Raw genomic sequence first — 57671 nt, forward strand, 5'->3', positions numbered from 1 at the left:
TCAGGCTATACTCTGATCCCGGACTTGTACAGGAAATAACTGAAGTGGTTGATCCTAAATAGCCATCACCATCAGCATCCACTCCTTTGTACCAAACTGTATCTGGAGTAAGATCTTTATTGCTATCGTCACAGTCGGTCACCACAGGAGAAATTCTGCTATATCCGGTTCCGGGAGAAACACATTGAGTTGTAGAATCAACACTTCCAATAAATCCGTCGCCGTCATTATCGACTCCGATATACCAAAGGGTATCTGGATTGATCGCTTTATCAGAATCATCACAGTCATCAGTAGCCGGTTCAGTTAAACTGTAATCTGTAGCTGGACTTGTACAGGAAACAACTGAAGTGGTTGATCCGAAATAGCCATCACCATCGGCATCTACCCCTTTGTACCAGACCGTATCTGGGGTAACATTTTTATCGCTATCATCACAATCGGTCACTGCAGGGGAAGTATTGCTGTATCCGGTTCCGGGAGAAGCACATTGGGTGATGGAATCCACGCTTCCAAAAAATCCGTCGCCGTCAGCATCAACACCGATATACCAAACTGTATCCGGGTTGATCGCTTTATCCGAATCGTCGCAATCATCAGTAGCCGGTTCAGTCAGGCTATAATCTGCTCCCGGACTTGCACAGGAAACAACTGAAGTTGTCGAGCCAAAATAGGTGTCTCCATCAGCGTCTACACCTTTGTACCATACCGTATCAGGAGCAAGATCTTTATTACTATCGTCACAGTCAGTCATTGCAGGAGAAGTTGCACTATATCCGGTTCCAGGAAATGCACATTGAGTTGTTGAATCTACGCTTCCAATAAATCCGTCGCCGTCATTATCCACTCCGATATACCAAACTGTTTCAGGGTTGATAGCTTTATCAGAATCATCACAGTCATCCGTGACCGGTTCGGTCAGGCTATACCCTGCTCCAGGACTTGTACATGAAACAATTGAAGTTGTCGAACCAAAATAACTATCGCCATCAGCATCCACTCCTTTGTACCAGACAGTATCTGGAGTGACATCCTTATCGCTATCATCACAGTCGGTCACTGCAGGAGAAATTCTGCTATATCCGGTTCCGGGAGAAGCACATTGAGATGTAGAATCAACGCTTCCAATAAATCCGTCGCCGTCATTATCAATTCCGATATACCAAACTGCATCAGGGTTGATAGCTTTATCAGAATCATCACAGTCATCCGTGGCCGGTTCGGTCAGGCTATAATCTGATCCCGGATTTGTACAGGAAACAAGTGAAGTTTTTGAACCGAAATAACTATCGCCATCAGCATCTACTCCTTTGTACCAAACTGTTTCCGGATTGATCGCTTTATCCGAATCATCGCAGTCCGAACTATCCGAAACATAACCTGCAGGCTGGGTATTACTTGTTGTAGTATTGGCGGCATCACCGTAGCCATCTTTATCTGTATCTGCATACCATGTTAATAGGTCGGCACCATCACAGTCCTGGTCTATTCCGTCATCAGGAACCTCAACAGCTCCAGGGTAAATGCTATTATCTAAATCGTTACAATCTACATCGGCATTAACCCCATCGCCGTCCTCATCTTTGGTTGTATCTATAACAAGTTCATCATTGCTGGTATCTCTGGCTATATTACCAGCAGCATCCCTGGTAAATACCTCCACTTCATAAGTGCCATCTGATAATCCTGTAGTCAATTTTCCGAGATCAAGGTTCCAGTTTCCGGAACCGTCCGTGGTAATTTCAGAATCTGATCCTAAATTATAGCTAATCGAATTTATGGTTACCGAAAGCTCATTAGCATTTGACTCATCCCAGATACCTTCGATTACAGGTTTATTATTATCTGTTGTCTGGCTGACTACGGTAGGGATCTTAGGGGTAATAGTAACTGAGAAATTTTCCGGACTCGAAATGCATCCGGTAGCCGAATTGCTAACTACAAGTTTAGCATAGTAGGTGCCTGATTTAGCTTCAGAGGGAACTATAATATTTATTGGTGAAGTGGTAAGATTATTAGTAACATCTGAAAAACCTTCAGCCTCAGCATCAGCATTAAAATTTATAGTATAAGTATCAGGATTATTTGTGGTACCGGTATACTCCAGACCTGTAATCGTGGTTCCGGAAACCTCCGAAGGACTAGATCCCAGATTGATGGTTGGTTCGGCTGAATTGGCCAGAGTAATTGGTCCGGGGATCGTGTTGGAATTACACGAACTGGAATTCACCACTGAAATATTGGTATAGCTACCTGCAGCAAGCCCCTGAATACGAATACCTGAGGCTGTTGCGGTTATTGACTGACTTATGGAAGTCCCTCCATATTTATAATTCACCGTAAAAGTTCCAGTGGTCACCCCAGAAAGTAATATCTCTCCGTCTGGTGAATTACAATTGGCAGGATCTGTTTGTCCGGCATAGCTTATACTTGCTGAACCGGGATCTGTTAGAATCACGGCTTCTGAATAAGCTGGGGAAATACATCCTTTATATTCAAGCTTAAAATACTGGTACGAACCAGCATCCAGGCCTGTGATCTCATAGTTACCACTGGAATCTGAAGTAAAATTACCCAGGCTTACGCTAAAACCATTATCTGTAAAATACAGACCATCATAGTTTTCTGAAGGGATAAGGCCTTTAAGAAGGAGACTTCCATCAGATCCACCACAGATGGTTGGGTCGGTTGAGGCAATAGAAGTAATTTCTGGAGCAAAAACCTGAATAGTGAATGCTTCTTCCCTGCTAAGGCAATTTTCAGAATTCCTTAGCGTAAAAATTGCATTATAATTGCCGCTTTCAATTCCGGAGGGTACAGAAATAGAAACTGGGCTATCGACATTCACATTATTAGAGATATCTTTAAATCCAGCAGTTTCAGCGCTGCTATCAAAATCGATATTATACTCTAAAGCAGGACCATTAGCATCTAAAGAATATTCCAGGTCTACGGAGGTATCCCCCTGGCAAACCTGCAAAGAAGAGTTCAGTACGTTTATCTCAGGGAGGGGATTAACAATGACGGAGATGGCTGGTCCAAAAGTAAGCTCACAGGATACTCCAATTCTTTGAGCCTTTACCTTAACCGACTCAACACCATCAGCAACGCTGAGGGGAAAAGTTTCTAAATTCAGAGGGTTTCCATCGGCTAAATGGGCAGGTCCAATCGCAATACCATCCTGGTCTACCAGCTCATAAACGATGAGATCTTCAGTTGGGTCAACTTCAAAACTGATAACCTCATATTCGCAGATTTCGGTAGAACTCACAGCGGTAAAACCCTGCACTGATGGTGGTTTACATGAAACTATAGGACCCGAAATGATTGAGCTCTCGCAAAGAGCGCCTTCCTGCGCAGTAACTCCGGTTTCCGCTCCGGAATAAAGCACATCATAACCTGCAGAAATTTCATCAAGGCCTGAAATAACCCAGGTTCCATCAGAACCAACCGTAGTGGAATAACCATCTACGATATAACCATCGAGATAAAGATTAATGATATTCCCGCTGGTACCCGTACCAGAAATACTAGCATCACCCTCGGCAATTGAATTTGAAGTAATCGCTAGATTTGTGTCTATGGTCTGGCTATAAATTTGGATCTCATCAGATAGATCGCTTTCTATTTCATCGGTATTTTTCACACTGGCGGCCACAAATGTTCCAGCAGAAACATTTACACTGGCAGCCCAGCTTCCATTACTTGCCACGGTGGCTGTGGCCACAGGTGTGCCAACAGTTACCGGTGAACTGGAAGAGGTGTAGATATGTATGGTCCCGCCAATTTCTGAGCTTATTCCGTAAATAGCGGAAACCGGCCCGGAAGAGGTGCAATATTCTCCCCTGATGATCGGGATGGTAGATTTCCCATTAACAATTACCGATGTTTCTGCTATACAAGCTCCTGCCTCAATGGCACGAATTAATATCTCATCACCATTTTCAAGGCCGCTTACCGAAAAACTCCAGTTACCACCAGCATCTGCAGTCACACTTCCCTGCTCCTCACTATTGATGAGCAGGTTCACCGTTGCACCTGCTCCAGCGGTACCGGAAATTGAAGTATCTGTATCTAAAATCGGGGTTCCCGATACCACAGGTGTGCTGGACGTTATGGTGGTATTAAGACATAATTCGGTCCTAGGGGATTCACATTTACCGGCTTCCTTTACTGTGAAATAGTATAATCCGGCGGGAATCTTTGTGCTTCCCGTTCCGTAATCCCATACCCAGGTGGTGGTACTATATGTTGCGGGATTACTCGCTCCAGCAGGTGAATTGAGTAAAGAACCATCAGAATTATATACTCTAAGTTCATAGCTACCTGTAAAATTAACACTTCCCTGAAAGGCTTTATTTGAGCCATTTTCAGTTCCTGTTACGTTGGGAGCCGTTGAACAGGTTACATCTACCTCTGTTCCATTACAGCCGGAATATGATGGTGACTTCTCAGTGGTACCAGTTGCTGTAGCCGTTTCGGCTGAAACAGATGCAGTCGCAGAATATATTTCACCAACCTGAGCCGCAGAAATCGCCAGACTCCAGCTTCCTGAACTTACCGTGGTAGTTCCTATAGATATCCCGTCCCTAAAAACTTCTATTATAGCTCCATCCACTTCTGAAGAGGTACCCGAAACCTGGGTTGCACCTGAGGAAATAGACCCTGTAATTGAGGGGCATTCAGCCCTGGGAGCCAGGTTTGCGCCACCACCGATCTCAGAGCCACTGGTAGGAGGAAAAACATCTATCAATTGCTCCCATAAACTGTCTATGGTTCCCGTATTATCATCAGCTCCACCAAGATCGGATACTCCATTATTTCCAATGCTTTCATTGGGATTAATTACCGTATTCCCGACCATTCTCAATCTGGTACTAACGGTCACCGATGGAAAGGCAGCAGTAATATCTGAAAATGGAATATAGAAATCATAAAAATAGTCATCATCCCCACAGATCTCAGATTTTGCTATGGACTTCTGCGCAAATTCCTTGTAAGGGCGATCAGTTTCGGCAGTTCCTATTTCCAGAGCATTAGTTCTTCCGTCGACATCATATAATCCCACTCCAAAATTCGTTCTTAATACTACCTCGATCTCAAATCCGGGGTTACCAGGGGTATAATTTGGATCTGCATTTGGCCCACTAGATCCGAACTTCTGATCGGTATCTATTAGAATTGAATAAGCCTTGGAATTTTCTGCAGTACCACCCAGACGAAAGCGAAACATTAAATTCTCATTGGAGTCTAGATAAGTGTATATAGTATGATTATCATCAGATCTTACCAGGTCTGTAAAACCACAGCTGGGACCGGGGCCAAGGTCACTATCTGGCTCTACTGCTCCAAGAGAAGGAAGCGGGGTATAGGCAATTTCACTCTCAGCTTCATCATTAAGTTCAAAACCCTGATCTGTTTTAGAGGTATACCCATCCAGATTAGGATCTAAAACTGTCTGTCCAGCACCTGCAGCCTTTTTGTAAATAAGTCCTTTGGTTTGAGCAGAAACGTTAACACAAGTAATAAGTAGCAGGATAAAAAATATCCCGCTAGAGAGCAATTTCTTCATAGTAGAAATTCAGATTGGTTAGTAGGTAATTATTAGGAAAATGTAAGAAAGTCAGGATGTAGGTTAATTTTGGTGGATCAGCATTTGTAAAAAATTTCGGAAAGCCGCCAAAGCTTTAAAAAAAAAGTTAAATTAATAAACTATTTTCGACCAACACGCCCTTTAAATAGACGAAGAGCACATGTTGAAATATAGGGTAGGGATTTTGATGAATTCTGGTTTGAAACCGGAAAATAAAAACCTCTCCGGGAATGAAGAGGTTTTTTTAAGTACTCGAGGCGGGAATCGAACCCGCACTCCCGAAAGAACTGGATTTTGAATCCAGCGCGTCTACCAATTCCGCCACTCGAGCTTGTGGACGGCAAAAATAGAAAATTTTTGCTTCTTTAAAATTAAAAATCTCCTATTTCTCTTAAAGATATTTGCCGTAGCCCAGGTTTCCTTATTATCTATATTAATTAAATTAGAAAAAGCAGGCTTCCCGATTCTTTATAATTTAGGCATTCTAGTTAAGTAGATTCACAATATAAACCACCTACTTAAAAAGTTTTGTCCAGAAATTACAAGTATCTCTATTGCAGTTTTATAACTTCACCCTCACGGCTAAAAAAAAATTTTCGCGGACTGAATTTTGTGTCATTTTTTGATATATATTCGTCCGATTTTTAATTCAATCATAAAAATGAAAAAAATAATTTTTGGTGCTCTTGCACTTGCTTTAATTAGCTTTACTTCTTGCCGTAACGAAGAAAATACCGAGGTTACTGCAGAACCTAACAGTGAAACCGCGATCAATCAGGAAGTAAAATCTGAGATGATGACCGAGGAACTGGAAGACAGTATCGAGGTAGAGACTGAAGAGGCTGTAGACTCTCTGGAAACTACAGATCAAGCTGAGCAAGCCAGCAGCCAGATCCAATAAGAAAAAAACATACTTTTAATTACTCAGGTCCTGCCACAAGCAGGACTTTTTTATTAAAAAAAGCAGCCTGTAGGAGACCGCTCCTTCTGGCTATCAAAAATTACTTTATTCTTCTGTAGTGATCAGATTAGCATCGGCTTTATAACAACTTCTAAATTAAAAAAACTGAAAATTAAATAAATACCCATACCTGGGTAATCTTGCCTGTTAAAATTCTTTCTAAAAATCATATTTACATTCCAGGGCATACCTCAACAACTCGCCGGCGCCCTGCAGATCAAGTTTCCTAATCATGTTCTTGCGGTGGGTTTCTACAGTGGTCTTACCTATAAATAATGTATCGGCAATTTCCTGGTTGGTCTTTCCCTGCCCTACCAGTTTCAGGATCTCCTGCTGCCTTTTGGTGAGCAATGGTTTTTTTTCGGCTGAATTATCCTTTGAATCTGCATTGATATTAGGATCGTAATAGGTTTCCCCTGCGTGAACCTTTCTAATTGCGAAGAGCAGCTCCTTTAGACTGGCGTTTTTAAGTATATACCCGTCTGCTCCCGCGTTCAGCATCTGCTTTACCGCATTATCCTGGTCGAACATGGTAAAAGCGATCACTTTAATTTCCGGAAACTTTTGTTTTATCTTCCTGGTAGCTTCAATCCCGTCCATTTTCGGCATTCGTATATCGCTGATCACTACATTAGGCTCCCTTGTATTTACCAGCTCTAATAACTCTTCTCCGTTATTTGCGAAGCCTAGAAAATCTATATCCTCTTCAAATTCGAGGAAAACTTTGATCCCATCGATCAATGCCCTGTGGTCCTCAGCTATAACTAGTTTAATCATGATATAGGCATATTTATTACTATCGAAGTTCCTCTTTCCGGAATACTTTCCACGTCCACGGTTCCGCCCCTATGCTCCACTCTTTTCTGGATCGAGTAGATGCCCATTCCCTCTTTCGGTTTAACCTGGCTCATGGTAAAGCCTTTCCCATTATCTTCCACAAGAATGTTGATCGAATCACCGTGATGCGTAAGATATATAGTAACCTCAGAGGCTTCAGCATGTTTTATCACATTGGTTATAAGTTCCTGGATGATCCTGAAAATAAGGATCTCGAGGGAATTTTCGAGGCGGTCGTCCATCCCGCTGTCTTCTACTTCGATATGTAGCTTATTAGAAGCTGAAACCTTACCGGCAAAATTCTTTAAAGCAGGCAGTAATCCTTCCTGGGCGTGTACCCCCGCATTTTTTGCATGTGCGATATTCCGTACTTCCTGGTAGGCTTCATCTATCAGTTCATCGGTTTGTTTTAGCAGACGTTCTTCCTCTTCCCAAGGCCTTTCCTGTTTTCTTTTCATATTCTGAAAATGAAGTTTCAGGGTTGCCAGTAAGCTGCCCAGGTTGTCATGCAGGTCATTGGCTATACGCTGCCTTTCCTTTTCCTGACCTTCGATCATGGCGTCTATTCCCGCCAGCTCCTGCTGCTTTAGCACCTTGTCTACCTTTTGCTTTTGAACTTCCACTTCCTTTTCAACAATTGCCTTCTTAGACCTGATATTTTTATAGGCAAGAAAGACGATGACCAGGATGAGCATCAGAACGGCCAGAGCTGCCAGCAACCAGATACGGTTCTGCTTCAGCCTGAGATTCTCATTCTCTTTCTTCTCCACCTCGTACTTGGTTTGAATGTCCAGCATCGCCTTATTCTGTTCGCTTTGCTGGATGCTATCACTATAAATATTCTTTAGTTTCAGGTATTTATAGGCATTTTCAAAATCACCTTTCAGCTCATAGGCTTCAGCCATATTGGTATACAGGAACCTTTTATTCTCCTTTTCATATTCCCTTGGCGCCAGATCTTCCGCTTTTTTATAGTAAAAGATGGAAGAATCGAATTGTTTGAGTTGCTTGAAGACCGAGGCCTTATTATTATAGATATAGGCTATAAAATCTGAAAGTCCTCTTTTTTCATATTCCCTTAAGGCTAATTCATAATGATGCATAGCCGAGTCCTTCTCGCTGGTCATTTCCCCAAAGGCCACCCCGAGGTTATGATGAATCTTGGCATCCATCAAAGAATCACCGGTCTTTTTATTCTCGCGAATAGCCTGCCGGTAATAGCCTATCGTTCTTTGAACATCTGAGCTTATAAAGATCGCCCCCAATTGCATATAAGCTTTGGTAAGCAGCTCCGGGTCGTCCTTTTCCCTGGCATAATCCAGGTATTCATCCATGAAGGGTTGCGGATCCAGGTCATTGTTTTTACTGGAAGTAAGAATAGGAATGATGTCGAGGTTGATGCTCGCAGCCTTATCTACACTATCCAGCACCTGGTACTTGTCACGGGCTAAAAGGAAAAACCTAAAGCCTTCATCTGCATTGTTCTTAAGCCCTTCCAGTTTTCCGAAGAGGTAATGATAACGTGCATTATGGGGCGGGCTTAGTTTTCCGGAGTCCAGCTTCTTCAGGATCTGGCTGGCTTTTTCTGTATCCCTCTCACCAATAAGGCTATCCACCTCGTCCAGTTGAGCATCCTGGGCATGGCAAATGGCAGTAAGCATAATACTTACTACCAGAATTAACTTATGAAACGGTCTGCTATGCAAATCAGCCTCCTGTTCCTACTAATATTCCACCTCCAACGGTATCTGGAACAAAACCTTCCTGAGCAGGACCTTCTACTTGTGCGAGAATAAATTCTATACTAATGGCTTTGGGGATTTCAGTTACTTCGCTTAGGTCGACCGAAATTTGATCTGAAATTTCCCTGGTAGAATTAGAAAGATTTTCTTCAACGGTAGATCCATCAGTCCCAGTAAATTTAATTTCTATCCTTTCCTTATTAACAAACTTGGCACTTAATAATTCGAACTTATCAGGGAAGTGAATTTTGAACATTACTTCGGTTAGCTTTCCCGCATTGGTTTTAAAATTCAGCTTTTTACTGTCTATCCCAAATAGAACTCTGTTGTATTCCTTATCCATTTAATAAAATTTTGGTTGGTTAATATTGGTTTAAATCAAGCCCTAATTTCGAAAAATTTTTCAAAACTTAGCTTCCAGGCGCTGAATTACAGCATTCTGCAGTAGCCAGACTTGCTTTCCTAACAGACCTGTAAAGCTATAATCATTTATATTTCCAGTAAATACCCATTCGTGGGGTTTTTATTTCCAGGTCTAGTTCAGGCTCGGCGAAATTATACCATTGGTGAGGCATTTGGCCACAAGCTCCGTAGTATTGGCGCAACCGCTTTTCTGTAAAATATTCTTCCGGTGGGTTTTGATGGTATGCGGGGAAAGATGAAGTTCTGCGGCGATCTGTTCGGCATTCAAACCACGGGACAGTTTTATCACGATCTGTTTTTCCCTTTCGGTAAACAGCTGGCCCAGATCATTCTTTCCTCCCTCACAGGCTTTTTCATCAAATTTTCCGGAATCTACCTCTACATTAAAATAAGATTTGCCACCCTCCATATTAATAAAAGAAACGGCATTGGTGCTGCTTACTTTCAAATGGGAAACATCGGTTTGTATACAAAGCACATGTTCCGGCATTCCATTTTCCAGCACGGTGAGTGGAATCGCCTGGTACAGCATGGTGCGAATATTGCCTTCGGTATTTTTCATCCTGTAAGAAAACATGTTCTTATATCCCAGCACCTCTTCTTTCTCCAGGAAAGAAGTGTAAAAATCGCTGATGACCTTACTTTTTTGACGGATGTTCCCGATCTCCTCGGGCAGCACGGTCTTTAAAAGATCTTCCAGTTCGACCTCGTGCGCGGGCATATCTACAAATTGCTCCACCGAATCTGAGATATATTCCAGTTCAAAATCATGAAGGTTCACGATGTACAGGTAGGGATTGCCCAGGGAAAAGATCGAAGCATAGCGCTTAAATTCGCGCGAGATTTCAAATGGCCGGTACTTCTTTATCCTGCTCGAGTATATTTCTTTCCAGTGATCTGAGATCTTTTTTAGATCCTTATCCATGCAATTGGAATTTTGGAATAGTAAATATAAGATTTGTAAGAACGTCAGCGAATTTTTTCTGAAATCATAAAATAAAAAGCCCGCGGAAGATCTTCCGAAGGCTTTTATGTCAAACCTAAATACTCACTTTTAACTGCCACTACCCTCAAATTGTTTTACCCCCAACGTAAAAACAAATCGAAATTCCAACCCTACCCGGAACTTCGCGAGGAATCACAGTAAGTTCGCCTACTAATTTGACCCTGCTAAAGTAAAAGGGCCGAAGTGATAAGAAAATACCACTTTAATGGTATTTTGGGCAGGGCAGCAACCTGAAATGGACTCAGCGAATCGCCAACATCTTTGCTATTATTTGAATAAATTGTAATTTCGGGTCTTTCCCAATTAAAAACTACATATGTCTCAATTTTGGCTTTATTTCCAGCTTGGCCTGGACCACGTCCTGGACTGGCAGGCTTATGATCATGTCCTGTTTCTGATCGTGCTTGTTGCTTCCTACGGCTTCAGCACCTGGAAGAATGTTCTCTGGCTGGTAACCCTTTTCACCCTGGGGCATACCCTGGCCTTATTCCTATCGGTCTACGAGATCGTTAGGGTAAATTCAGATTATGTGGAGTTTTTAATTCCGGTCACTATCCTGGCAACGGCTATTTTCGATATTGCCACGGCCAGCAAGAAAGTGAGAAACACCAACTTCAACGTATTATATTTTACCACCATTTTCTTCGGCCTCATTCACGGGCTGGGCTTTTCCTCTTATTTCAAGATGATCGCTGCCGGTACCGACAGTAAATTTTTACCGCTGGTAGAATTCGCCCTCGGTATAGAAACGGCCCAGATCATAGTTGTACTGGCCGTCATGATCATTGGATTTTTACTTCAGAATGTACTTAAGGTCTCTAAACGGGACTGGATACTGGTCACCGCCTCTATCGTGATCGGAATCATTTTACCCATACTTCAGGAAACCTACCTGGCACTTTAGTTTAAGCCATTTTCGATCTGTTTTCTGCCAATAAACTATTAATTTGCAGAGATTTATTTTTTTAGCCTTTTAGCCTATTTATCATTTCCATGAACACGAAGAAACAACACAAATTTGACAAGGCATATTTGAGAATTGCCCGAGAATGGAGTAAATTATCCCATTGTAATAGAAAACAGGTTGGCGCGTTAATTGTGAAGGATAGAATGATCATTTCTGACGGATACAATGGTACGCCATCTGGATTTGAAAACTTTTGTGAAGATGAAGAAGGTTACACCAAGTGGTATGTTTTGCATGCTGAAGCCAACGCGATCCTGAAGGTGGCCGGCTCTACGCAATCCTGCAAGGACGCAACTTTGTATATTACCATGTCTCCCTGTAAGGAATGCAGTAAATTGATACACCAATCTGGTATAAGCAGGCTGGTCTATCAAATAGATTATAAGGACAATTCCGGGTTGGAATTCCTGGAAAAGGCTGGAGTGGAACTGCAGCAAATAACAGAACTGGAAGATTGAAAGGAAAGAATAAAATATACACTCCCTTATTACTGAGTATCGCCTGTGCCATAGGCCTAATCCTTGGTGCGAGGCTCAATTTTGATCCTACCGACGAGCTTTTTACCGCCAATCCCAAAAAACAGAAATTAAACCGTCTTATAGATTATATCGACTATGAGTATGTAGACGATGTGAATACAGACAGTATCGTAGATGTTACGGTCAACAAGATCCTGGAAAATCTGGATCCCCATTCGGTATATATTCCGAAGGACGAATATGCCCGGGTCACCGAAAACATGAAGGGTGACTTCGTGGGAATTGGGGTAAGCTTTTACAAGATCCAGGATACTATCGTGGTGATCAAGGCTATTGAAGGCGGGCCCAGTGAAAAGATAGGCATTCGCGGTGGAGATCGTATTCTTTATGCCAACGGAAAAAAACTTTTCAACCAGGATATAAGCGAAGATTCTATCACCACCCAGCTGAAGGGAAAGGTAAATACCAAGGTTACCCTGAAGGTCTTGCGGAAGGGTATAAAGGACCTGCTTACCTTTAATATCAAACGCGGAAAAGTCCCGCTTAAAAGTGTGAACGCTTCCTACATGCTCACCGAAGATCTGGGCTACATCAAAATAGACCGCTTTTCAGAGACCACTTACAGGGAGTTCAGCGAGGCTATTTCAGAATTGAAGAAAAAAGGAGCCAAGGAGATCGCCCTGGACCTGCGGGATAATCCAGGTGGCTATCTTTCTGAAGCCATTAATATTGCTGATGAATTCATCAAGGACGACAAGCTTATCCTTTTTACCAAAAATAAGAGTGGTGCCATAGAAGAAACCTACGCCCAGCGAGAAGGGGAATTCGAAAACGGCAGGGTATACGTGCTTATCAATGAAAACTCAGCTTCTGCTAGCGAAGTGGTGGCCGGGGCACTTCAGGACAATGACGTGGGAACCATTGTTGGTCGCAGGTCTTACGGAAAAGGCCTGGTTCAAAGAGAAATGGAACTTGGAGATGGCAGCGCAGTGAGGCTTACCATCGCCCGTTATTATACTCCAACCGGAAGATCTATCCAGAAACCTTACGATAACGGAAATGAATCATATTTTAACGATTATATGCGCCGTTACAAAAATGGTGAACTGAACAATGAAGATAGTATCGAGATAAACGATTCGCTGAAGTACAGGACTCCGAAAGGCAAGATCGTCTATGGCGGTGGCGGTATTATCCCGGATATATTTGTTCCCAAGGATACCGATTCAGAAAAGGAAAAACTCACCTTTCTCCTGCGTGGTGGCTATATGAGACAATTCATTTTTAATGTTCTCGAAGAAAACAGAGAATACTATAATTCCATAGATCGCGAGGATTTCAGGGAAGAAATTCAGATCACCGATGAAATGGTAGATGACTTTGACCTCTATCTGAGAGGTATCAATATTGGGCTGAAGAGAACCAGCGAAACTCACAAACCTCTCTTAAAGAAGTATTTAAAAGCTGAGATCGCCCAGCAACTTTTTGGAACTAATGCATTTGAACGATTTTTAAATGAAGATGACCGAATAATTGAGAAAGTGATCGAGCTATCTAATGAAAAACAATAATTTAAGGCCTGAATGAAAAATTTTCTGGAATACCTTTCGGCTATCTGGCCTTTTACGCCCCTATTTCTTTTTATACTGGCAGTAAGCTTCCGGTTAATGGATAACAGCGCTTACCTTTTCCTTAAAAAGGAGATCCTGATCAACTCCTCCAATGTATCCAGAAAGATCCTGAAAGACCAGATAAGGAATGCAGAAGATCCTCACTTCATCAGGCAGCTCAAAAGGGCATTATTATTCCGCAACCTGCAGCAAAGCTTTCTTATTATGGCGGTTTGCAGCCTTCTTTTTATTTCAGCTTTTTATTTTCTAAGCTAATTTGTCGTGCACCTTGGTGTGCTCCCCGTTGTTCCAGCTGGTAAGTATGTCTGTAGCCACAGCAGCACCACTACCACTGGCGATCGCGTACTGGCTACGCCAGCCGGCAAGGGTTCCTGCAACATACAGGCCTTCCTTCACCAGGTGGTCGTTATTCTTCAATTGCACCCTGTTCTTGGAAAGTTTAGCCTTTTTATGCGGAATAAGGTATTCCTCGAGTCCCGAAATTCGAAACGGGCTGGCATAACCTGTAGCCACCACCACCTTTTCGGCAGTATAGTCATTCTTATTGGTGACAACCCTGTAACCACCATCAATTTCAGCTACCTCCTTCACCCTTTCTCCGGCAATCTGTTGCAGTTTAGGGTACTGATCTGCAAGGTGGGAAACTCCATTCTTCAGCACATCCGTGCCCTTCGTACCGGGTTGGATCCCAAAAACATTCATGAGCAAGGCAGATTGTAAATGAGAGGACTTTTGGTGCAGGATGATCCCGGCTTTCCTGTCTTCAGCAAAAGGCTTATCCAATCCGGAACCAATTACCAAAGCACAGGAAAGTCCAGCTGCTCCTCCACCAATGATCAGCAGGTCAAAATCCATCAGGCATCTTCCTTTTTAGAGATCGTTCTGGAGACCAGCAAAATAGCCATAAGAACGATGACACAAAGACTCGCCACGATAACGATGAGCGCCTTGGCAGAATCACCGCTCATAAGGTCCTGAAAATCCAGGACACTGGCACTCACCCCAATAAAGACCAGGGCCAGAAAAATGATGGTATAAATAAAATATTTCATTAGAATAAATTCTGAATATTAGCCGCGAAAAGCTTTACCGCGATAGCAAGAAGTATCACTCCAAAAACCTTTCTAATTACATTGATTCCCTGGGCTCCCAGAATCTTCTCGATCTTGGAGGAAGATTTTAAGACCAGGTATACAAATATAATATTGATAAGGATGGCAACAATGATATTTACCATTTCATATTCTGCCTGCAGCGAAACCAGCGAAGTCATGGTCCCGGCTCCGGCTATCAACGGAAAGGCCAGCGGAACAATGGAGGCGGTTTCTGGTGCATCATCCTTATAAAGGCTAATTCCCAGGATCATTTCCAGGGCAAGGAAGAAAAGGATGAAAGAACCGGCCACGGCAAACGAGTTCACATCAATGCCAATAAGATTCAGGATCTCTTTTCCTACGAACAGAAATACCACCATAATGATACCTGCCACAATCGAGGCTTTTTCACTCTGAATATGCCCAACTTTCTTTCTAAGATCGATGATGATCGGGATATTTCCTATAATATCGATTACCGCGAAAAGCACCATCCCGGCAGTGAATATCTGCCTGACATCTAACACTTTAAACATAGCTACCTGTTTTCAAAATTGGCGGCAAAAGTAATTCAAGTTATCTGACTGACAATCGCTTAGGTAGGTTAAATTTATGTAAACTTTTAGGCGGTTTTTCTTCGTCCTAAAATGGGAGAAAATTATCTTTGCCAAATGTTTCAATTAGGTAAGACTTTAGTTTCTGAAGAGATCATCAAGAATGATTTTGTGTGCAACCTTTCGGCCTGTAAGGGAGCCTGCTGTGTAGATGGAGAAGCCGGTGCACCGGTAGAGCCGGAAGAAAGAGCCATCATGGAGGAGATCTACCCAAAGGTGAAACCCTATTTAAGGGAAGAAGGCATCAGGGCCATCGAAGACCAGGGCGTTTATATTACTCGTGAAAACGGGGAAATAGAAACTCCACTTATAGACGGGGCAGATTGCGCTTATGTTACTTTCGACGATAAGGGAACCGCCCTTTGCGGAATCGAGGAAGCATACAACCAGGGCGATATCGACTGGAAAAAACCGGTGTCCTGCCATCTTTACCCCGTGAGAATACAGGAATATTCCTCTTTTTCAGCAGTTAATTATCACCGCTGGGAAATTTGTGATGATGCCTGCAGCCTGGGGGCCGAACTTCAGGTGCCAATCTATAAGTTCACCAAGGATGCACTTATAAGGAAATTTGGTGAAGACTGGTACAACGAGCTTGAAGTGATCGCAAAGGAACTGCAGCCCACCAAAAAGCCCTGATTTTTAGCATTATAGACTGGAAAATCCGGTGATTTTTAGCTATATTTACAATCTTAAAATCAGAGTTAAGATCCATCTCTGAAATCTCCCCCCGATAAATAAAAAAATTACTAAGCAATCTTATTGCCCATCACATCAGTCAAAATACTTACAGAGTTAAAAGTCTATCTACACCCCACAAATTTTCTAGGTAGGCCAACCAAAAAATTAATTCTGTTATCTGGAAACCGGTAATTATTTACCGGTTTTCTTTTTAAAAAAACAACCCTTTTAAAGGCTCTGCAGGCCTAAAAAGAGCTTTGTTTACAAACATCTTCCTATCCCGCTATCTTTTTTGGTCATAAAATTATTAACAAAATATAATGAACTGTACTTCAAATACTTAAATACAAAAATTAACACGACTTAATGAAAACTCTGGGCTCGCACGTGTTGAAAACTTTGTTGAAAACGTTTGACACACATTCTTTCTTTATCTGTCTGATTTTTAAATATTTGTTAAACACTTTTCATTATTAACCCAGAATACCGAAAATTTTAACAATTATGACGCCGAATGAACCAATTTTGCAGGAAAACAAAGATCGCTTCGTGATCTTCCCTATTAAACATCATGATATCTGGGATTGGTACAAAAAAATGGAGGCTTGTTTCTGGACCGCAGAGGAAATCGATCTTCACCAGGATCTTACCGACTGGTCTAACAAGCTGAACTCAGACGAGCGTTATTTCATAAAACATATCCTGGCCTTTTTTGCCGCTTCAGACGGTATCGTTAACGAAAATCTTGCCGAGAACTTCGTAAACGAGGTGCAATATTCTGAAGCAAAGTTCTTCTACGGTTTCCAGATCATGATGGAGAACATTCACTCTGAAACCTATTCCCTGCTTATCGACACTTACGTGAAAGATGACAAGGAAAAGGACCAGCTTTTCAAGGCTATAGAGGTATTCCCGGCGATCAAGAAAAAAGCCGACTGGGCACTTAAATGGATAGAATCAGATTCTTTTGCAGAAAGGCTTATCGCCTTTGCCGCGGTAGAAGGTATTTTCTTTTCAGGAGCCTTCTGTTCTATTTTCTGGTTGAAGAAACGCGGGTTAATGCCAGGGCTTACCTTCTCTAATGAACTAATCTCAAGGGACGAGGGTATGCATTGTGATTTTGCGGTGCACCTTCACAATAACCACCTGGTAAACAAAGTGCCAAAAGAAAAAATTAGAGAGATCATCATAGATGCTCTTAATATAGAGCGTGAGTTCATCACCGAATCCCTACCAATTAGCCTGATAGGCATGAACGCCAAGCTAATGACCCAGTACCTGGAATTTGTTACAGACAGATTGCTGGTAGAGCTTGAGTGCGAAAAAGAATTCAACGTATCCAATCCATTCGACTTTATGGATATGATCAACCTGCAGGGAAAAACCAATTTCTTCGAAAAACGCGTGAGCGAATATCAGAAGGCAGGCGTGATGAACAAAGACAAAGAATCAGACGAGATCAGCTTTGACGCTGATTTTTAAAGTGCAACTGCGCTGTGTCCCCCAACGCGGCGCATGTTGACTTTGAACTTATCACCCGGAATTTTAATTTATTAATTCGGTCTAACCAACCGACCCTGGAATGCTAGGCTTTTTTCTTAAGGAACCGGCATAACTAACTAAAACTTGAACGCATGTATGTAGTAAAAAGAGACGGGAGAAAAGAACCCGTTATGTTCGACAAAATTACCGCCAGAGTAAAGAAATTATGCTATGGCCTTAATGAACTGGTAGACCCTGTAAAAGTTGCCATGCGCGTGATCGAAGGGCTTTACGACAATGTAAGCACCAGTGAACTGGACAACCTCGCTGCCGAGATCGCCGCGACCATGACCACCTCACACCCGGATTACGCGAAACTGGCCGCAAGGATCTCTGTTTCCAACCTGCATAAAAACACCAAAAAGACCTTCTCTGAGGTAATGACCGACCTTTACGAGTACGTGAACCCGCGTACGGGGGAAAAGGCGCCGCTGCTTTCAGACGAAGTCTATAAGGTGATAATGGAGAACAGGGAAAAACTAGATTCTACCATCATCTATAACCGGGATTTTGGTTATGATTATTTCGGATTTAAAACCCTGGAAAGATCTTACCTGCTTAAACTGAATGGGGAAATCGCTGAAAGACCCCAGCATATGCTTATGCGTGTTTCTATCGGGATACATACAGACGATCTGGACGCTGCCATAGAGACCTATGAGCTGATGTCGAAAAAATATTTCACCCACGCGACTCCTACTTTATTCAATTCGGGAACTCCAAAACCGCAGATGTCTTCCTGTTTTCTTTTAACCATGAAAGACGACAGTATCGAAGGTATCTACGATACCCTGAAACAAACCGCGCAGATCTCACAGTCTGCCGGGGGAATAGGACTTTCTATACATAATGTTCGTGCCACGGGGTCTTATATTTCCGGAACCAATGGAACCTCCAACGGCATCGTACCCATGCTTCGTGTCTTTAACGATACTGCCAGGTACGTAGACCAGGGTGGAGGAAAACGTAAAGGTTCTTTCGCCATGTACGTGGAGCCATGGCACGCCGATATCTTCGATTTCCTGGACCTTAAAAAGAACCATGGGAAAGAAGAAATGCGCGCCCGTGACCTTTTCTACGCCATGTGGATGCCAGACCTTTTTATGAAAAGGGTGCAGGCAGATGCCAAATGGACCTTAATGTGTCCGCATGAATGTCCCGGCCTGTATGATACTTATGGAGAGGAATTTGAAAAATTATACGAAAAATACGAGGCTGAGGGTAAAGGCCGAAGATCTATAAAAGCCCGTGAACTTTGGGAAAAGATCATGGAGTCCCAGATCGAAACAGGCACACCTTACATGCTCTATAAAGATGCAGCTAACAGGAAATCTAACCAGAAGAACCTTGGGACCATCCGTTCCTCTAACCTTTGTACCGAGATCCTGGAATATACCAGCGAAGATGAGGTGGCGGTTTGTAACCTGGCTTCCATCGCGCTACCCATGTTCGTAAAAGGAAATGAATTCGACCATAAGGAACTTTTTAAGATCACCAAAAGAGTCACCAGGAACCTTAACAAGGTAATAGACCGAAATTTCTACCCGGTGAAGGAGGCCGAAAATTCCAATATGCGTCATCGTCCCGTTGGTCTGGGAGTACAGGGTCTGGCCGATACTTTTATCAAATTGCGCATGCCTTTTACCTCAGACGAAGCTAAAAAGCTGAACCAGGAGATCTTTGAGACCCTTTATTTCGCCGCCGTTACAGCTTCCATGGAAATGGCCAAAGAGGAAGGGCCTTATTCCACATTTGAAGGTTCGCCCATAAGCCAAGGAGAATTTCAGTATAATATGTGGGGCATTAAAGATGAAGAACTAAGCGGTAGATGGGACTGGGGCAAACTGCGTAAACAGGTAATGAAGAACGGGGTTAGGAACTCCCTCCTGCTAGCCCCAATGCCAACAGCCTCTACCTCCCAGATCCTGGGTAATAACGAGGCTTTTGAGCCTTATACTTCGAACATTTATACCAGAAGGGTACTATCTGGTGAATTCATCGTGGTGAACAAACACCTGCTGGAAGACCTGGTTTCCCGTGACCTGTGGAACGACGACGTAAAGAACGCCATTATGCGCAACAACGGCTCGGTCCAGGATATAGATATCATTCCAGATGACCTTAAAGAACTTTATAAGACCGTCTGGGAAATGAGCATGAAAGACATTATAGATATGTCCAGACATCGTGGGTATTTTATAGACCAGTCACAATCGCTGAACCTGTTCATGGAAAATGCGAATTACAGCAAACTTACTTCCATGCATTTTTACGCCTGGAAAAGCGGATTAAAAACAGGAATGTATTACCTGAGAACAAAATCTGCCGTAGACGCGATCAAGTTTACTCTTGAAAAAGAAAAGAAAAAAGAACCTACCACAAAAGCATTTGAGGCTCCTGTTAAAGCAGCCGAGACCATGAAGGCTCAGTCTAAGGTGGTAATAACCCAGCTTTCTCACGAGGAAGAGGAAGGTGCACTTACGCCGGAAGAGCTTAGGGCGATCATCTCCCAATCTAAGGAAGCAGAGGGCGACGACTGCCTGATGTGCGGTTCTTAAAGATTTGGCTAATTCGAATTTGAATTAAGAAAGGGGGAAGTAGCGATTACTTCCCTTTTTTAATATTTTTGGGCCTCAACAATGCAATTCTATGAACTGGGAGCAACTCTTATCTCTGAAACGATTTGGAGACAAACATAAAAGACTTAGAAAGGAACAGAATGAAACCCGTCTTGGTTTTGAAGTAGACTACGACAGGATCATTTTTTCTTCCGCCTTCAGGAGCTTACAGGATAAGACCCAGGTGATCCCGCTTTCCAAAACAGATTTTGTACATACTAGGCTTACGCATAGCCTGGAAGTTTCGGTGGTGGGAAGATCGCTGGGCAGGCTCGCCGGCCAGAAACTGATCGAAAAACATCCCTATTTAAAAGATACTTTCGGTTACCAGATGAACGATTTTGGAGCCATTGTAGCCGCTGCGGCGCTTGCTCACGATATTGGCAACCCGCCCTTTGGGCATTCCGGGGAAAAAGCCATTGGCGAGTATTTCAGTCATGGTAAAGGAAAAAGATTCAAGGAGCAACTGTCTGAAAAGGAATTTCAGGACCTGGTTAAATTCGAAGGTAATGCCAACGGCTTTAAGATACTCACCGAAAACCGTCCGGGAATTGAAGGTGGTCTGAGATTGTCATATTCTACCCTGGGAGCTTTCACCAAATACCCCAAGGAATCACTTCCGCATAAACCATCAAAAAAGATAGAAGACAAGAAATTCGGTTTCTTCCAGAGCGAAAGAGAGATCTTTGAAGAGGTTGCTGAAGAATTGGGATTGAAAAAGACCCGCGAAGGCAGGGACATCGGTTACTCAAGGCACCCACTGGCTTTCCTTGTAGAGGCAGCCGACGATATTTGTTATACTATCATAGATTTTGAGGACGGCATCAACCTGGGGCTTATCGATGAAGATTATGCCCTGGAATATTTGATAAAACTGGTGAAGAATAACATCAACACCGGTAAGTACAACCAGTTAAAAAGCACGGCAGACCGCCTTGCTTATCTGCGATCCCTGGCCATAAATACGCTTATCACCGAGGCAGCCGAAATTTTCGTGCAGAACGAAGAGGCCATTCTTAATGGTGAATTTCACGAATCCCTTTTCGATAAGAGCAGTTATGAGGCGCAGATCAAGGATATCATCAAGATAAGTGTCGAAAAGATCTACCAGAGCGAAGAGGTGATCAGTAAAGAGATCGCCGGTTACAAAATGCTTTCCTACCTTCTGGATATTTACACCAGGGCTTTCATTCCAGAGAAGGAAGCTGAAGATTCTAATTTTACCAAACTGGTCATTAAATCTGTTCCGCAGTTAAAAGCCTTACAGGAAAGTGACTCAGTTTATGAAAAACTGATTGGGATTTGCTCGTTTACGGCTTCGCTTACAGACGGGATGACCGTGGCGTCTTTCAAAAGATACAAGGGACAGAGTTTGTAATTAAAATTCATAGACCACACCAACACCCAGCATTTGCTTCAACTGGATTCGGGGGCCGGAAGTTTCCAGCTTTCCATCACCGTTGGTGTCTTCCTTGAACTTTACGTCATCATCATAACGTATATGCGAACCTACATTAGCTTTCACGAATTCGTTCACCTTCATGTTCACGGTGAGCTGCCAGTCTACATCTATATTTCCGAACTTGTTCAGATAATCTGAGTAGAGACTAAGCTGGTTATTAAGGTCTATATTGTCATAGACCTCCTTGCTAAAGCCACTGGTGACCAGGAAACCAAATTCTGTTCGCACATTCTCTCCTTCCTTTAAAATGTTCCCAAGCTCATCTGTAACAGCGGGATCTACCCCGAACATACCCTCATTAGCCAGCCTCTGGTCGAGCACGAAAGTGGACTTAAAGGTAATGGGCGAAAGATAGACCGTAAGGTCTTCTTCGGGATGGGAATATTCCGTTCCCGCTCCTAAAAATGTATAACCGGGAGCCATGAACCTGGAGATGGCCACCTCGGTATCGGGATATTTATAACCGTTGGAAAACTGTGAGTTAAAACTGAACTTTCCCGAATAATACCAATTGGAGGTGCTGTCCTGCCGGAAACCAAAAGAAGAATTCAGCCTCATTTCATCTTCAGTTTTGCGTATCTCCCGACCTTCCTGGGCATTGATCCCATAACGGAGGGATGCCGAATTTTTCCAGACGGTGAGGTCTTTCTCAAAATTTCGCTGGAAGTTGGCGTAGAATAATGCTGAAACCGAGTTGTTACCACCCGAGTTCCAGTTCACAAAAGCCACCTCGCTAAGATTCACCCCGAAGGTATTCTTCTCGGTCCAGTAGATCAGCATGGAATCTGTATTAGTGGTATCTGCGGCCTGGTTTGAAGTGGTATCCCTTACTGCAGAGTATTTAAGATCAGAGGCTAGCGCTTTAAATGATGTAATACAGAGGAGCAGGAGTAGGATTCGGGACTTCATTAATTCAATCAGGTTTTCGGGTTCGCAAAAATAAAAAAATCATATCATAGATTCCAGTTTTTGCCTTAATCCTTCAACGTGTATTCCCGAAATTTCTTGTAATTCATGTACACTTCCTTGCTCAATAAATTCATCTGGCACCCCCATAAGTTCGATATGCCCCTTATAATCAAGGCTTGCTGCGTATTCCAACACTGCACTCCCAAAACCACCTTTTTTCACGCCATCTTCAATTGTGACAATCCTATCAAACTTTTTGAAGACAGATGCGAGTAATTCTTCATCCAGGGGTTTGGCGAATTTCAAGTCATAATGCGCCACCTTTTCGGGTTTCTCCAGTTGCTGAATGGCCTCTTTGGCATTCCCTGCCATATTTCCGAGGCTTAGAACAGCCAGCTCACTTCCTTCTTTTAAGAGCTCTCCCTTTCCCCAAACTACTTTTTTAAATGGAAGCTGCCATTCCTTAAGAACTCCCCTTCCCCTGGGATACCTGATAATTAGCGGTGACTCGAGGCCTAACTGGGCAGTATAGAGCATATTCCTTAATTCAACCTCATTTCGCGGTGCCGCGATCATCAGGTTTGGAATCGCCCTGGCATAAGCAATATCGAAGACCCCGTGATGGGTCGCCCCGTCTTCCCCAACCAGGCCGGCCCGGTCCAGGCAAAAGATCACCGGAAGATTTTGCAAGGCCACGTCATGTATAAGCTGATCGTAAGCTCTTTGCAGAAATGTGGAATAAATAGCGCAATAAACTATAAAACCCTGGGTAGCCATACCCGCAGAAAGGGTAACCGCATGCTGCTCAGCAATGCCTACATCAAAAGCCCGTTGCGGGAAAGCCTTCATCATATATTTTAAGGAACTTCCGGTAGGCATGGCGGGAGTGATCCCTATGATTTTCTCGTTATTTTCTGCCAGCTCCACCAGGCTTAGTCCGAACACATCCTGGTATTTTAAAGGCAAGCCATTGGTATCATATTTTAATAATTCGCCCGTTTCCGGTTCGAATTTCCCCGGGGCGTGGTATTTCACCTGGTCTTCCTCGGCCTTTTTAAGGCCTTTTCCTTTCCTGGTGATCACATGAAGAAACTTTGGGCCTTTGATCTCTTTCATCTTCTTCAGGACCTTTAAAAGGCCTGGCAGGTCATGCCCGTCTACCGGCCCGAAATACTTGAAATTAAGAGCTTCGATAATGTTATCGCTTGCTGGCTTATAACCTACCCTGGCTTTGGTAAGATATTCCTTCAATGCACCTACACTGGGATCAATCCCAATAGCATTATCATTAAGGATCACCAAGAGATTCGCATTGGTCACCCCAGCATGGTTAAGCCCTTCAAAAGCCATCCCGCTGGCAATAGAGGCATCACCAATGACGGCGATATGTTGTTTTTCGGTTTCTCCTTTCAGGTTTGAGGCTATGGCCATACCCAAAGCTGCTGAGATCGAGGTAGAGGAATGTCCCGTCCCGAAGGTGTCATATTCACCTTCAGACCTTTTAGGGAACCCGCTGATACCTCCCAGTTGCCTGTTGGTTTCAAAAATATCCTTGCGACCGGTAAGTATCTTATGCCCATAAGCCTGGTGGCCCACGTCCCAGACCAAAAGATCTATTGGGGTATTGAAAACATAATGCAGGGCAATGGTAAGCTCCACTACGCCAAGGCTAGCTCCCAGGTGTCCTTCTTTGGTCGCGACTATGTTAATGATGAATTTGCGCAGTTCCTGAGCCAGTTGCTCCAGTTCTTCAGCATCCAGCATTCTCAGCTGTGCAGGACTATCGATGTTCTTTAAAATTCCGGCCATACCCAACAAAGTTACATTAAGCAAACTGATTTCTGAATAAGTCGGTGACCGGGAAACCTCAAAATTTATATCTTTCCGAAAAAATTGCCGGAAAATGCTGTCTCCCTTCAACGACGAATATTTTATGAAAAAGGCTTTGGAAGAAGCCGAAGCCGCCTATGAAAAAGGAGAGATCCCTGTGGGAGTAGTTGTGGTGATAAACGACAAGATCATCGCCCGGGGGCATAATCTTACCGAGACTTTAAATGATGTTACGGCTCATGCCGAAATGCAGGCGATCACCGCGGCCGCAAATTTCCTCGGCGGAAAATACCTTCAGAACTGTACGATGTATATAACCCTGGAGCCATGCCAGATGTGTGCCGGGGCACTTTACTGGAGCCAGATTTCAAAAATAGTTTTCGGCGCTTCAGACCCACAAAGAGGATATAGAAAATTCGGGGTGCAGTTACACCCAAAGACTGAAGTTAAAACAGGAATATTAGAAGAAGAAGCTGGAAATCTCTTAAAGCGCTTCTTCATTGAAAAGCGAAATCTGAACTAAAAAAAGCGAAACCCAGGTTATCTACATGAGGTAAGCTAACCCAACAATTTTAAGGGTTTCGCTTCAATATTTTATAGGTCATCAGGCAGTTCAGTCACCTTGATATAATCTACATAGAACTTATCGGGCAGGGCAGCATCATCGATCTTTGCTCCTCCAAGATTTCCGCCCACGGCCATATTGATAAGGAAGTAGAAGTCCTTTCTGAATGGATAGTGCTTCTCATCATATTTTTCAGGCGTGAACTTATAAAGCTGGCGGCCATCCACGAAAAACTCGATATAATCCCTGGTCCATACAGTCTTGTAGGTATGAAAACCTTCTTCGATATTTTCTATTTTGGTCTTTTTGGTATTAATAGTATTACCATGACTGGCCGGGGTATGCAGAGAAGTAAAGACCTTCCCTGGCTCCCTTCCAATATATTCCAGGATATCAATTTCACCACTGGCAGGCCATCCAACCTCGCTAATATTGGCACCTAACATCCATATAGCTGGCCAGAGGCCCTTACCTGTAGCTACTTTTGCTCTAACCTCGATCACTCCATAAGTGAACTCGATATTATCTTTAGAATTGATCTTTCCCGAATAATATTCACCATCCTTTTTCACAGCGGTGATCACAAGCTTACCATCCTTAACCTCAACATAGTTACGATCGTAAACCTGCTCTTCATTATTTCCCCAGCCGCAAAGGTTTGGGCAGCCATCTCCTTCTTCATAATTCCAGACTTTCATATCCAGGCTATCCCCATTAAAATCATCTTTAAAAATGACTTCCTGGGATTGCACAGAAGTGAAAGTTCCCAGAAGGAAGCTCGCGCTGATGAATAATACCGAAAATGATCTCATTATTTACTGTAATTTAATTTTACTGTTTGCAGCTCCTCTGAGTTTCCTCCAACCATAAGGTCGAAAGCACCCGGTTCTGCTTCCCATTTTCCGGCAGCAGTATAGAATTCGAGCATCTTCTCATCTATTTTGAAGTTTACCTCTTTGGTTTCCCCAGGTTCAAGTTCCACCATTTTAAATCCTTTAAGCTCCTTGATTGGTCTGGCAATACTTGCTACAAGGTCATGAAGGTATAACTGAACAACTTCCTTACCCTTTACATCACCGGTATTGGTCACAGATACACTTAAAGTCACCTCTCCGCCCTGGTTCATTTCTGAAGAGGAAAGTTTCACATCTCCGTATTCAAAAGTGGTATAACTAAGTCCATATCCAAATGGATACAAAGGACCATTCTCTATATCGGTATAATGCGAATAGGTCACATGCTGGTCGTTAGAAGGCCTTCCCGTATTCATCCTATTATAATACAAAGGCTCCTGACCTACAGCTCTCGGGAAAGAAACCGGTAGTTTTCCAGACGGGTTATATTTCCCGGTAAGCACATCGGCTATGGCGTTTCCGCTTTCTGTTCCCAGCTGCCAGGCTTCCACGATCGCCGGAATATTTCCTGCAGACCAGTTGATCTCCATTGGGCGCCCGTTCATAAGAACCAGTACGATATTCTTGTTCACCTTATATACTTCCTTCAATAGTTCCTTCTGAAGTCCTGCCATGCCAATATTTGCCTGACTACGTCCTTCTCCAGACTGGAATGCATCTTCTCCCAGTACCATGATCACCATTTCAGCATCCTTAGCTTTAGCTACGGCGTCTGGAATACCAGACCTGTCGGTTTCATTGATCTTTAAAGGAAACAGGAAGCTACGCTCACCTTCACCCAGGGTCACTCCCTTGGCATAAGTGATCTCAGCATCGAGGTTGGCGTTTTTCAAACCCTCCAGAACTGAAACTGCTGAATTAGCCTCTCCCTGTGCTCTCCAGTTCCCTATTGGGGTGTCTTTATCGTCTGCAAGTGGCCCGATGACCGCAATCTTCTTTACTGAATTTTTTAAAGGAAGCATGTTGGTCTCGTTCTTTAAGAGAACGATTGATTTTTTAGCGATATCCCTGGCGATCTCGCGATGCTCCTGGTAAGGAACCTTAGCTGCGAAATCTTCATTGATGTATCTGTACGGATCTTCAAAAAGTCCTAATTTGAACTTTACTCGCAAGATCCTTCTTACTGCCTGGTCTATCAAGGCTTCATCGATCTTTCCTTCTTCCACAAGTTTTTCAAGACCGGCTTCGTAAGCGCCGCCTTCCATATCCATGTCGCTTCCGGCTTTCACCGCGATCTCTGCTGCATGCACCTTATCCCTGGCAAAACCATGCGGGATCATCTCGGCTATAGAACCCCAGTCTGAAACCACGAATCCCTGCCAGTCCCATTCACTTTTCAGTATCTCTCTTTGCAAGCTTTCGCTTCCCGTCGCGGGAATACCATCAATGGTATTGAAAGAGTTCATAAAAGTGGCCACACCGGCATCGGCGGCAGCCTTAAATGGAGGCAAAACGATATTATGAAGTTCGTTCTTGCCAATGTTTACCGCATTATAGTCCTTCCCACCTTCAGCCAGACCATAACCGGCAAAGTGCTTTGCGGTAGCGGCAATGGTCTTAGGGTCTGATAGGTCCTCACCCTGGTAACCCTCTACTTTTGCCACAGCAATTTGAGAAGTTAGATAAGGATCTTCGCCAGAGCCTTCCATTATTCTTCCCCAGCGTGCATCCCTGGAAATATCAATCATAGGTGAAAAGGTCCAGTTCACCCCTTCAGCCACAGATTCAAGTGCTGCGATCCTGGCAGATTCCCTGGCAGCATCCACATCCCAACTGGCAGTTTCTCCCAGTGGCACCGGGAATATGGTCTTATATCCATGGATCACATCATAGCCAAAAATTAATGGGATCTTGATACGGGAGTTTTCCATATTCATACGCTGTGCCTTTTCTGTAGCCTCTACAGAAAGAACGTTCAGCATAGAACCAACCAGTCCTTTTTTCAGGCGGTCTTCTTTTTCCTTATTTCCTACTTCAGAAGCCGGACCAGTAAGATCCCAACTTCCGTTATACTGGATCATCTGCCCTACCTTTTCCTCTAAGGTCATCAGGTTCAGAACCGAATCTACCTTAGTTTCTACATCCTCTACCGAGCTCTTGATTCCAGAAGACTGAGAATATGCTCCCATGGCCCCGAAAAAGAGGGATGAGATTATTAATAAATATTTTTTCATGATCTTAAAATTAGATTATGGAGGAAAATATATTTTCCCGTTTTATTTTTGAATGGATCTGCAAAATCCAGTAGTGATTCCAGTTCTGGTTTTAATGGCTATCCTCTGCCATATCCGGCACTGAAATACTTTTAAAATTTATTCCCGAAAACCTAAAATCCCTTAGAATAATTAGCAATGCTCTAAAACGAATTTCTTAGAAAATACCTGTCTATAGATTTCTCAGTTTATTTTTTAATTAAAACCCAGTCGATAAGCACTTCTGCTTTTCCTTCTTTAATAAGCTCGACAGTAGATGCCGGCAATCCGTTATAAGGTTTCTCAACTCCATTGGTTTTATAAGGATAGGCACCCCCTAAAGCCAGATTTAGAATAAGGTATTTTGGATTGTCAAATTTCCATTCCCCATAATTCTCAACCATAGGTTTAGTAACCCTATATATCAACCTGCCATCAACTTTAAAATTAATTGCATCTGCCGTCCAGTCTACAGAATACACATGCCAGCTGGTCACGTCTTCACCTTCTGGAAAAAAGTATTTATTAACCAGTGGGGTCTCTCCGGAATATCCCGGGCCATGTAGGGCAACACCTATCCAGTCTGTCTCTCCTACATATTCCATGATATCTATTTCCCCGGTATCTGGCCAATCGCCTCCGCCAAGTGCCCAGAATGCGGGCCAAAAGCCGGAACCTTCAGGTAGTTTCATCCTGGCCATAGCCGTACCATAGGTGAACATCACTTTATCTCTTGTGTTTATTCTGCCTGATATGAAATCGAATTCATTTCCGCGGTATTTTATATAATTGGGGCTATAATGAGCTTTCAATACCAGAGCATTTTCCGCTCCCTTAGCATCATCTCCCTTTACATTAAAAATAGTTGCGGTGGAATCCACATAGACCTGTTGCTCGTTATTTACCCAAAAGTCGGTTCCAACAACATTCCAGTTCTTTCTATCAAGTGAACTTCCTGAGAAATCATCAAAGAAAAGGGTGTCGCTTTCGGTTCTTGCAGGTGGGCCCTGAGCAAATAAGTTTCCGCTAAAAATTAAGGCAAGGGCAAAGAAGGATTTTAAAAATAAGTGCTTCATATACATTATTTTAAAAGAATAATCGCCATGAAAAACCCGCGCCTCCAAGGCTATTATAAAACCAGTAAATTTTAAGTTTAAATTATAAATCCCGGAGCTCTAGAAGATACTCCGGGGATTTAAAGCCTAAACAAACAATTTATTGGTAAACTCTTACGTAGTCCACTTCCATAGATGATTCCTGGAAGTTTTCATCTATTTCACCTCCAAAAGTACCTCCCATGGCTACGTTGAGTATCAGGAAGAAATCCTTATTAAATGGAGATTCTGGTGTATTAGCGTATGTATGATAAACTTCATCATCTACTAGAAAGACGATTCTTTCCGCCGACCATTCCATGGTATAAGTATGGAATTCTGAAGAAGGGTTTTCGATAGTTGTGGTATTTGTATCGGCATTGCCTCCAGAAGCTCCCGGATAATGAAGTGAACCGTGAATGATTCCAGGTTCATTCCCTTTATGCTCCATAATATCAATCTCACCAGTAGTAGGCCAGCCTACTTCATCGAAATTATTACCTAACATCCAGATTGCTGGCCAGGTTCCACCACCCTCAGGCAGTTTTGCTCTCACTTCAACTCTACCATAAGTAAACTCAAAATTATCCTGTGTGGTAATACGTGAAGAGGTGAATTCGAACCCACTTTCAGATTCTCTTCTGGCCGTGATTAGAAGATTTCCATCAACAATAGAAGTATTATCTTCTGTATAATATTGAGCTTCCTGATTACCCCAACCATTGTCTCCATTACCAATTTCGTAATTCCAAACACTGGTATCTAAAGAAGTTTCATCATCGAAAGAAGTTTCCCAAAGAAGATCTTCAAATTCAGTTTGAAATTCTTCCGGTTCTTCGGTTCCACCACCAGCTTCCTGCTGATCGTATGGTGTAGTTGTGAACTTAAGGTACCAGGCGAGGTCAGGGTTATTTCCCATTACCGCTCTTACATACATACTATTCTCATCTATAGAAAGTATCTCGTAAGAACTGGTAGCTATATAGTAACTCATAAAACCTCCATCTGAAAAATCCATCTGGGTTCCCGTAGAAGCCTCTACTCCTGAAGTAGCAGGAGATAAAGCAACATTCTTTTCACCGCCAAAGTCAACTTCTATACACTGGTCTCCACTACCTGTAGGACCTCCGAATTCACCAACGAAATCTGCATTGAAGAAGGTTCTTCCGTTATTATTATACTCATAGGTGAAATTGTTTTCTCCCGTAGTGCTAAAGGTCAATTCATCTGTATAAAAGCATGAGCTGGCGTCTGCACCGGCTTTTTCAAAAGGAGCTGCAGTGTAGTAAGAAGGATTATTAAAGTTATCTCCAAAAGTTGGTCCAACTCCTAAATGACCAGGCTCCGAAGCCGCCACATACCAGGTCTTAGAACTTCCCCCGGTAAGGTAATCTTTAGTTTCGGGATCTGAAAAGTCACTCTCAACTTCAATTTCTACAGATTTAGAGCTACTAATTCCTCCTTTACCGAAAGCAACAACCGTAACCAGGTAAGTATTTAATCCATTCCTGCTAAATCTTTTAGTAATTTTTCCGTCCAAAGAAGTACCTGTGGTACCGTCTCCAAAATTGAACTGGTAAGTAAAAGCATTATCTGCAGAAACGTCGAAATGTACAATCCCCGATCCGTCTGTACTGATATCGGCGTTCACCGTTATATTAGACGGGACTGCCATATCCTGCAGTTCCAGATCATCTTCCTGGCAGCTTACTGCCAGGATACTGATGATCAAAAAATTAATTATTCTTAAATATTTCATAGTCTTTATTTTCTAGTTCTGCATCATATCATCAATGTAGAAAGTACCTGCAGTAGTCCCTGCGAAATCAAGGAATATTGAAACCTGGTCAAATTGACCATCTGGTACTATTGGCTGTCCGTTTTCTGGGTCACCATCTACATAACTTTTTCTCGCATTGTTAGCAAAATCGAAAGTAAGTTCTTCCCAACCGGTTCCGCCGTGATTCACTTCAACCTCAGCAGCTCTTTCCCCATTTACTCCGGTTTCCAGTTTATAAAGTACTGGATAAGCAGTTTCAGAATATACCTTCAGAGTGATCGTTTTACCAGCTGAAAAATCGATCGCCTCATCAAAAGTAAAGGTCACAGCTTCGTACTGACCACCAGCATTGATTACTTCTCCTACCATTCCATCAGAATCATTGATTCCAGATTGCTGAGGATTCGTAACAAGGTTGAAACCTATTCCTGAAGTTTCAAAATTATCTGCAGATTCGAAATCTTCAGAAAATAAAGAAACCACATCATCTCCTACTTTAAATATATCATCGATATAATAAGTTCCTGCAGCACTTCCCTCAAAAGCGAAGAATACCGAGAAAGATGCATATTCCCCGGTTGGAACAAATGGCTCCCCAACTCCCTGCGAACCATCAATATAACTCTTGGTAGCATTATTAAAATCAAAGGTTAGAGTTTCCCATCCAGAACCTGTATGAGTTGCACGAACTTCATTAGATCTCTCTCCGTTAACTCCTGTTTCAAGTTTAAATAGTACTGTATATTCCACATCTGACCATAGAGTAACACTCATGGTTTTGTTATCTCCTGAGAAATCTATAGCCTCATCAAGATTGAAAGTAAGACCTTCGTACTGGCCACCGTCTTTGGTGAAAGCTCCTACATTGCTAGCAGCAGGATTATCTCCTGAAGTATCCGGATTTGCTACCACCTCGAAAGTACCTCCAAAAGGTGAAATCATTCCCTCGGTATAAGCTGCAAAATTATCGAAGGTAACCGGAAGTTTGAATGGGATTCCAGGATCCTGCTCGATATCATCAAGATAGAATGTTCCAGCTGCAGTACCAGGTCCGTCAATAAAGATCACCATTGTTGAATACTGTCCGGTAGGAACGAATGGCTCTCCGGCTCCCTGTGTACCATCTATATAACTCTTAACAGCATCTGTAGCAAAGTTAAAAGTAAGTTCTTCCCATCCGGTTCCACCGTGATTAGCAGAAACTTCTGTTTGTCTCTCACCATTTACACCACCTTCAAATTTCAACAATACTGGCAAAGCAACATCAGACCAAACTTTCATGGAAATAGTCTTTGCACTTCCACTGAAGTCTACTGGCTCACCTAAAGTATAGGCAATTCCTTCCCAATTGGCTCCGGAATTTGTTACTGCAGCAACATTAGAATCTGAAGTATTTGCTCCAGAAGCATCGGGATTACTTACTACTTCATAGCTAGTCCCCCCAAAAGTACCAGCAGCGTAGCTTACAGTTCCAACATCAAAAGTGATTGGAAGTTTTAAAGGATCTGTAGCTTCTGGTACGATAATAATCTCGTCTTCTTCAGCCGTAGCAGCTCCGGCACCCCTGGCAACCACGGTTAATTCATAAACTCCTGGCTCATAAGTATGCTCAACACTTCCGCCTGGCATCAATTGCGTAGGCTCTTCTTCGTCTACATCTCCAAAATAAACATCAAATACAGTAGCATTATCTGCCGTCGCTGAAACTGTAATAGTCTTAGGATTATTGGCAGGCTGATCTACATTGATCATCAAATTCTCTGGAGCTTTAAAGGAGATATTCAACATCTGGTTATATTCACTTGTCAAACCAGTTGAACCTACCGCTACTACTTTTACCAGGTATTCCCCTTCGTCATACACTGTGGTTACAGATTCACCTGCGGCTAATTCTGTGGACTCCCCATTCCCAAGGTCTACCTGGAAAACCTGCGCCCCATCACCACTAGGTGTGACAGTAACCGTTCCGGTATCATCCTGAGACACATCAAATACTGCAGTTACATTCTCAGGAGCAGAAACATCCTGGAAGGCATAGTTCGTAATTTCATCATCCTCGCATCCAGTAAAAAGAAGAAGCGAGATGGTAAGCATTGCTAAGATTTTGAATATTTTCATCTTTATTCGTTTTAGTATTTTTTAATAACCTGGATTTTGTTCCCAAATATTCCCTGCCAGTTCTATCTCGATAGCTGGAATAGGAAATAATTCATGCTTTCCTGTCTGGAAACCGTCAATTTCCTCGGCCGCTCTTCCTGTTCTTACCAGGTCGAAGAAACGATGTCCTTCTCCTACAAGTTCAAGTCTGCGATCTTCGTATATCTGATTTAATAAACTGCTTCCAGAAAGAGATACCTCTTCCAAACCTGCTCTTTCTCTAACTCTATTAAGATACTGTCTGGCTTTTTCCTCGTCTGAGGAAGCTTTTTTATAATTAGCCTCAGCAGCCATTAAAAGTACATCTGCAAGCCTAATTGCTCTATAATTATTCGGATTGGTAAGGTTAGCATCACCTGTATTAAGGTCACCCTGTCTGGCAATATATTTTCTATTATAATAGCCAGTGTGCTCATATCCTTCAGCATAAGTCGCACCAGTTTCAGCCGCCCATGCTTCGATATCAAGAATAGCTACATCTTTTCTAATATCGTCCTCGGTAAAAACGTCTACCACTTCCTGAACCGGAACATTAAAACTGAATCCAGATTCGAAAACCGGACCTGAGTAATTTCTGATCCCGTTAAATCCTACGGCAACATTACCTTCAGAACACTGAAGACAACCAAAACCTGCACCTTCTTTATCTGTATACTGTACTTCAAAAATAGATTCAGAATTATTCTCTCCTTCCGGCTCAAAAATGCTGTTATAATCCTCTACAAGGGAGTAAGGACCATTGATAACAGGTTCGAAGGCCGTAGCCGCTTCAGCAAATTTATTCTGATACAAATATGCTTTTCCCAGTAAAGCCTGGGCAGCACCAGAAGTTATTCTTCCTTCCTGAGCCTGGGTTGCAGGCAGATTAGCCGAAGCAAAAATCAGATCTTCTTCTATCAAAGCATAAACTTCAGATTTAGGAGTCCTTGGAATATTGAATTGTTCACCAAACTGTATACGTCTATCTACGGCTAATGGCACGTCACCGAACCATTTCACAAGTTCAAAATAATAATAGGCTCTTAAAAATCTCGCCTGAGCAATGATTTCATTCTTACCCTCAAAATCTATTTTATCCTGAAACTCAAGGATATAATTCGCTCGGTTAACCCCAGCAAACATCCAGCTCCAGATATCCCTTAGCTGTTGATTCACAGGAGTGTGCTCCATGTCATCTATTTCCTGAATTCCAGGAACATCGGTAGCACTTTCTCCACCGGCAAGGGTATTGTCTGAAGCAATTTCCCCTAGCATCACGTTAAGATACGTAGACTGCAAAAGGTCATAAGCTCCAACCAGGGCCAGGTCGTATTCCTCGGGTGTGTTGAAATAGGTTTCAGAATTCTCATCTGGGCTATCCACATACACGAAGTCATCGCTACATCCAGATAATGCCAAAAACGCTATGGCAACTATCCATTTGATTGAATATAATTTCGTTTTCATCTAATTAAAATTTCATATTAATTCCTAACATATATACTCTAGGTACAGGATAGAATCCCTGATCTATTCCCCCACCAATAGGCGCACCGCTAGATGCTGATGGATCGTATCCCTGATAATCTGTAAGGGTAAAAGCATTATTTACCGATGCATAAATCCTAAGTTTATCTACTCCTGTATTAGCAATGAGCTTTGAATCCAGAGAATATCCTAATTGTACATTTTGAAGCCTTAAATAAGAACCATCCTCTACATAGAAATCTGAGAATAAAATATTAGTGTTGGCTCCGGTGCTAACTCTTGGAAAGCTATTGGATGTTCCTTCACCTGTCCATCTTCCCAGGTAAGCATTTCTTTTATTTGTATTCGGCTGATTACGCTCATAATTACGTGCAATATCATTGCCTAAGGAAGCAAATGCATAAGCGTTAAAGTCGAAATTCTTATAATTGAACCCGAAATTAAGACCCATGGTGAAATCTGGTAATGGATTTCCAATATCAGTACGGTCATCTGAATCTATTATTCCATCACCGTTTTGGTCTACGAAACGAATGTCACCTGGGGCAGCATCTGGCTGGGCACTATTTGCCACTTCCTCAGAGTTTTGAAATAATCCATTCGTCTCCAATCCATAAAAGTACCCAAGTGGTTTACCAGCTTCCATTCTGGAAGGTGGCTCCAAACCAATTCCAAAGGAACCTCCTGTTAGAAAGCCATTATCACTATCAACAAATAATACTTCATTTTCCAAGGCGGTCATATTGTAGCTAATATTGAACTGGAAATCGTCATTTACAACCTGATTATAACCTATTGCAAATTCAAAACCTCTGTTTTCTACAATACCAGCATTCACGATTGGTGGCGCTGAGCCCGGAGCACCCGCTCCAAGAATTCCAGATACTTGTGGCGCTACTAATAAGTCTTCAGTTTTTCTCTTAAAGTAGTCCATGGTAATATCTATCCTTGAATCCAGTAATCTCGCATCCAAACCAATATCCAGTGTTTTTTGTTTCTCCCAGCGAATTTCTGGGTTTGCTAAAGCGCCTGCTGCCTTACCAAAAACAAGTTCATTATCAAAAACATAGGTTCCTTCCCCATTTAATAAGGAAACAAAACCATAGGCATTTATCCTATCATTTCCAATAATACCGTAACTACCACGTAGCTTTAGAAAACTAAGGAAATCTGAATCATTAAGGAAGTTTTCCTCAGTTACTACCCATCCTAAAGAGGCTGATGGGAACCATCCAAATTTGTTTTCCGGTCCAAAAGCAGTAGATCCATCTCGTCTAACCAGACCAGAAAACAAATATTTTCCTTTGTAATTGTATTGTAATCTTGAGAAGTAAGATAGCAATCGGGAATCAAAAAAGTCTCCCCCATTTTGATAGGCATCTAACACCTCTGTAGCATCGTCTATGTTTGCATCACCATATTCATTGGTTGGCAAACCAAAACCGGTTAAAGAAGAAAGTTCTCCCTGTGTTTTAAACACAGACATACCCAGAAGAAATTTAACATTATGATCTCCAAAACTGTCATCATAAGTTAAGAAATTATCCCAGGTATAGTCACGGTAGATATCAAAATTCTCAGTTACGTTATTCCTAGTAATGTTAAATACCTTTCCAGATCCATAAAATACTTCAGGTAGGAAAGACTTCCCATCTACCTCTGAATAATTGAATTGAAATTGTGTTTTAGCAGTGAGTTTATCCCATAATGTATATTCAAGACCTCCTACACCACTTATTTTATTAATCTCGGTATCATTGAAAGTATTTGCTATCTGTGCAACCGGGTTAATAACCTCATTACCCAGCCCTTCTGCCAGAGTGTAATCTCCATTCTCGTCGAATACTCCAAGAATCGGATTAATATTTACGGCATTAAAAAGAACCGAACCTAATGCATTTTCTGCCAGGGTACTTCTGTTGCTATTTGTGTAAATACCTGATAGATTTAATTTAAGATTGTCGATAATCTCTAAATTATAGCTCATTCTAGCGGTAAGACGGTCGTAAGTAGATTTTCCTTTACCTACGATACCATCCTGATTAAAATAGCCAGCACCAAAGGAATATTTAGACTTTTCACCACCTCCAGAGACGTTAACGTTAACATCAGACATTGGTGCCGTAGAAAATACTTCATCCTGCCAGTCTGTACCCTCTCCAAGGTTTCGGAAATTAGTAAATGGAGGAGTATCACCTCCTGCAGCATAAGCTTCGTTTACTATAACGGCATATTCTGTGGCGTTTAAAACAGGTAATTTCCTTGAAGTTTCCTGGATTCCAGTATAAGCATCTAACTCTACTTTCAATTCGGTATTATAAGTACCCGATTTGGTAGTAATAAGGATTACACCATTGGCAGCTCGAACACCGTAAATACCAGCGGTTGCATCTTTAAGTACATTTATACTTTCAATGTCGTTAGGGTTAATTACACTAAGATCCTCGATAACGTTACCGTCAACTAGAATCAAAGGGTTATTATTTCCGTTAGTACTAACACCCCTAATCGAAATGGTAGAAGCACTACCCGGTGAACCAGAAGTGGAAGTAATATTTACTCCGGGCACAGTACCCTGTAAGGCCTGTTCCACGCGAGCTGGATTAAGATCTTCAATCGTTTCAGATCCTACCACACTTACGGCTCCGGTAACTTCTTTTTTAGATTGGGTACCGTAACCAATCACTAATACTTCATCTAACGCTTCAGAATCTGTTCGAAGTGTTACATTAATTGTTTGCTGATCACCAACAGTGATCTCTTGGGTTTGAAAACCTACATAACTAAACTGGAGTACATCCCCCTTGGAGATATCATTAACTGTATAATTTCCATCAAAATCGGTAGTAGTACCTCTTGACTCATTTTTTACAATTACGTTTACCCCTAGTAAAGGCATTTCGTTCTCATCGGTAACTGTTCCGCTAACCGAAAACGATTGCGCGTAAGCACCAAAAAACCCGCTTAGAAATACAATCAAAAGACAGGTAAATTTCCTCATGTGTTTATTTATTAAAATTGCTTTTTCAATATATTAACACAACCTTAATATAATAGAAAATCAACCTTTACAAAAAATCTACAATTGCGCTATCGACAATATTAAAGGGATAAAATTGTGGAAATATCAATATAAACAGGGCTTTATGAGCATTTTGACAAGTGAGCAGCAATCTTCTTTAATTCAGTTATTTATGCTCATGTAGAGGTAATGTAGAGTTATTTTTCGCCTATGTTAAGTTTATAAAGCGAGAATATAATCGGTTAAATTAGTTTCCCGGTCTAAATCCATCTTTTTACGCAAACGATATCGTTTGATCTCTACACTCTTTACAGAAATATTAAGCAGTGGCGCGATCTCTTTTGAAGAAAGATTTAATCTTAAATAGGCACAAAGCTTAAGGTCGTTTGAAGTAAGTTCCGGGTGTCTCGCCTTGATCTTCTTGAAGAAATCCTTATCGGCATTGCTAAAGGCCTTTTTGAAGAATTTCCAATTGTCTTCTTCATTGATATCCTTATCGATGGTTTTGATCACCGATTTCACTTTGGAGCTTTCTTCTGAAGCCTTCAGCTTATTTTTGATACTGGTTAGGAATTCGTTCTTTTTGATAAGGCTCATCGTAGAAACAGCGAGCTCCCTGTTCTTATTGGCCATATCCTGTTCCAGCTTCTCATTCTTGAGTTTGATGATCTCCTGTTCAGCTTCAAGGTTCTTCATTTTCAGGGCGCGCTCATGCTCGGCCATTTTTCGTTTGTGATGTCTCTTATTCATCAGGTGTATAAGGAACAAAATGACAAGAAAGGCAAGAATATAGCCCAGAATAGCCAGGGTACTCAGGTAAAAAGGCCTTCCTACTTTAAAAGAATAGCTGGTACTATCCATTATAGTGTCTCCAACTTTCGCTTTAACTTCGAAAGTATAGTCTCCAAAACCCAGGTTTTCAAAGTTCGCTTCTGCGCTCCTACTCCATTCGCTCCAATTAGAACTCAATCCGATCAATCTATAGCTGTAAAGAGCATCCACATATTTATCATGAACTGGTGTACTAAACCTGAAACTAATATTATTGTGTTCGTGCTTAAAGTCTCCTGATTCCTCCAGTTTCACTTTTTTAGCACTTCCCTCCAAAGGCTTAATGCTTATTTCGTCCAGGCTTACCTGTCGTTTTGAGGCAAAATTATCCCCCGTGTTGAATTTTAAATAGCCATTGGCGATCCCTAATAAATAGTTTTCGCGGGCCAGACTTGAAATATTCTCATACCCCACGGCAATATTCCTGAAATCCTGGTCTATAAAAGTGAAGTCCAGTGAATAGTCTTCGTTTAGTAAGGAAGGTTGAATAGAAAAGATTCCATCTTTGGCAAAGCCCCATAACTTGCGGTCTCCATTCAGGCTGATCATCTTACCAGAAACCCGTTCTAAACCAGCGATAAGGTTATTAAGCTTATTATTCCCGGTAAATTGATCTGTACCCCTGTCAAACCGGTAAATTTTATCCCGGGAACTGTAATATAAGGAATCATTAAACCTGAAGATACTCGAGGTGATACCAGATTCGCCGGGAAATTTATAATTTTCGATCTGTGTATACCCGGTCAGGGAATCGTTTATCTCCAAGCGAAAAACCCCTTTATGCTCATTACTAACCCACAGGTCTAAATTTTCATCAATTTCAATGAATTTCGACGAATGTGGAAAATTCTCCAGCATAGGCAGTACTTCGAAATCCTGCCCATTGCTTTTGAAAAAACTTATTCCGAAATAGTGCCCCTGAACAAAGACATCTTCAGAATATTCCTTAACCAGCCAGGTTCCCAGCCGGTCCATCACTTTTATCGCCCGACCGCCTTCTATTCTGAAAGTTCCCTTATCGTGACCACAGAAAACAAAATCACCTACCTGGTCTATAAACCAAACCTGACCATTGGTCCCTTCTATAAGCTGGAAATTCACTTCCCCAGCCTCCCGAAGGTATAATCCCTGGTTGGTACCCAGGTACAGGGCGCCATCCTTTTCAAAGGAAGCGTATACCGACCCTATCTCACCCTTGTTATCGCGAAAAGAACGGAAAGAAGAATTCAGGTCTATGCTACTTATCCCATAATCCAGGCCGGCCCAGATCATGCCTGATTCATCCTGGAACAAATCCAGTACTGTATTGTTAAGAAGTACATTAGCCTGGTTAAAGCTATTAACTACTTCACCTTCCGGATTTATAACCAGTACTCCTTTCCCCACAGTGCCCAGCACCAGGCTTCCGTCTTCCAGATCTATTGCATCGAGGATATTTGGATATCCAATTTCACGGTTTACCGGCTTTAAATTTTGCTTGAGCGCGCCATCTTCCCATACAAAGAATTCAGTTTTTCCTGAAATGATGGAAAGTTTGCCTTCCTGTTGGTAAAGGTGCATTATGGCTTTATCTCCCAGCTGTTCGCCAGGAATAACAAGTTGGGCTTCGCCATTCCTTATCTGGAAAAGCCCTTCACCAACTAACTGAAAGAATAATTTATCCTCGAGTTTAAAAATGCCTGAGGTAGGTTGTCCAAACGGATTCGGCATCTTGGTTACGCTGTCCTTTTGCGGATCATAAAAATAGATACCCCCAAAACTTCGGAAAATGATGAGCTCCTTCAGGAATTCTATATCCCAGAACTGCTCCCCGTCGCCTATTCCTTCAAATTTAGGCACCAGGCTGGTGTATTCCAGTTCACCATAATCATTCTTTGTCCAGTAGCCCGCCTCCATGTAAGCACCAGTATAGATACGGTTTCCAACAACCTTTAAAGATCTAACGATAGTATTGTTAGGAACGGGATATATATTCCAGTTTTCACCATTGAACTCCAGTAATCCGGTACTATTGGCAAAATAGAGGTTCTTGTTCTCCGCCTGTGCGATCATCCAGTTCTGGTTGCCGGCAGAATATTCGTTAGGGCCGTAATTCACCACCGGGGGCAGCTCCTGCGCTACCAGCCCGTAAAGGGAAAAGAAGAATAATATAAAAGTGAATTTCTTAGTCAAGAAAGATCATTATGGTTTGGGATCCGAAATTTAACCATCCTTGGCTTAACATGAAAATCTAGGCTGTATTTCCGCAGAAATTATTAGTAAAACTTTTAGGCTTCGATGTTAAAGTATTATAAAGCCCTATGACATCCTAAGAATATTGAATTTTTTTGAAAGTTACCTGCGCGTTTCCAGGTGACCACTAAATTCAATCAAACAACCTAAACTACATATGATCGGTAAAAAAGAACTACTGCCTTACAAGAATAGCTTTTATCGTTTAAGTCTTTCCCTAGTATTTTTCCTGTCTGCTTCCACTCTTTTCGCGCAGCAGAAAGAAGTGATACGTTCGGTATATGTTACCTCGAACACCGCTCTGAGGACCGATGCCGAAAATGAACAGATACTTTCAAGAATCGTGGAAGATTCAAAAAAAGGAGATTCTGCCAGCCTTATCATTACCGGGAATATCGTCCCGAAAGAAGGTTTTCCAGATAAGGATAATGGCCGCGACCGGGTAGAAGAACATCTTAAGAAAAATTTGCTTGCCCAGATCGAAGGTTTCAAAGGCAACGTGGTCTTTACTCCTGGATATAACGAATGGCAGGCCGATGCTCCAGATAATATAGATGACCTGGAATCCTTTTTACAGGATAATTCTAATGCCGAATTCATCCCAGACGATGGCTGCCCTATAGAAAGTGTGAGTATAAGCGAAGATATACAACTTATCCTGGTAGATTCCCAGTGGTATATCGAAGATTGGGATGATCATCCTTACATCAACAACAAATGTGAGATCAAGACCCGGCTTCAGTTCAGGGAAGAATTCAATGATGAACTGGAAGACAGCCAGAAAAAGACCGTACTAATAGCAGTATATCATCCGGTAATGAGCCAGAACAAGCTGGGATTCTTTCAAAAGATGATAGGTTATGACAGCCAGACCCGCAGAAACCCGAAGTTAAAGGAACTCATGGGAACCATGGAAACCCTGGCGAGACAGTATAATGATGTGATCTTCCTTTCGGGAAGGGATAAAAACCTGCAATATATACTTGATGACGGGGTAGACCAGGTGATCACCGGCGTAACTTCGGAACCTGAAAAAGCCAGGCCAGAGGAAGATAATGGTGATTTCGCAGCCTACGACCTGGGTTATGCCAAAATAAATATTAACGAGAACGGTAGTTCCAACCTTGAATTCTATAAGGTCACCCCGGAAGGGACCGAGAGGATCTTTCAGACGCAGATCTCTCGTGAAAGACCAACTCTTGAAGAGGTAGAATGGCCTGAAAACAGGATTGGAAAGACCAAGATGGCTTCGGTTTATACAGAAGAAGAAACAGATAAGGACGGACTTTACAGAACCATCTGGGGAGAGCATTACCGCCCTCTTTACAGCCGTAAATTCGAATTTCCCGTACTTTACCTGGATACCCTTCCCGGGAATCTTAAGGTACTGGGAGCCGGAGGTGGCCACCAGTCAAGATCGCTTGGTTTTATAGACGAAGACGACCACGAATATACTTTGCGCGCCTTGAAGAAAAGCGCCCTGCAATTCCTGCAAACCACGGTGGTAACTACTCATTATGTAGAAGATTACCTTGAAAATACAGTAGCCGAGAGATATGTTCAGGATTTTTATACAACAGCCTTCCCTTACGGGACCTTCCCGGCGAGTAGGTTCATGGACGCATTGAACATTTATCATCCAGATTCACATCTTTATTATGTTCCAAAACAGGAGGCCCTGGGAATCTATAATCGTGAATATGGTGATGAACTTTATATGTTCGAGATGCATGTTGGTGGCGAGAACAAGGACCTGGAAACTTTCGGTAAGCCCGATGATATCCTGAATACCACAGATCTTTATAAAGAAATTCGCGAGTCTAAAGATAATTATGTAGACGAAGATATGTTCATAAGGGCCAGGCTTCTGGACATGCTTTTAGGAGACTGGGACAGACATGCGGGACAGTATGAATGGTCTGAATTCGAGGATGAGAACGGAAATAAAAAATACCTTCCTATTGCCAAAGACCGTGACCAGGTCTTCCCTAAAATGGACGGTTTCGCCCTTTCTTTATTAAGGATAGGTTTCCCGGCTTTCCGCGCCATGGAAAATTACAGCCCTATGGTAAAAAGACCAAAATGGTTCAATATCGCGGGATATCCATTAGACAAGGCGTTCATAAGGGAAGCCGGATGGGAAGACTGGCAAGAACAGGTAAATTATATACAAAATAATATTACAGACGAGGTGATTCAGGAAGCTTTTGCTGTATTGCCCGAAGGTATAGCTAATGATCCTTACGTAGCTGAGATCAAGGAAACCATGAAGGCTAGAAGGGGAAATCTTGAAAAGATCGCCAGGAAATATTATAAACACCTTACCGAATTCGACATTTTTACCGGGACCGAGGATGATGACATGTTCCTTATTACCCGTAAACCTGATGGGATCACTACCGTTAAGCTGAAAAATGAAGATGGCGAGATAAAGGCTGAAAAGACCTACGATTCAGATATGACCCGCGAGGTTTGGATCTATGGCCTGGATGGCGATGATGAGTTCAAGATCGTCGGAAAAGGATCTAACCTGGTACCTTTAAAGGTTATTGGTGGAGAGGAAAATGATATTTACGATTTCCAGAATACCAGGAGAGCCAAATTATTCGATTACGAGAGTAAAGAAAACACCATCAAAACTCCCGGCGCTCATAAAATGCTGGTTGATTCTTACGAAATCAATAATTATGATCCGAACAAGAAAAAGATCAGGCAGTTCACTATTTTTCCTAGTGCCGATTTTAACTCAGACCAGGGATTTAGCCTGGGTGCCAGCGGGACTTTTATCACTAAAGGCCTGGTAAGAAATCCGTTTACTGCCAAGCATAAGCTAACCACCAACTATTACTTCGCTACTCAAGGATTTGATATTGAATATTACGGGGAATTCGCGCATGTTTTCCATGAATGGAACCTGGGATTGAACGCTTATTACTCTAGCCCGAATTTCGTGATCAACTATTTTGGGACCGGTAACGATACCGAATATGACCAAGATGATGTTTCCAACGATTATAACCGGGTGAGAACGCAGAGCTGGAAATTCTCTCCTTCTCTTATCTACCGTAAAAATGAACTGGTACATTTCGACATCAAGCCCATGATCGAGTCTATTGAAATTGAATACGACGAGAACCGTTTCATCTCAGAGATATTTAATCCGGAAAACGATGTATTCGATAACCAGGTCTATGCAGGGGTAGAATTGAATTATAACTACTGGAACAAAGACCGTCCGGCATTTCCTTCCAGAGGAGTAGAATTGGACCTTACCGCGGGATATAAAAGCAATATTGATGGGAACGACAACCGATTTGGATATGTAAGACCTATGCTGGCCTTAAATTATCCACTACACGAAAGCGGTTTTGCCGCCCTGGCCACCAAGATTGGTGGAGAGGCGATCATAGGTGATAACTATGAATTCTACCATGCCGCAAAACTTGGCGGAGGAAACATCAACAGCCTTAGAGGTTATAGAAATGAGCGTTTTAACGGTAAATATGCCTTTTACCAGAATATCGATATTAGAAGTGGGATCACCCAGTTCAGGACCAATTTCATCCCGATTAGGCTGGGAGCCAGTCTTGGTTTCGATTACGGTCGCGTTTGGGTAGACGACGACAACAGCAATAAGTGGCATACAGATTATGGTGGGTCTATCTTTATCAATGCCTTTAAAGCTTTTACCGGTAACATTGGATACTATGTAGGCGATGAAGGCGGAAGGATAAACTTTACCTTCAATTTTGATTTCTAATACTAACTAACACCTATGTGAAAAGCCGCTCCTTATAAAAGCGGCTTTTTTATTGGGTCATTTTCTCGGCCAGGTCTTCGATATGGCTGGCCTGGATATTTGGTTCTTCGGCTAGCGGAAAAAGTTGTTTCCCGGGTCGCTGTATAAATGCTGTTTGTAGTCCTGCTCTTCGCGCACCGGCAATGTCCCAGCCATGGGCTGCAACCATCATTGCTTTGGCAGCTTTGCTTCGAGCAGCTTTCAGCGCATAGTTATAGGCTTCCGGATGCGGTTTGTATTTTCCTGCTCCTTCTACGCTTAAAACCTGGTCGAAAAAAACTTCCAGCCCAGAAAAGTGTAATTGTTCCTTTAAAACCGAAGGTTTCCCATTACTGAAGGCCACAAGGTGGTATCCGGCATTCTTAAGGTTAGAAAGACCTTTTTCCGCATCTGGATAGGCAGGTAACCTGGTGATAGGACTCAGGACTTCCCTTATTTCTTCTTCGGAAAAATCTATCTGCCTTTTCTCGGCGTTCATTCGGAATACTGCGGCGGCAATTTTGCTAAAATCATGGTAAGTACCGGTGATGCTCTCAACCAGGGAATAATGTAATAACTGGGAGAACCAGATCTCGGCAGCACCATCGTCCTTAAGTGCTTTATTGATAGATTTTTTGATAGGTTCAAGATCCAGGAGTGTTTCGTTCACATCGAAGATCAGGGTTTCAGGTCTATTTCTCATATCACTCTAAAATAAAAATGCCGGTAGATCTTACCGGCATTCCTGGTTTAAATTTTTCACAATTATTTATCCTGGTAGGAGAATTTTTGTCCGCCTACCGATATTTCAAGCATTGCTCCTCCTTTAGGCATAGTAACCACGGCCATTCCTTCTTCAAAATTCACGCTTTTGGAACCACCTTCGGTAATAGCAACCGCCGAAACCGCTCCGGTAAATTCCAGTTCACCAGATTTGAATTCCTCCAGGTCCTGCTGGGTCTGGAAAAAGATCGCTTCTATAAAGGCCTCACCTCCTATTTGCAGGCCAACATCTACCTGTCTCAATTTAGCCCAGCCTATTTGTTCTCCATCCTGGTAGACCACCCCGTTTCCGGCAGCGCCACCGGCGATAAAAGCCCCTTTCCCAACATTCGGGAAGATCACGTAGCCATAGGAATCATCGGCAATCGAAACAACATCCTGGTTGCTTTCCTTTAGTTTTTCAATGGCATATTTCGCATCGATGACAAGTTTTTCCTTGTCCTGATCCTTGATAAAGTCTTTTCCCGACTGGGCATAAGATGCCGCGCTGGCTAAGCTTATCAGCAGCATAAAAAGAACAGATTTCTTTAAAAGATTTTTCATAACAATGGTATTTTAATTTTGAACATAAAATGTATCTATTTTCAATCTATTTCACTGTTAATCAGATGTTATAATACTTTTTTTATTACTCCTGGTCTGGAGAAATTTCTGTATAATCAGATTATTTTGCTTAATTTCTCGGGATAAAACTGGTGAAAATGAAATTCTTGATTCTTATCCCGCTTTTCTTCCTTTTTCTAGGCTGTAAATCTGAAACTAAAAACAACACCATGGAACCTTCTTCTGCCAGCCTGGCCATGAATGAGAAAAAGAACGACCTGCTGGTAGAAAAACCTGAAGATGTTGAGACTCCCAGGGGGATGAAATGGGTTTCAGGAGTACGTTTCACTATGGGCGCCCGTGAAGCAGATGAGATGGCCCTGCCCAGGGAAAGACCCGCACATCCGGTAGCGGTAGACGGATTTTTCATGGATATTCATGAGGTTACCAATGCCGATTTCCAAAAATTCGTGTATGAAACCGGCTATGTGACCGTCGCCGAAAGGCCCGTAGACTGGGAAGAATTAAAGAAACAGCTACCTCCGGGCACACCAAAGCCGCATGATAGCCTGCTGAGGCCGGGATCGCTGGTGTTCAAAAAGGATATCGCATCCCTTTCTGAATTCAATTATTCCCAGTGGTGGGAGTGGAAGATCGGGGCAAACTGGAGACACCCGGAAGGACCGGACAGCGATATCGCAGGAAGGGAAAATTATCCCGTGGTACATGTTTCCTTTGAAGATGTGAATGCTTATTGCAAGTGGGCCGGCAGGAGACTGCCAACCGAAGCTGAATGGGAAGCCGCAGCCCACGGAAAAAGACCCGGTGGTATATACACCTGGGGCGACAGTGAAAAAGAGCTGAATTTCCTGGCCAATACCTGGCAGGGGGAATTTCCTGTAAAAAACATTCCAGAGGACGGCTTTAATTATGCAGCGCCGGTGGGCTCCTTCCCTGCAAATAGCCTTGGTCTTTACGATATGGCCGGGAATGTATGGGAATGGACCCAGGATTGGTATGACGAGCTATATTATAAAAAGCTCCTGAAAGATGGTGAGGTTAAAAACCCTTTAGGTCCCACCCAACCTTATAACCCGGCAAATCCTTATGAGAAAGAGAAAGTGATCAAAGGCGGTTCTTTCCTTTGTAATAAGTCTTACTGTGCGAGCTATCGTATTACGGCCAGGATGCCGCAAGCGCTGGATTCGGGATCAGATCATTTAGGTTTCAGGACCGTGGCCACGCCAGAAATGCTCAGGGAATAAACAATCCCGTTACAGGCTAAACTTCGCAAGGACATCAAGTTCAGAAAACAAAAACCTCATCAGTTTCCTGTAGGGGTTACAGATTTAATTTCAACAGTTTTAAGGCCAAAACCACACCAAAGCTCTAAACATCAGTTATTTATAAGCTTTAAATTATTATATTTAAGTTGGCTTAGGTAAGAAAATCTTCCAGCCTTGCCTGGCCATCTATACTACTATAATTGTTTAACAGAAAAAAAAATCATCTATGAAAGCTTCAGTTTTAACTATGCTTATTGCCTTTTTAGTGGTCTCCTGTGGACCGAGTACCCAGATCACAGGCTCCTGGACCAAAGACGATATTGCTTCTAAAGGCCCTTATAAAAAAGTATACATTGCTGCACTTACACCTAACGCCAATGCCCAGAAGGCCCTGGAATACAATCTTGCCACTGCCGCCCGTGATCGTGGCATAGAGGCCGTTACCAGCCAGGAAAGTTTCACCCGGAAATTTACAATGGATAACCAGCCTTCTAAAAATGAGATCCTGGATAACATCAGGGCCCAAAATGCCGATGCCATATTTACGGTAACCCTGGTTGATAAGGAGTCTGAAACCAGGTACGTGCCCGGTTCAACCACCTATTATTCTCCAATGGCCTATGGCGGATATTATGGCAGTTTTTACAGCTATTACAATACCATGTACCCAATTACATACGATCCAGGGTACTATGCCACAGATAAGATCTATTATTTAGAGAGCAACCTATACGACGCAGATTCGGAAGAATTGATCTGGTCTGCACAGTCCAAGACCGTGAATCCTTCGAATATAGATTCTTTCGCCAGGGATTATACCGAAGCCATGTTAAAGGAACTGGTCCAGGATGGCGTTCTAAAAGAATAAATTTTTCAGCCCCTTCAACAATTAAAGCTAACGGGTTATGAAAAGATCATTCATTCTATTTTTTATGGGCGTGGCCACATGCAGTTTTCTTCATGCCCAGGATTCACATTACTGGACCCAGCAATACGGTACCCGGTCTGCCCTGCTATCTGGCGCGGTGCTCGGGGGAACCAATGACAATACCATGATCTATTATAACCCGGGGGCTCTTGGTTTCCTTGATAATTCTTCGGTTTCTATCAATGCAAGCGCTTATGGAATAGGGAATATCAGGGTGGAGAATGCCCTGGGCCAACAGGCCGATTTTGAAAGCCTTCAGGTTGGCTCGGTGCCCCTGCTTGCAGGTGGAATGATCAGGATGAAGGACCAGAAATGGAAAATTGGTTATGCCTTTATTACGCCGGTAGATTTTAGTTTTAAGGGCATCGCCCGGCTGGACAATGATTATGAAGTGATTGAAGATCTTGAAAGCCCCGGCCTAGAAGAACTGGTAGCCGAAGCAGGGATCACTACCAAAACTTCAGAGATCGTCCTCGCCCTTGGTTTGGGAAGAAAACTGAATGAGAACTGGTCTGTTGGTCTAAGCAATCTATTTACCGTACGTTCGCATTCCTACCAGCGAAACTTTTCTTCATATGTTTTTATGAATGATGAAGAACGAACCTTTGTTGGAGGGAATCAAAGCCAGAACGCCGAGTATTATAATGTGCGCTATGCTGCCAAGCTGGGAGCGGTTTATAGAAGCGGAAACTGGAGTACAGGCCTTACCTTTACTTCCCCTTCGATAAACTTATTCGGTCAGGGTACCCTGGCCAATAATATCGCCGTCAGGAACCTGAAGCTAATAGATGATAATCGAATTAGCGGGGTGGCCACGGCAAGGCAGGCCGAGTTAAAAAGCACTTACAAATCACCTTTCTCAGTGGCGCTTGGAACCAATTACAAAAAAGGAAACTCCAGTGCGGGAATAGCTATCCAATATTACAATTCCATCGATATTTATGATATCATGGAACCTGCACCCGGAACATTTGTTAGACCTGCCGAACTTGCTCCAGAGCTGCAAAGCGACCGTTTTTTAAGGAACAGGGCTGGCGCAGAATCGGTGCTTAATATAGCCGTAGGTTACGAACACCAATTAAGCGACGCTTTTTCCCTTCTCTTAAGCGCCAGGAACGACATGTCTTATTTCGACGATGAGCTAAATGATGGACCCGGAATAAAAACCACCATTAGCTCTTGGGATATCTATCACTTCACCGGAGGGGTGAACCTGGACCACCGCAACAGTAGTTTAAGTCTTGGACTTCTTTTTAGCACCGGAAATACCGGAAAATATGAGCAACCCGGAAACATCAACCCCGAGGATATCAATCTTCTTGAAGGTAGTACCACCATTACCAGGGCCAGGTATAGTAATATTGGCCTTCTCCTGGGATACACCCTTTACCTCAACAGGCTTTCCAATAATAAGGAAGCTGGAGACTGATCTCCTATACGCCTTAAAATGACGAAGCTTTCCTGGTACAACAATTCGTAAAATATTCTTAAACAACACCTATTTAACTGTTTAACAGCAACTTAAAAAGCTTTTTATATTTAAATTTATAATCCTCATTTCCAATACCAGCCGCATAACCTCGCTTTTAGAAAGGCTTCGGGTCTTTCCAGATTGTGATTTTTAAAACATATAATAATACTATCCATATGAAAAGGCTTGGATTGGTTTTCTTCATTAATACTTTATTATTTACAGGGGCATATTCCCAGACCTTTACCATGGGCAAAAAATGCCAGGAACTCTATCAGCAAACAGAAACCGCCCTGGAACAGGACTCCTTCCAGGAAGCATTGAACTTTCTGGAGAAGTTTTCGGGTGAATGCAAAACCAAGGATGCGCGTGAAATGAGAAGCAACGCTAAAGCTGAAGCATACAATGGCCTGGGCCAATATGATAATGCCATCAAGGAAGCCGATCTTTCTCTGGACATTACCAAAGGTAAAAGCCTGAATGCCTGGTTTCAGAAGGCCATCGCCCAGAATAAGAAAGGAGATATTGAGGCCTCTAAAGAATCCCTGCAAAAGGTGATAGATCTTACCGAAAACAACCAGAACACCAGCGAACGTGCTTCCAACTATGCCCTGATGGGCGCTTTATATAGCCGGCAACTTAACGAACCAGATTCGGCCTTTTATTACCTGGACAAGGCCAAGGCGCTGGATCCGGGGAATCCCAATATCATGATACAGGAAGGCGATATCTATGTGAATTATAATGAGTATGACAAAGCCTTTTCCGCTTACGACCAGGCCCAGGCTGCCGGGAAGAACGATATGGAAATGTACATCATTAGAAGTGAGGCCAGGCTAAAACAAATGGACAATAAATATGGCACTACCAATGCCCAGGAATTAAGATCAAAAATGAGTGCCTCAGAAAAAGAAACCCTGTGTACAGACCTGCAAAAAGCTATTGAAATGGGCTGGCGGGATATGAACAAAGATATGTTCGCTGCCCTGGTATGCAAATAAAACCTTGAAAATATGAAAAAGACGATCACCTTATTATTAGTCGTAAGCCTTTGTATTGGTGGCTGCGGAACAATGAATAAACAACAAAAAGGAACTGCTGCTGGTGCGGCCGGTGGTGCCTTGATTGGTGCGGCCGTTTCTAAAGGAAGTATCTGGGGTATCCTTGCGGGTGCTGCCGTTGGTGGAGCAGCCGGGAATCTCATTGGGAAACATATGGATGAACAGGCTAAGGAACTGGAACAGGCCGTACCTACGGCCGAAGTAAATCGTGTAGGAGAAGGTATCAATATGACCTTCGATTCCAGCCTGGCTTTCCAGATCAATTCGGCCGAGATCAGTGATTCTTATAAAGATGAGCTTAGAAGTGTAGCCAGCGTGTTTCAGAAATATGACGACACAAATATTCTTATTGAGGGTCATACCGACGATACCGGGGAAGAAGCCTATAATATGGAATTATCTAAAAAGAGAGCTAAGGCAGTATCAGACTTCCTGGTTAGCCAGGGCGTAAGTTCTTCCAGATTAACAACCAAGTGGTATGGAGAAAGTCAGCCAAAATATCCAAATGACGAAGCAAACCGGGCAAAGAACCGAAGGGTAGAACTGGCCATTTACGCAAATGATGATATGGTAGAAGCCGCAAAACAGGGAGAAATAGACTAAGTTTTTTATTAACCATTCTTGAAAAACACCGTTTGATTAAGATCAGGCGGTGTTTTTATTTCATTCTGCTTCAAATACATATGTTACCGGCATATTCAAAATTTGTGTATCTTTTTATTGATTTTCAACAAGATCGCAGCCTTCGTGTCTGTGAACAGGATTTCTTAGATCAAAAAATTATACCTGATGCCTGCTATATTTAAAAAGCCATTATTCCGGATCCTGCTTTTGGGTAGTTGCCTGGCCGCTATCCTGCTCATCGTTTTTGGTCCTAAAACACCCGGCGTCGAAGATAAAAAAGTGCTTATAGGAAATGCCGATGTGGCCCAGCTTATCGCCAGCTGGAACCGTACCTGGAATCGTATGCCTACCGAAGAGGAATTAAGCGGACTCCTGGATAACCATGTTCGTGAGGAGATCCTTTACCGGGAGGCGCTTAATCAGAAATTCGATGAGAATAATTCCCTGATCCGCAGGGGACTGATTGTGCAGATGAACATGCTGGCGGAATCCCAGGCACAGGAGAAGCCTGTTTCAGAAGAAGCCATAAAAGCCTATTACGATCTCAGGAAGGATCAGTACAGCAGCTCGCCGAAATATACTTTTACTCAGATCTATTTTGATAATTCTGAAAGCGAAGAAAGCATCAGTAAGATCGCGCAAAGACTGAATACCAAGAATGTAAAACCCGATGCTGAAGATCTGCCCGGGAAAAAAGGTATGCTTCAGCAAAGATTTGAGAATGCCGATGATTATAACCTCCGGAGAGTTTTAGGAGAAGATTTTCCGCAAAAGCTGGATGGGCTTGAGCTGAATAGCTGGGAAGGACCCATTTCTTCTGGTTATGGCTGGCATCTAGTTTATATAACCGAAAAAACACCCCCCGAACCATTGCCACTGGAGGCCGTTCGCGAGAATATACTCACTGAATTGCAGTACGAAGAGGCCCAGGCTGCCAAGGAGCAGTTCTATACCGAGCTTCGCCAGCAGTACGACGTGGTTTACGAGGGGATCGCTAAAGATCTGGTGAATGACTAAAAGCTTGCACAAGCTGTTTTTTTTCTTAATTCTTGGGATCTGCCTGCTGAGACCGGCAGATTTCAGGGCCGATATCGTATTTCCGGCCAGGATGGAACTCACTGAAACGGAATCCGGTGTTTTTGATGTTCTTTTTACGCTTCCGGTCATCAACGGAAAAGTGTTGAAGGCAAGCCCAGTCTTGCCCGATAGCTGTAACAACATCACCGAACCGGAAATAACAGGGACGGCCTATTCCAAAGTACTTACCTGGAAAATTGACTGTAAGGAGCAACAACTTTACGGAAAACAGATAGGCATCGAAGGCCTTCAGGGTAGTCAGGTGGAGATCCTGCTCGTGATAAATCTGCTGGATGGTCGCAGCTACAATAAGAAATTGAGCCCGGCTATGGCTTATTTTGAGGTTCCATTTCCTCCAACGACCCTCGAATTACTAAAATTCGGATCCTTTAATGGAGCACGAGCTGTACTTACCCAGCCATATTTTTACCTCTTGATTTTCGCCATGATCTTTTTTTTAGGTTTAACCGGACAGAAGAGATTTTACCTGCTCCTATTTTCGGGAATATTGGCAGGCTACTTCCTGGGAAGCTTTGAGCTGATGAAGTCTCCTGGCTGGACATTTCCGCTTACGGCGATTAGTATCATATTTCTTTTAGCAATTAAAGGTGCAGGTATTAGTAAGAGGAATTTCTCTTTATTATTGTTACTGGCTCCCGGGCTTTTCCTCGGAAATGTTCTCAGCCTGCAGCAAATAGAAACGGTTATGACTCCCGGGGAACAACTTGGGTTTTCGGTATTTTTTAGTCTGGGGATCGCAATAGGACTTATATTGGCAATACTTGTTTTTTACCAGCTGAAACAATTACTTGTCTCCTTCAATGTGTTTGAAAAAATAATCACTCCCATCTCTATCCTGACAGGCTCGTTAGCTTTTGGCCTGTGCATTTTTGAGGCAAGCCTTTTCTGGAAAACCCCTTCGATGCTTCCACAAATTCCGGGGATCATCCTGTTGTTTTTTCTCCTGCTAGCAATAATCGGCAAAGTGCGAAATTTATTAGCAACAGGCTTAAGCTTTGCTGTTTTTTCGACCATAGGACTGATCCTTCTTATGAACGGTTTTTCCATTCCTTATGCCGAAATAATGTTGCTCGCTTTGATATTTGTATGCAGCATGATTTTATTGCTGAAAGGAAGCATTCCAAAACTCCTTTTGCTTGTTAGTATCACTTTTGGATCGTTGCTGGCAGGAAATATCCTTGCAGCCTTCGCCAACGACAACTTATCTTTTCCCGTTGGCCGCTCCGTGGGTTTCCTGGTTCTCGGGTTGTTTCTTATCAGCATCCTGGGAAGCTTTCGAACTAACAGGCCCGCTTCAGGTATTTTTGAAAAGATCCTTTCCACAGCCCAGCTGGCTTTCGGAATCATCCTGGTAATTCAGCTTTTCAGTAACCAATATTTTGAAGGTATCGCTTCGGAATATATAAGCGGAAGCCTGCCGATCCCAGTAATAAGTCTGGTTCTGGTGATTGCAGCTGTAATTACCTGGCCACGTAACCGGAAGGTCCACCGGCAGATGAAACTGAAATCACGAAAACCTGTTTTCAGCCTGAGCCTGTTCATCCTGGCCATCCTATTATTGCCCTTTCATATAGGCATTAATAATCCGTGGTTTGAGGCGAAGGACCTTGACCAGCAGGGCATGAAACTGATCATGGAAAATGTACTTTCCAATACCTATTCGGCTTTCAATGAAGAAAACGAGGAGAAACTCTTCGAAGAACTTTCACGGAATGTGGATGCTGATCTACTTGACAATATTTACCTGGATAGTCGGCGAAGGTTAAACATGGGATTGCGCGAGGGTGCCGAGGTAAGTGTACAGGAGGTGGAATTGAACAGCCTGGGCGATCCTGAAATCCAAACCGGGTCTGATGTCCTGGAATACCCGGCTCAATGGACCGTCACCGCAAGGGTGCGACACCTGAAACATATTCACTATCGAAGGAACTCCTATTCAGGGATGGTAGCCTTAAAATCTATAGACAATAAATGGAAGATCTCAAAAATAAGCCTCACCTCCGAAGACCGGAAAGTGATCGCGGCTTCGAGCCTGTGATACAGTTGAAGGAGGTTCAGTTTTCTTATCCCGGGGATTCTTTCAAATTAAGTATCCCCAGGCTTGATATTGGCCGATCTGAAAAACTGGCCATTACCGGGCCAAGCGGCTGTGGGAAAACCACCTTACTGAATTTGATATCCGGAATTTCAAGGCCTGGTTCCGGAAGGATAATCCTGGAGGATATTGAACTAAGCGAACTGAGTGAGCAGGATATCAAAGACCTGAGGCTGGTGAAGATGGGCTTGATCTTCCAGCAGTTCGAATTACTGGATTACCTGAGTGTACTGGATAACGTAATGTTGCCTTTCAGGATCAACCCAATTTTAAACCTGGATGACGATATTAAAGAAAGAGCCTTTTCTGTGATCAGCTCCATGGGGCTGGGCGATAAGCTAAAGCGTTACCCTGCGAAATTGTCTCAGGGAGAACGGCAACGGGTATCGGTCGCGCGGGCGCTGGTCACCAAACCTGAAGTGCTTATTTGCGATGAACCAACCGCTAACCTGGATCCGGTGAACCGGGACCGCATCCTGGATATCATCGATTCCTATTGCGACGAAACCAAAACGACTTTGATCATGGTTACCCATGACCAGGAGATCCTGCAAAGGTTTCACCGTATCATTAACATCCTGGATTACTCGAATTATAAGGATAAAAACGAACTAAATGGGTAACAGTTTTTACATAGCCTGGAAATACCTGCAGTTCTACTGGGGCAAAACCCTGTTGCTTATCCTTTCCATCGCGCTGGTCATTTTTATCCCGCTTGGATTGAATTACCTCGTGAATAAAGGTTCGGCAGATCTTATGGACAGGGCAGAAAAAACACCCTTGATAGTCGGGGCAAAAGGAAGCGAGACCGAACTCAGTTTAAGCTCACTATATTTTAAAAAACCTAAGATCGAAGCACTGGAATACCGGGAAGTTGAAAAACTGAAGAGTCAGCAACTGGGAAAACCTATCCCGCTGAACCTGGAATACCTGGTGAAGGAACAACCCATCGTGGGAACCACTTCAGATTATTTTGAATTCAGGAAACTGCAATTAAAAGAAGGAAGAAGAATGGCCATCCTTGGCGAATGTGTTATGGGAGCCAAAGCCGCTGAAAATCTCAATGTAAAAGTAGGCGGTTCTGTGATCTCCTCGCCTTCAGGAGCTTTTGATGTTGCCGGGAGTTTTCCTTTAAAGATGAGCGTGGTTGGAATTTTAGCAGAGGCCGGTACGCCCGATGATGAAGCGATATTTACCGATATTAAGACCAGCTGGGTCATTTCGGGAAAAGCTCACGGTCACCAGGACCTGCAACAAATTGAAAACGACAGCCTTTTACTAGATAAGAATGAAAGTCAGGCGGTGGCCAGTCCTGCCGTACTTTCTTATACAGAGATCACTCCTGAAAATATCAATTCTTTCCATTTTCATGGGGATCCCAGCGATTATCCCGTAAACGCGATCATCGTTCAGCCAAATGACCGTAAATCTGGCCTGATGCTGAGGGGACGTTATGAGAACGAACAAGATGCGGCGCAAATGCTGGTGCCGGCAGAAGTAATTGCCCAGCTGGTAGATACCATGATCTCGGTACGTGACCTGTTGATCCTCGCCGGGGTCATCATTGGCATTGCCTGTCTTGCGATCCTGGCCTTTGTGTTCGCGCTTTCTATTAAACTTAGAAAAGCCGAACTCACTACCATGAAACATATTGGCGCTGCCCGTAATTTTATTGGAAGCGTCTTAAGCCTGGAAATAGGCATCGTGCTGATTTCAGCTATAATCATTTCCGGATTATTAACTTTACTGATGGGAAATTTTGGAATTCCCCTAATCGAAAAATTCATCTCATGAAAAAGATCATTTTATCATTTGTCCTCCTAACTTTTGTTTTTGCGTGTAAGGACCAGGAAAAAGAAAGTGCCAGCGTAGAAACAAAAGAACCCGAAAAGCAACCGGTTGTTTACGTTAGCAACTATCCCCTGTATTATTTTGCTAATAAGATTGGTGAAGATATTATCGATCTTAGATTCCCGGCTTCAAATGAAACAGATCCTTCAGACTGGGTTCCCGGCGCAGAAAATATCGTAAAAATGCAGCAAGCAGATCTTATCCTGCTCAACGGAGCAACCTTTGAAAAATGGCTGAACAATGTGACTCTTAAGGATGAAGATATGGTGAACACCACAGAGGGTATGTCGGATAAAATGCTTCCCCTGGGAGAAAAATTCACCCACAGCCACGGGGAGGGCGGGGAGCATACCCACGAAGGCACGGCCAGCATCACCTGGCTGGATCTCTCCCTGGCGATCGCACAGGCCGAAAAAGTGAATGAAGCCTTGAAAAAAGAAGCGCCCGGTAAAAGTGAAGACTTCCAGGCGAATTTTGAAAAGCTGAAAAACGGTCTTTCTGAATTGCACAAGAACTACCAGAAGCTGGAAATAGATCCTGAAAAAGTTCAGCTGATCTATTCACATCCTGTATATCAATACCTGCAAAACGCCTACGGACTAAAAGGCGAAAACCTGCACTGGGAACCTTCAGATGGCTGGGACAAGAATAAAAAACATGAAATAGAACACCTGGCTAAAAAAGGTAAAAAGACCTACCTGGTTTGGGAAGATGAGCCTACTAAAGCAATGAAAGAAGGCCTTGAGGAAATGGGAGTCACTTCCGTCGTGGTGAACCCGCTGTTCGGGCAGCCGGAAAACCTGGATATGCAGGAGGTTTTGTTCAAGAACCTGCAAAACCTGCAGAAGATCTCAGAAGAATAAAATAAAGGCTGTCTAAAAATTATTGGAAAATCGTCATTCTGAATTTATTTCAGAATCTTAAGAACTAAAGTAGATTTAATAAGAACCTGAAACTCCCGAAGTTTCGGGACAGGTTGACGAAAAAACGATTTTTAGACAGCCCAATCCTTTAATTAGAACCAGCCTTTTGAATCATAGAATTGAAATCGCCCAGCTGAGCCGAAAAACTTTCCTGGCTTGGAGAAAATTCTTCAAAACTTTCCAGGAATGCGGCAAGGTGTCCTCCTACCTGTCCAAGAACCCAGCTTCTGTTTTCAGCCCATTCATCATAACCACGAGATTCGATAAATCTTTCAAAGGGATCCAGCTTAAGGTTGATGACATATGGGGTTGATAATTCCGGTTGTGGAGACCTGAACCATTTTTCCTGGTCCCTAAAAAGTACTTTCCAGTCGCCATAGCGCATACCATGTAAAGTGGTTTCGGTAAAATAAAAGAACTCCTTGCGTTCGGTTTTGCCATTGTTCAATAAGAGCTCGCTTTGATCGTAACCGTCGAGATGTACCTTATAATTTTTACCACCGATATTTTCACCGGTAAGTAGTTCCTCCTTGATATTTACATCGCCAACCCAGCTCATAAGAGTCGGTACCCAGTCTTCCATGGTC

At 42.8% G+C, this 57671-nt stretch carries 42 protein-coding genes and 1 tRNA gene (1 of these 43 running past the window's edge); 21 read left to right on the forward strand and 22 right to left on the reverse strand.

Features of this window, described 5'->3' with window-relative positions; genetic code table 11:
- Window positions 1–5572 (reverse strand): MopE-related protein (locus FLP08_RS13945; RefSeq protein ID WP_202912777.1); only part of this gene is annotated, 5572 nt, incomplete at its 3' end.
- A 270-nt stretch (window positions 5573–5842) separates the two neighbouring features.
- Window positions 5843–5924 (reverse strand) — tRNA-Leu (locus FLP08_RS13950).
- A gap of 330 nt (window positions 5925–6254) precedes the next feature.
- On the opposite strand from FLP08_RS13950, the gene FLP08_RS13955 reads away from it, so the two are divergent.
- Window positions 6255–6494 (forward strand): hypothetical protein, encoded by a 240-nt coding sequence (locus tag FLP08_RS13955; RefSeq protein WP_156277595.1) that lies wholly within the window; start codon window positions 6255–6257, stop codon window positions 6492–6494.
- A 219-nt stretch (window positions 6495–6713) separates the two neighbouring features.
- Here FLP08_RS13955 and FLP08_RS13960 read toward each other — a convergent pair whose 3' ends face one another.
- From FLP08_RS13960 to FLP08_RS13975, 4 genes are all read right to left on the reverse strand, one after another.
- A complete protein-coding gene (locus tag FLP08_RS13960) occupies window positions 6714–7331 on the reverse strand; it encodes a response regulator (protein WP_156277597.1) in 618 nt (205 codons plus the stop codon).
- Window positions 7328–9052, reverse strand: coding sequence for a tetratricopeptide repeat-containing sensor histidine kinase (locus FLP08_RS13965; RefSeq protein WP_156277599.1), 1725 nt, complete (start codon window positions 9050–9052; stop codon window positions 7328–7330). The genes FLP08_RS13960 and FLP08_RS13965 overlap by 4 nt, the downstream gene beginning before the upstream one ends.
- 46 nt (window positions 9053–9098) lie before the next feature.
- Window positions 9099–9476, reverse strand: a complete 378-nt coding sequence (locus tag FLP08_RS13970; protein ID WP_156277601.1) for a hypothetical protein — start codon at window positions 9474–9476, stop codon at window positions 9099–9101.
- A gap of 192 nt (window positions 9477–9668) precedes the next feature.
- Complete coding sequence (locus FLP08_RS13975; RefSeq protein ID WP_156277603.1) at window positions 9669–10481, reverse strand: response regulator transcription factor; 813 nt, start codon at window positions 10479–10481, stop codon at window positions 9669–9671.
- A 397-nt stretch (window positions 10482–10878) separates the two neighbouring features.
- Here FLP08_RS13975 and FLP08_RS13980 point away from each other — a divergent pair, with 397 nt between their 5' ends.
- The 4 genes from FLP08_RS13980 (at window position 10879) to FLP08_RS13995 (ending at window position 13894) form a co-directional block, all read left to right on the forward strand.
- Window positions 10879–11466: a HupE/UreJ family protein gene (locus FLP08_RS13980; RefSeq protein ID WP_156277605.1), complete on the forward strand. Its 588-nt coding sequence runs from the start codon at window positions 10879–10881 to the stop codon at window positions 11464–11466.
- 89 nt (window positions 11467–11555) lie between these two features.
- Entirely contained in the window at window positions 11556–11987 is a 432-nt protein-coding gene (locus tag FLP08_RS13985) for a deoxycytidylate deaminase (RefSeq protein ID WP_156277607.1), read from the forward strand.
- Window positions 11984–13579, forward strand: a complete 1596-nt coding sequence (locus tag FLP08_RS13990; RefSeq protein ID WP_156277609.1) for a S41 family peptidase — start codon at window positions 11984–11986, stop codon at window positions 13577–13579. Before FLP08_RS13985 ends, FLP08_RS13990 begins: the two co-directional genes overlap by 4 nt.
- Before the next feature lie 12 nt (window positions 13580–13591).
- Window positions 13592–13894: a hypothetical protein gene (locus FLP08_RS13995; RefSeq protein ID WP_156277611.1), complete on the forward strand. Its 303-nt coding sequence runs from the start codon at window positions 13592–13594 to the stop codon at window positions 13892–13894.
- Here the strand turns inward: FLP08_RS13995 and FLP08_RS14000 are convergent.
- From FLP08_RS14000 to FLP08_RS14010, 3 genes are read right to left on the reverse strand one after another with little or no spacing between them, the layout of a single operon-like run.
- Window positions 13886–14494: an FAD-dependent oxidoreductase gene (locus FLP08_RS14000; protein ID WP_156277613.1), complete on the reverse strand. Its 609-nt coding sequence runs from the start codon at window positions 14492–14494 to the stop codon at window positions 13886–13888. The genes FLP08_RS13995 and FLP08_RS14000 overlap by 9 nt on opposite strands.
- Window positions 14494–14691: a hypothetical protein gene (locus FLP08_RS14005; protein ID WP_156277615.1), complete on the reverse strand. Its 198-nt coding sequence runs from the start codon at window positions 14689–14691 to the stop codon at window positions 14494–14496. The genes FLP08_RS14000 and FLP08_RS14005 overlap by 1 nt, the downstream gene beginning before the upstream one ends.
- Window positions 14691–15269, reverse strand: a complete 579-nt coding sequence (locus FLP08_RS14010; RefSeq protein ID WP_156277617.1) for a MarC family protein — start codon at window positions 15267–15269, stop codon at window positions 14691–14693. Before FLP08_RS14010 ends, FLP08_RS14005 begins: the two co-directional genes overlap by 1 nt.
- A gap of 135 nt (window positions 15270–15404) precedes the next feature.
- On the opposite strand from FLP08_RS14010, the gene FLP08_RS14015 reads away from it, so the two are divergent.
- From FLP08_RS14015 to FLP08_RS14030, 4 genes are all read left to right on the forward strand, one after another.
- Window positions 15405–15986 (forward strand): DUF3109 family protein, encoded by a 582-nt coding sequence (locus FLP08_RS14015; RefSeq protein WP_156277618.1) that lies wholly within the window; start codon window positions 15405–15407, stop codon window positions 15984–15986.
- Window positions 15987–16532: 546 nt separating this feature from the next.
- Window positions 16533–17510, forward strand: coding sequence for a ribonucleotide-diphosphate reductase subunit beta (locus FLP08_RS14020; RefSeq protein ID WP_156277619.1), 978 nt, complete (start codon window positions 16533–16535; stop codon window positions 17508–17510).
- A gap of 152 nt (window positions 17511–17662) precedes the next feature.
- Window positions 17663–20128: a ribonucleoside-diphosphate reductase subunit alpha gene (locus FLP08_RS14025; protein WP_156277621.1), complete on the forward strand. Its 2466-nt coding sequence runs from the start codon at window positions 17663–17665 to the stop codon at window positions 20126–20128.
- A gap of 91 nt (window positions 20129–20219) precedes the next feature.
- Complete coding sequence (locus FLP08_RS14030) at window positions 20220–21566, forward strand: deoxyguanosinetriphosphate triphosphohydrolase (RefSeq protein ID WP_156277622.1); 1347 nt, start codon at window positions 20220–20222, stop codon at window positions 21564–21566.
- On the opposite strand, the gene FLP08_RS14035 is transcribed toward FLP08_RS14030, so the two are convergent.
- Both FLP08_RS14035 and FLP08_RS14040 read right to left on the reverse strand, forming a co-directional pair.
- Window positions 21567–22559 (reverse strand): DUF3078 domain-containing protein, encoded by a 993-nt coding sequence (locus FLP08_RS14035; protein WP_156277624.1) that lies wholly within the window; start codon window positions 22557–22559, stop codon window positions 21567–21569.
- Between the two features lie 39 nt (window positions 22560–22598).
- The gene (locus tag FLP08_RS14040) at window positions 22599–24368 is read right to left on the reverse strand and encodes a 1-deoxy-D-xylulose-5-phosphate synthase (protein WP_156277626.1); all 1770 of its coding nucleotides are present in this window, start codon (window positions 24366–24368) and stop codon (window positions 22599–22601) included.
- 94 nt (window positions 24369–24462) lie between these two features.
- Between FLP08_RS14040 and FLP08_RS14045 the strand changes: the two genes are divergently transcribed.
- The gene (locus tag FLP08_RS14045) at window positions 24463–24912 is read left to right on the forward strand and encodes a nucleoside deaminase (RefSeq protein ID WP_156277628.1); all 450 of its coding nucleotides are present in this window, start codon (window positions 24463–24465) and stop codon (window positions 24910–24912) included.
- Between the two features lie 71 nt (window positions 24913–24983).
- On the opposite strand, the gene FLP08_RS14050 is transcribed toward FLP08_RS14045, so the two are convergent.
- The 8 genes from FLP08_RS14050 to FLP08_RS14085 form a co-directional block, all read right to left on the reverse strand.
- Window positions 24984–25766 carry a glycoside hydrolase family 16 protein gene (locus FLP08_RS14050; protein ID WP_156277630.1) on the reverse strand — a complete coding sequence of 261 codons (783 nt, stop codon included), beginning with the start codon at window positions 25764–25766 and terminating at the stop codon, window positions 24984–24986.
- Window positions 25766–28042, reverse strand: a complete 2277-nt coding sequence (gene bglX, locus FLP08_RS14055) for a beta-glucosidase BglX (protein WP_156277632.1) — start codon at window positions 28040–28042, stop codon at window positions 25766–25768. The genes FLP08_RS14050 and bglX overlap by 1 nt, the downstream gene beginning before the upstream one ends.
- Window positions 28043–28269: 227 nt before the next feature.
- Window positions 28270–29136: a glycoside hydrolase family 16 protein gene (locus FLP08_RS14060; RefSeq protein WP_156277634.1), complete on the reverse strand. Its 867-nt coding sequence runs from the start codon at window positions 29134–29136 to the stop codon at window positions 28270–28272.
- A 139-nt stretch (window positions 29137–29275) separates the two neighbouring features.
- Window positions 29276–30913 (reverse strand): family 16 glycosylhydrolase, encoded by a 1638-nt coding sequence (locus FLP08_RS14065; RefSeq protein ID WP_156277636.1) that lies wholly within the window; start codon window positions 30911–30913, stop codon window positions 29276–29278.
- Between the two features lie 12 nt (window positions 30914–30925).
- Window positions 30926–33052 carry a hypothetical protein gene (locus tag FLP08_RS14070; protein WP_156277638.1) on the reverse strand — a complete coding sequence of 709 codons (2127 nt, stop codon included), beginning with the start codon at window positions 33050–33052 and terminating at the stop codon, window positions 30926–30928.
- A 21-nt stretch (window positions 33053–33073) separates the two neighbouring features.
- On the reverse strand, window positions 33074–34537 hold the full coding sequence (locus FLP08_RS14075; protein ID WP_156277640.1) for a RagB/SusD family nutrient uptake outer membrane protein: 1464 nt from the start codon (window positions 34535–34537) through the stop codon (window positions 33074–33076).
- A 4-nt stretch (window positions 34538–34541) separates the two neighbouring features.
- Window positions 34542–37559: a SusC/RagA family TonB-linked outer membrane protein gene (locus FLP08_RS14080; protein WP_156277642.1), complete on the reverse strand. Its 3018-nt coding sequence runs from the start codon at window positions 37557–37559 to the stop codon at window positions 34542–34544.
- A 240-nt stretch (window positions 37560–37799) separates the two neighbouring features.
- Window positions 37800–40583, reverse strand: coding sequence for a triple tyrosine motif-containing protein (locus FLP08_RS14085; protein ID WP_238388506.1), 2784 nt, complete (start codon window positions 40581–40583; stop codon window positions 37800–37802).
- 217 nt (window positions 40584–40800) lie between these two features.
- Between FLP08_RS14085 and FLP08_RS14090 the strand changes: the two genes are divergently transcribed.
- The gene (locus FLP08_RS14090) at window positions 40801–44403 is read left to right on the forward strand and encodes a BamA/TamA family outer membrane protein (RefSeq protein ID WP_156277644.1); all 3603 of its coding nucleotides are present in this window, start codon (window positions 40801–40803) and stop codon (window positions 44401–44403) included.
- 49 nt (window positions 44404–44452) lie between these two features.
- Here FLP08_RS14090 and FLP08_RS14095 read toward each other — a convergent pair whose 3' ends face one another.
- Window positions 44453–45124, reverse strand: a complete 672-nt coding sequence (locus tag FLP08_RS14095; protein WP_156277646.1) for a haloacid dehalogenase type II — start codon at window positions 45122–45124, stop codon at window positions 44453–44455.
- Between the two features lie 62 nt (window positions 45125–45186).
- A complete protein-coding gene (locus FLP08_RS14100) occupies window positions 45187–45747 on the reverse strand; it encodes a lipid-binding SYLF domain-containing protein (protein WP_156277647.1) in 561 nt (186 codons plus the stop codon).
- 158 nt (window positions 45748–45905) lie between these two features.
- Here FLP08_RS14100 and FLP08_RS14105 point away from each other — a divergent pair, with 158 nt between their 5' ends.
- The 10 genes from FLP08_RS14105 (at window position 45906) to FLP08_RS14150 (ending at window position 57024) form a co-directional block, all read left to right on the forward strand.
- Window positions 45906–47012 (forward strand): formylglycine-generating enzyme family protein, encoded by a 1107-nt coding sequence (locus tag FLP08_RS14105; protein ID WP_156277649.1) that lies wholly within the window; start codon window positions 45906–45908, stop codon window positions 47010–47012.
- A 247-nt stretch (window positions 47013–47259) separates the two neighbouring features.
- Window positions 47260–47901, forward strand: a complete 642-nt coding sequence (locus FLP08_RS14110) for a hypothetical protein (protein WP_156277651.1) — start codon at window positions 47260–47262, stop codon at window positions 47899–47901.
- A gap of 37 nt (window positions 47902–47938) precedes the next feature.
- The gene (locus FLP08_RS14115; protein ID WP_156277653.1) at window positions 47939–49390 is read left to right on the forward strand and encodes a hypothetical protein; all 1452 of its coding nucleotides are present in this window, start codon (window positions 47939–47941) and stop codon (window positions 49388–49390) included.
- A gap of 218 nt (window positions 49391–49608) precedes the next feature.
- The gene (locus FLP08_RS14120) at window positions 49609–50433 is read left to right on the forward strand and encodes a tetratricopeptide repeat protein (protein WP_156277655.1); all 825 of its coding nucleotides are present in this window, start codon (window positions 49609–49611) and stop codon (window positions 50431–50433) included.
- A 12-nt stretch (window positions 50434–50445) separates the two neighbouring features.
- Complete coding sequence (locus tag FLP08_RS14125; RefSeq protein ID WP_156277656.1) at window positions 50446–51096, forward strand: YiaD family glycine zipper/OmpA-like lipoprotein; 651 nt, start codon at window positions 50446–50448, stop codon at window positions 51094–51096.
- 186 nt (window positions 51097–51282) lie between these two features.
- Window positions 51283–52134, forward strand: a complete 852-nt coding sequence (locus FLP08_RS14130) for a peptidylprolyl isomerase (protein WP_156277657.1) — start codon at window positions 51283–51285, stop codon at window positions 52132–52134.
- The gene (locus tag FLP08_RS14135; protein WP_156277659.1) at window positions 52127–54253 is read left to right on the forward strand and encodes a hypothetical protein; all 2127 of its coding nucleotides are present in this window, start codon (window positions 52127–52129) and stop codon (window positions 54251–54253) included. The genes FLP08_RS14130 and FLP08_RS14135 overlap by 8 nt, the downstream gene beginning before the upstream one ends.
- Window positions 54187–54933 carry an ABC transporter ATP-binding protein gene (locus tag FLP08_RS14140; protein ID WP_156277660.1) on the forward strand — a complete coding sequence of 249 codons (747 nt, stop codon included), beginning with the start codon at window positions 54187–54189 and terminating at the stop codon, window positions 54931–54933. Before FLP08_RS14135 ends, FLP08_RS14140 begins: the two co-directional genes overlap by 67 nt.
- Window positions 54926–56104 (forward strand): ABC transporter permease, encoded by a 1179-nt coding sequence (locus tag FLP08_RS14145; RefSeq protein WP_156277662.1) that lies wholly within the window; start codon window positions 54926–54928, stop codon window positions 56102–56104. The genes FLP08_RS14140 and FLP08_RS14145 overlap by 8 nt, the downstream gene beginning before the upstream one ends.
- Complete coding sequence (locus FLP08_RS14150; protein WP_156277664.1) at window positions 56101–57024, forward strand: metal ABC transporter substrate-binding protein; 924 nt, start codon at window positions 56101–56103, stop codon at window positions 57022–57024. Before FLP08_RS14145 ends, FLP08_RS14150 begins: the two co-directional genes overlap by 4 nt.
- A gap of 148 nt (window positions 57025–57172) precedes the next feature.
- Here FLP08_RS14150 and FLP08_RS14155 read toward each other — a convergent pair whose 3' ends face one another.
- On the reverse strand, window positions 57173–57671 hold the final stretch of the coding sequence (locus tag FLP08_RS14155; RefSeq protein WP_202912783.1) for a sulfatase-like hydrolase/transferase. 572 nt of this gene lie beyond the right edge of the window; only the last 499 of its 1071 coding nucleotides appear in the window; its start codon lies beyond the right edge, outside the window — the gene reads right to left on this strand; its stop codon occupies window positions 57173–57175.

The organism is Christiangramia aestuarii (assembly GCF_009735585.1).
Classification (GTDB): Bacteria; Bacteroidota; Bacteroidia; order Flavobacteriales; family Flavobacteriaceae; genus Christiangramia; species Christiangramia aestuarii.

Bases quoted from the DNA above. Each gene is read 5' to 3' on its own strand.
- FLP08_RS13955 (WP_156277595.1), top strand. From the start codon at position 6,255: ATGAAAAAAATAATTTTTGGTGCTCTTGCACTTGCTTTAATTAGCTTT.
- FLP08_RS13960 (WP_156277597.1), bottom strand. From the start codon at position 7,331: ATGATTAAACTAGTTATAGCTGAGGACCACAGGGCATTGATCGATGGG.
- FLP08_RS13965 (WP_156277599.1), bottom strand. From the start codon at position 9,052: ATGCTTACTGCCATTTGCCATGCCCAGGATGCTCAACTGGACGAGGTG.
- FLP08_RS13970 (WP_156277601.1), bottom strand. From the start codon at position 9,476: ATGGATAAGGAATACAACAGAGTTCTATTTGGGATAGACAGTAAAAAG.
- FLP08_RS13975 (WP_156277603.1), bottom strand. From the start codon at position 10,481: ATGGATAAGGATCTAAAAAAGATCTCAGATCACTGGAAAGAAATATAC.
- FLP08_RS13980 (WP_156277605.1), top strand. From the start codon at position 10,879: ATGTCTCAATTTTGGCTTTATTTCCAGCTTGGCCTGGACCACGTCCTG.
- FLP08_RS13985 (WP_156277607.1), top strand. From the start codon at position 11,556: ATGAACACGAAGAAACAACACAAATTTGACAAGGCATATTTGAGAATT.
- FLP08_RS13995 (WP_156277611.1), top strand. From the start codon at position 13,592: ATGAAAAATTTTCTGGAATACCTTTCGGCTATCTGGCCTTTTACGCCC.
- FLP08_RS14000 (WP_156277613.1), bottom strand. From the start codon at position 14,494: ATGGATTTTGACCTGCTGATCATTGGTGGAGGAGCAGCTGGACTTTCC.
- FLP08_RS14005 (WP_156277615.1), bottom strand. From the start codon at position 14,691: ATGAAATATTTTATTTATACCATCATTTTTCTGGCCCTGGTCTTTATT.
- FLP08_RS14010 (WP_156277617.1), bottom strand. From the start codon at position 15,269: ATGTTTAAAGTGTTAGATGTCAGGCAGATATTCACTGCCGGGATGGTG.
- FLP08_RS14015 (WP_156277618.1), top strand. From the start codon at position 15,405: ATGTTTCAATTAGGTAAGACTTTAGTTTCTGAAGAGATCATCAAGAAT.
- FLP08_RS14020 (WP_156277619.1), top strand. From the start codon at position 16,533: ATGACGCCGAATGAACCAATTTTGCAGGAAAACAAAGATCGCTTCGTG.
- FLP08_RS14025 (WP_156277621.1), top strand. From the start codon at position 17,663: ATGTATGTAGTAAAAAGAGACGGGAGAAAAGAACCCGTTATGTTCGAC.
- FLP08_RS14030 (WP_156277622.1), top strand. From the start codon at position 20,220: ATGAACTGGGAGCAACTCTTATCTCTGAAACGATTTGGAGACAAACAT.
- FLP08_RS14035 (WP_156277624.1), bottom strand. From the start codon at position 22,559: ATGAAGTCCCGAATCCTACTCCTGCTCCTCTGTATTACATCATTTAAA.
- FLP08_RS14040 (WP_156277626.1), bottom strand. From the start codon at position 24,368: ATGGCCGGAATTTTAAAGAACATCGATAGTCCTGCACAGCTGAGAATG.
- FLP08_RS14045 (WP_156277628.1), top strand. From the start codon at position 24,463: ATGCTGTCTCCCTTCAACGACGAATATTTTATGAAAAAGGCTTTGGAA.
- FLP08_RS14050 (WP_156277630.1), bottom strand. From the start codon at position 25,766: ATGAGATCATTTTCGGTATTATTCATCAGCGCGAGCTTCCTTCTGGGA.
- bglX (WP_156277632.1), bottom strand. From the start codon at position 28,042: ATGAAAAAATATTTATTAATAATCTCATCCCTCTTTTTCGGGGCCATG.
- FLP08_RS14060 (WP_156277634.1), bottom strand. From the start codon at position 29,136: ATGAAGCACTTATTTTTAAAATCCTTCTTTGCCCTTGCCTTAATTTTT.
- FLP08_RS14065 (WP_156277636.1), bottom strand. From the start codon at position 30,913: ATGAAATATTTAAGAATAATTAATTTTTTGATCATCAGTATCCTGGCA.
- FLP08_RS14070 (WP_156277638.1), bottom strand. From the start codon at position 33,052: ATGAAAATATTCAAAATCTTAGCAATGCTTACCATCTCGCTTCTTCTT.
- FLP08_RS14075 (WP_156277640.1), bottom strand. From the start codon at position 34,537: ATGAAAACGAAATTATATTCAATCAAATGGATAGTTGCCATAGCGTTT.
- FLP08_RS14080 (WP_156277642.1), bottom strand. From the start codon at position 37,559: ATGAGGAAATTTACCTGTCTTTTGATTGTATTTCTAAGCGGGTTTTTT.
- FLP08_RS14090 (WP_156277644.1), top strand. From the start codon at position 40,801: ATGATCGGTAAAAAAGAACTACTGCCTTACAAGAATAGCTTTTATCGT.
- FLP08_RS14095 (WP_156277646.1), bottom strand. From the start codon at position 45,124: ATGAGAAATAGACCTGAAACCCTGATCTTCGATGTGAACGAAACACTC.
- FLP08_RS14100 (WP_156277647.1), bottom strand. From the start codon at position 45,747: ATGAAAAATCTTTTAAAGAAATCTGTTCTTTTTATGCTGCTGATAAGC.
- FLP08_RS14105 (WP_156277649.1), top strand. From the start codon at position 45,906: ATGAAATTCTTGATTCTTATCCCGCTTTTCTTCCTTTTTCTAGGCTGT.
- FLP08_RS14110 (WP_156277651.1), top strand. From the start codon at position 47,260: ATGAAAGCTTCAGTTTTAACTATGCTTATTGCCTTTTTAGTGGTCTCC.
- FLP08_RS14115 (WP_156277653.1), top strand. From the start codon at position 47,939: ATGAAAAGATCATTCATTCTATTTTTTATGGGCGTGGCCACATGCAGT.
- FLP08_RS14120 (WP_156277655.1), top strand. From the start codon at position 49,609: ATGAAAAGGCTTGGATTGGTTTTCTTCATTAATACTTTATTATTTACA.
- FLP08_RS14125 (WP_156277656.1), top strand. From the start codon at position 50,446: ATGAAAAAGACGATCACCTTATTATTAGTCGTAAGCCTTTGTATTGGT.
- FLP08_RS14130 (WP_156277657.1), top strand. From the start codon at position 51,283: ATGCCTGCTATATTTAAAAAGCCATTATTCCGGATCCTGCTTTTGGGT.
- FLP08_RS14135 (WP_156277659.1), top strand. From the start codon at position 52,127: ATGACTAAAAGCTTGCACAAGCTGTTTTTTTTCTTAATTCTTGGGATC.
- FLP08_RS14140 (WP_156277660.1), top strand. From the start codon at position 54,187: ATGGAAGATCTCAAAAATAAGCCTCACCTCCGAAGACCGGAAAGTGAT.
- FLP08_RS14145 (WP_156277662.1), top strand. From the start codon at position 54,926: ATGGGTAACAGTTTTTACATAGCCTGGAAATACCTGCAGTTCTACTGG.
- FLP08_RS14150 (WP_156277664.1), top strand. From the start codon at position 56,101: ATGAAAAAGATCATTTTATCATTTGTCCTCCTAACTTTTGTTTTTGCG.